The sequence below is a fragment of the Nitrospira lenta genome (assembly GCF_900403705.1).
In the GTDB taxonomy this organism is placed as follows: Bacteria; Nitrospirota; Nitrospiria; order Nitrospirales; family Nitrospiraceae; genus Nitrospira_D; species Nitrospira_D lenta.
The window spans coordinates 115,344-171,636 of the sequence record NZ_OUNR01000012.1 but is presented as its reverse complement, the minus strand read 5'-3'; the positions used below and the strand labels follow the sequence as shown (position 1 = coordinate 171,636).

The window sequence follows — 56,293 nt, the reverse complement described above, 5'->3', positions numbered from 1 at the left end:
TCTGGATCGGATTGAAGACTCGACCGCCCATATCGGTGTTCCGAATAAGTTCTTTGGCGAATGGCTGGGGACTCACTATGGCCCGCTTCTGTCCGAAGCGGTCTCGGCCGCTCGTGGAGGCGGAGAGGTCACCGTCTCATTCCTGGTCGATCAAAAATCCGCCAAGGCGCAGGACCACGCGGCGGTCGTTAGCGTTGCCAAGACAGTCGCTCAGACGAAATCGCGGCGGGGGATTCAGCTCAACCCCAAGTATATTTTTAAGAATTTTGTCGTCGGCGCCGGGAACCAGTTCGCGCATGCCGCCTGTATGGCAGTTGCCGAACAGCCGGGGAAGGCGTACAACCCCCTCTTTATCTACGGGGGCGTGGGCCTCGGAAAGACGCACTTGCTGAACGCGATCGGTAATCATGTGGCGGAACGAACCGATCTCCGAATCGCCTATCTGACGACCGAGCAGTTCACCAACGAGGTCATCAACTCGATCCGCTACGACAAGATGATGGATCTCCGAAAGCGCTATCGGCATATCGATATGCTGATGATCGACGACATTCAGTTTTTGGCCGGCAAGGAACGGACGCAGGAAGAGTTCTTTCATACGTTCAATGCGTTATATGAAGGGCATAAGCAGATTGTCCTCTCCAGCGACCGGTTTCCGAAGGATATGCCGGATATTGAAGAGCGACTCCGGTCCCGCTTCGAATGGGGACTCATCGCCGATCTACAGCCGCCCGATGTGGAAACGCGGATCGCCATTTTGCGAAAGAAGTCCGAGGACGAGGGGATCCAGCTTCCTGAGGATGTGATCCAGTATCTTTCGACCACCCTGAAGAGCAATATTCGCGAGCTTGAAGGCAGTCTGGTGCGGTTGGGCGCCTTTGCGTCGCTCACGGGGCAGAAGATTACGCTGGAGATGGCCAAGACAGTCCTGCGCGATCTCATCGGGGACAAGAAGAAAATCGTGGCGATGGAAGATATTCAGGATGTGGTCTGCACCCAATTTCACGTGAAGATCAACGAGCTGAAGTCCCGCAGACGCAGTAAGACGCTGGTCCATCCCCGGCAGATCGCCATGTATCTCTGCCGCGAGTTGACCGATGCGTCCTATCCGGAGATCGGCCGGCACTTCGGGGGCAAGGACCATACGACGATCATCCATGCCTGCCGCCAGGTGGCCAAGGCGAAGGACGCGGATCCGGCCATGCAGACGACATTGGAAAAACTGAAAGAGCAGATCCTACGGGGCTGAGTCGTCCTGTTGAGGGAGAAGACATTATGAAGGTACGCATCGGACGCGATGAACTATTGACGGGGCTCCAGCGTGTGCAGGGCGTGGTGGAGAAACGGAACACCATGCCGATTCTGTCCAACATTCTGCTGGAAGCCAAGCAGGACGGCGTCGAAATCGTCGCGACAGATCTGGAAATCGGCATGCGCGGCCTCTATAAGGCCACGGTGCTGCAACCGGGCGGCGTGACCGTCTCGGCGCGGAAGCTGTATGAAATCATCAAGGAGTTGAAGGCCGGCGAGATCGAGCTGACGTCGGGCGACAATAATTGGACGACGATTCAAGCGGGCAAGAGCCAGTTCAAGATCGTTGGTTTGCCCAGTTCCGAATACCCTGCTCTGCCGGTGATCGATCGCGAAGGCTTGATCCCGCTCTCCGGCGCCGGGCTGTTGGAACTGATCCGGAAGACGCTGTTTGCCGCAGGGGACAATGATGCGCGCTATATCCTGAACGGCTTGCTCGTCACCTTGGTCGTGACGGACAAAAAGACCTCGCTCCGGCTTGTGGGCACCGATGGTCATCGCCTGGCCGTGACCGAGCAGGAGGTCGGCAAAGCCGGCAAGAGCGATCCCCAGGAGATCAAAGCCATTGTTCCGAAGAAAGCGGCGCAGGAAATGCGGCGCTTGCTGGAAGAGGGAGGCGAAGGCGAACCGCTGATCGGGTTTACCAAGAACCTGATGATCTTCCGAAAAAGCGGGCTGCTCATGACCTCACGGTTGATGGAAGGGAACTATCCCAACTATCAGCAAGTCATTCCCAAAGAGGGCGGCAAGAAGATCAGCGTGAACCGTCTCGAACTGGAAAGCGCGTTGCGGCGCGTGTCGGTCCTGTCGAAAGACAAGGCGAACGCCGTGAAGCTCTCCTTTGCGCCGGGCCACATGGTGCTGTTTTCCAGCAACCCAGATTACGGAGAAGCGACCGAGGAGTTGCCGGCGACCTATGACGGTGAGGCGCTGCAGACCGGGTTCAACGCCCGGTATCTCCTGGATGTGTTCAGTGTGATGGATAGCGACACCATCTCGTTGCAGATGGAAACGCCGCTCAGCCCGTGCTTGATTCAGGAAGCCGAGAATCCTGGGTTCAAGTGCGTCGTGATGCCGATTAAGATCTAAGCGGATGATGAACATGCTCACCAGCGTCGTTCTCGGCTCAAAGAAATCCTCAACGTACCCCAGAGGGTACGCCTCCGGTTTCTTTTCGCCTGCGGCCTTGCCGGATGAGCATGTTGATCATCCGCCGAAAAACAAGACCAGAGACTAGGAGACGGATGGCCACGAACGAGTCAATCAGCAAGCCCAAGTCAGACAGCTATAACGCCGACCAGATCAAAGTCCTCGAAGGGCTCGATGCCGTGCGGAAACGCCCGGCGATGTACATCGGCAGCACCGGCGTCGATGGTCTGCATCACCTCGTCTACGAAGTCGTCGACAACAGCGTCGACGAGCATATGGCGGGATTCGGTGAAACGATCGAGGTCACGATCCACATCGATGGAAGTGTCACGGTCGTCGATAACGGCCGGGGCATTCCGACCGGCATGCACTCCACGCAAAAGAAATCCGCAGCCGAGGTGGCGCTGACGGTGCTCCATGCCGGCGGAAAGTTTGAGCAGGGCGCCTATACCGTTTCGGGCGGTCTGCACGGCGTCGGTATCTCCGTCGTCAACGCGCTCTCCGAATGGTTGGAGTTGGAAATTTGGCAGGACGGCCAGGTCTACGTGCAACGCTATCAGCGCGGCAAACCGGACGCGCCGCTCCAGATGACCGGGAAGACCAAACGGCGCGGTACCCAAGTCACCTTCAAGCCGGATAGCCAGATTTTCGAAACGCTGGAGTTCAGTTTCGACATCCTGGCCCAGCGGTTGCGCGAGCTGGCCTTTCTGAACAAGGGTCTGGAGATCGCGCTGAAGGATGAGCGCAAAGAAAAAGAACAGATCTTTAAGTACAAGGGCGGCATCGTCTCGTTCGTCGAACACCTCAATGAAGCCAAAACGCCGATCCATAAGCCGATTTATGTGCAGGTCGAAAAACCGGACATGATTCTCGAACTGGCGTTGCAGTACAACGATAGCTACGCGGAAAATCTGTTTTCCTTCGCCAACAACATCAATACGAAAGAAGGCGGGACGCATCTCGTCGGCTTCAAAGCCGCGCTCACGCGCACGATCAACAGCTACGCCAACGCCAACGACCTGCTCAAGAAAGAGACCGAGTCCTTGAGCGGCGACGATGTGCGCGAAGGTCTGACAGCGGTTGTCAGCGTGAAAGTGCGCAATCCCCAGTTCGAAGGTCAGACGAAGGCGAAGCTCGGCAATAGCGAAGTGAAGGGCATCGTCGAAGCGGCGGTGAACGAGGCGCTCGGCACCTATTTCGAGGAAAATCCGACGGTCGCCAAGAAGATCATCGGCAAGGCCATTGATGCAGCCCGGGCGCGTGAAGCCGCCCGCAAGGCCAAGGAACTGATCCGCCGGAAAAGCGCGCTCGATGGAGGCTCGTTGCCCGGCAAGCTGGCGGACTGCGCCGAGAAAGATCCGGCGCTGAGTGAGCTGTACATCGTCGAGGGAGATTCGGCCGGTGGTTCTGCCAAACAAGGCCGCGACCGGAAGTACCAGGCGATTCTTCCGCTCAAGGGTAAAATCCTGAACGTGGAAAAAGCCCGGTTCGACAAAATGCTCTCCAGCGACGAAATCCGCACCTTGATCATGGCGCTCGGCACCGGCATCGGCCGCCGGCGGGAAGAAGGCGACAAGCCCGAGAAAGACTCCTTCGACATCGCCAAGGCGCGCTATCACAAGATCATTCTCATGACCGACGCCGACGTCGACGGGAGTCATATCCGGACCCTGTTGCTGACGTTCTTCTTCCGCCAGATGCCGGAGTTGCTGGAGCGCGGGTATATCTACATCGCCCAGCCGCCGCTCTTCAAAGTGAAGAAGGGCAAGTCGGAAAAGTATCTGAAAGACGAAGGGCTCTTGAACGAGCACCTGGCCGATCTCGCCGTCGAGGAGGTCGAGGTCTATGTGGAGAACACCCAGGGATACATCACGGGCCGCCGGCTCCTGCCGGTCCTGAAAAAGCTGGTCGCCTTTGAAACGTTCCTCTCGCGTTTGAATAAGAAACATCATGAAGCCAACATCCTTCGGGCCTTCGTGGACGAGCCCGGACTGGACCGCGAGATGCTGAAGGATCAGGCGGCGCTCAGGACGGTGGTGGCCAATGCCAAGCGAGTCTTGGAGGCCATCTACCCGAAGGCGACTGCGGAGCTGACCATCGTCGAGGACGAAGAGCATCAATCCAACAAGGTGATCTGCCGGATTACGAGCAACGGCATTGTGCTGAGCATGAATCTGACGCACGAAGTCGTCGGGTCGGCCGATTTCCGCGAACTCCAGAAACTGGCTCCCTCCTCCATCGGACTGGGCCGCGCGCCCTACAAGCTGAAAGCGAAGGGGCAGGAGCAGCAATTCTCCGGCACGGCGGATCTGGTGAAGACGATCATCGAGATCGGCAAGCAGGGACTCGGGATTCAGCGATATAAAGGTCTGGGCGAAATGAATCCGTCGCAGTTGTGGGAGACCACGATGAATCCGGAAACCAGGACCCTGCTCAAAGTGAAGCTGGAAGATGTGCCCGGCGTGGATGAAATCTTTACGATTTTAATGGGCGATGAGGTGGAGCCCCGCCGCAATTTCATTCAGGCGCACGCACTCGAAGTCAGAAATTTGGACGTGTAACGATAGAGCGCTATCAGTCGTGTCCGGTCTTGATAGGATGCCACAACGGTCATCCCGCAAGGCCGCAGACGAGAACGACGTTGGTGACCTTTTTCAGCCTCCGTGGAGAACTAGATGCCCCCAGATGAACGCTTAGGCTATATCGCAATTGAAGATGAAATGAAGTCGTCGTACCTGGATTACGCCATGAGCGTGATCGTAGGCCGCGCGCTTCCGGACGTGCGCGACGGGCTCAAGCCGGTCCATCGCCGCATTCTTTTCGGCATGAACGAAATGGGCCTGGCCCATAATCGCGCCTATCGCAAGTCGGCCAAGATCGTCGGCGAAATCATGGGTAACTACCATCCCCATGGTGACTCGGCGATCTACGACACCCTGGTGCGCATGGCGCAGGACTTCAACATGCGTTATCCGCTGGTCGACGGCCAGGGGAACTACGGGTCGATGGACGGCGATTCCGCCGCCGCCATGCGATACACCGAAGCGCGCATGACAAAGCTGGCCGAAGAGCTCCTTGCCGATATTGACAAAGAAACCGTCGATTTCGGTCCCAACTACGACGAATCCCTGCAAGAACCGCTGGTGCTGCCTACGCGAGTTCCGAATCTGCTGATCAACGGGGCCGGCGGTATTGCGGTCGGCTACGCGACCAATATTCCCACGCATAATCTGGGCGAAGTCATCGACGGGCTGTTGCTCCTGATCGAGAACCCCGATGTGACTATCGCTCAATTGATGAAAAAGATTCCCGGCCCCGATTTCCCCACGGCGGGATTTATCTACGGAATGAGCGGCATCAAGGACGCCTACGAGACCGGCCGCGGGCTGCTGAAGGTACGCGCCAAGGTCAATGTGGAGTCGGATGAGCGGACTGACCGCGAGCGGTTGATCGTCACGGAGGTGCCGTACCAGGTCAATAAGGCCAAGCTCATCGAGAAGATTGCTGAGCTGGTGCAGGATGAACGGATCAAGGGTATTGCCGACCTGCGGGATGAATCGTCGGATCGTGAAGGGGTCCGTGTCGTCATCGAACTCAAGCGGGGCGAAATCCCGCTGATCGTCCTGAACAATTTGTTCAAGCACACGCAGCTGGAAACGACCTTCGGCGTGATCATGCTTGCGCTGGTCAACAATCGTCCGGAGGTCCTGAACCTCAAGCAGATTCTGTCGCACTTCCTCGATCACCGGCGCGAAGTGATCGTGCGCCGTACCGCGTTTGAACTCCGGAAGGCCGAGGAGCGCGCGCATATCCTCGAAGGGCTGAAGATCGCCCTCGATAACCTGGATGCGGTGATTGCGCTTATTCGCCGGGCGCAGTCGCCTGATGAAGCCCGCGCGGGATTGATGAGCCAATTTGGATTAAGCGAAATCCAGGCTTCCGCCATTTTGGAGATGCGTCTGCAGCGCCTCACGCAGCTGGAGCGCCAGAAGCTGATCGAAGAATACAAAGAGGTGCTGAAGCAGATCGAGTATCTGAAGTCCATCTTGGCGAGCCCGGCCCTGGTGCGGCAGATCATTCAGGACGAGCTCGCGGAAGTCCGCGCGGCCTATAAAGATGAGCGGCGGACCCAGATTGTCAAAGAGGAAGCGGAGATCAGCCTCGAAGATCTAATCGCCGAAGAAGAAGTGGTGGTGACGATTTCCCACACCGGCTATATCAAGCGGAATGCCGTCTCGCTCTACCGCGCCCAGCGCCGGGGCGGAAAAGGCAAGATCGGGATGGGGATCAAAGACGAAGATTTCGTCGAGACGCTGTTCACGGCGTCGACGCACGACTCCCTGCTCTTCTTCACCGATGCCGGAAAAGTCTTCTGGCTCAAGGTGCATGAAATTCCCGAAGCCAGCCGCGGCGCCAAGGGCAAGGCCCTGGTGAATCTGTTGGCCTTGTCGAAAGATGAAAAAGTGACGGCCACGATGCCCGTGAAGGAGTATCGCGACGATCGCTTTGTCGTCATGGCGACGAAGCAGGGCGTGATCAAGAAGACGGAATTGTCGGCCTACAGCAATCCCCGCCAGGGCGGGATTATTGCGCTGTCGCTGGATCAGGGCGATAAGCTCATCGCCGTGCATGTGACGGACGGGTCCCGGGAAATGCTGCTGGGTACGAAACAGGGCATCACGATCCGCTTCAAAGAGGAAGATGTCCGGTCGATGGGCCGCACTGCGCATGGTGTGAAAGGCATTACCCTCGAAGCCGGCGACGAAGTCATCGGCATGGAAACGATTACCCCCGATTCGACGACGGCGATTTTGACCGTCACCGAAGGCGGGTATGGGAAGCGGACGCCGGTGAACGATTACCGGGTCCAGGGCCGCGGCGGAAAAGGCATCATCAGCGTCAAGACCACGGAGCGGAACGGCTTGGCGGTCGGCTTCCTGCAAGTGCGCGACGGCGACGAAATTATGTTGATGGCAGCGAAGGGCAAGTTGCTGCGCTGCAAAGTCGACGACATTCGTGAAGTCGGCCGGAATACTCAGGGCGTGCGGGTGCTCGACCTGGACGGCGACGATGATCGCGTCATAGGGGTGGCCCGGTTGGCGGAAGTAGTAGAGGCGATCCCCGAGGATCAGCCGGAGGCCTAGTCCGGCGGGCCTGTCTCGCCGCACATGACGTTCATGCACGAGCAGGTATCTTCCTCAACGTCCCCTGCCGGTCCCAAGGCCAAGAAGCCGTTGGATACGGTCGTCAAGCTGGCGCTCACGGTCTTTGTCGGATCGTTTGCGCTCATCTGGGGCGGCATGTATCTCAGCCGCCCCGACCGGTCGATTCCTCCCTATAGCGTTGGGTCGCAGAACGGCCAGCTTGTCGCGACGCATGTGCCTCCTGGAACGACGGATCATCAGATCGAGACCTTGCTGAACCGGTTTCGAAAGGTGGGGCACCAGACGCACGATTTCGGCCCCATGAAGATTCGGCCCACCACGCCGGACGATGCCGGCAGCCGGTATCGTCGCATGCTCATTTATGTGTTCGATGATGACGGATGGACCGATCCCGAGATGCTGGCGAAATATGTAGCCAAAGATGCGACGGTCGCCAACGAGTTTGATAAGTCCGTTCGGGGATATTACCTGTTGCAGGATCAAGAAGAGGAAGGCGGGATCGGCCCCCTTCCCAAGACAGGTGAGCTTTCGGCCGCGACGCGCGTGCTGTTCAAGGGACGCGTGACGGATCCTCTTCCGGTGGAGGCAGAGTCGCCAGAGAAGGATAATTCGATATCACCTCTCTAAAGCGCTGACGGATACCGGGGTCCTGAATTGCGGAGGCGTGAGCGGTGAACTCGGCCAGCTCTTTGTCGGAGGCCGGGGCTTTCTGAGGCGCGGGGGGCACTGGAGCAGGCTCGGTTTCCCGTGATGGGATCTCGCCTACGCGTAGGACGATGTCTGTCAGCAGTTCCGATCCGGCCTCGGCATTCAGTTTGGCCAGGAGCGCCGGTTTGAGAAACGTCAGCTGCTGGAGCCACACGGAGTTTTCGACGAGCAGATACAGTTTGTGAAAGCGGATCTGGACGGGCCAGGTATGCGAGCCGATCGGCTCTCCGACAAGGGCGGGCCACTGTTGCTGGATACGCACCTCGACGAGCCTGGTTTCCAAACCCAGTTGTTTGGCCACGCTGGAGAGGATTGTACCGAACGAGACGAGAGGGCCGGAGCTAACCATCGGCCATCTTAGGCTTGGAGCATGAAACGGGTCAAGGCGCCGGCCCTATACGAGCGATATGTCAAAAGAGAAAGAGGATCAATACAAAGTCGTCGTCACGAACCGGAAGGCCTACCACGATTACTTCATCGAAGAGAAGTTCGAGGCTGGGATTGCGTTGTTGGGCACCGAGGTCAAATCTCTCCGGGACGGCCGCGTGAATCTGTTGGACAGCTATGCGTCGGTGCGCGAGGGGGAGGTGTTTCTCCACCATTGCCACATCAGCCCCTATAGCCACGGCAACATGATGAATCACGATCCGCTGCGGGTGCGGAAGCTGCTCCTGCACAAGAAAGAGATCAACAAGCTGCTTGGCAAGACGCAACAGAAGGGTCTGACGCTCATTCCCCTCCGCCTGTACTTCAATGAGCAGGGTCGTGCGAAGGTCGAGCTCGGGCTGGCGAAGGGGAAGAAACTCTACGACCGGCGGGAAACCATCAAGAATCGCGAAGCCGGACGCGAGGTCGAACGGGCCATCAAAGACAGAAAATAGAACCGCCAGTCGTATCGCATACTCTTCCGATCGCACGACATTTCTTCTTCTTCACTCACAGAGGCCTTCGCTTATCAGTTGATGATTCAGCTCGGACTATTTCCGGGCAATGGGTGCGAATATTTTACGACTTGACTTTAGTACTAGTTAGAACTATATGTCTGGGGTGCCTGATGGGTCAGCTGATTCACTATGGGGGTGCTTCATGAAAGCCTTCTTTCAAACGGATGACGGATGGACAGGAATAATCTTGCGGCTCACGCTGGGGTTGGTGATGTTCCCGCACGGAGCGCAGAAGTTGCTCGGCTGGTATGGTGGATTCGGATTTGACGGCACCATGGGGTTCTTCACCCAGAAACTGGGGTTGCCGTGGATCATCGCCTTCCTGGTCATCGTCGGAGAGTTTTTCGGCAGTCTTGGATTGTTGAGCGGATTTCTGACGAGGTTCAGCGCCGGGTCTCTTATTGTGATCATGCTCGGGGCCATCACGATGGCCCATCTTCCCCACGGGTTTTTCATGAACTGGTTCGGGCAGCAACAGGGCGAGGGGTATGAGTATCATCTGTTGGTGATTGGAATTGCGGCGGCGCTGCTGGCCACAGGAGGCGGCAAGTGGTCGGCCGACCGCCTGATCGCAGAACGGATCAACCGCTAATTCGAAGGGGGATGACATGTTTGTAGTCTTAGGGGCGACAGGGAATACCGGATCGACGGTGGCGGATACCTTGCTTCACCGCAAGCAGCCGGTGCGTGTTGTCGTGCGATCGGCTGACAAGGGTGCCGCATGGAAGGCGAAGGGTGCGGAGGTGGCGGTGGCGTCGCTGGAAGATGTCCCCGCGATGACTAAGGCCCTGATGGGCGCCACCGGCGTCTATCTGCTGGTCCCGCCGAATTATGGGGCGGCGGCCTGGCTCGCCGAGCAACGGCAACGCATGGATCAGGCCGCGCAAGCGGTGAAGGCCAGCGGCATTCCGCATGTCGTGTTTCTGTCGTCGGTCGGCGGCCATCTTGCGGATGGCACGGGGCCGATCCGGGCCGTTCATTACGGAGAGCAGGTGTTGGGGGCGGTTGCGAATCACCTCACCATCCTGCGGCCCTGCTCGTTCATGGAGAACTGGGCGCCGGGAATCGGCATGGCGAAAATCCAAGGTCTGCTGCCGACCTTCATGTCGTTCGGCTTTTCTCAGGAAGCGGCCACCTTATTTAAAGAGATGTATACGGGATTCGCCACAGGTACGATAGGGTACGAACGCCCTGAGCAAAGTATACGTGGCATAGTGACACTTACAGACGCACTGCGGCGAATGGTATAAGGAAAGGGGCTAGGTGAATTCTATTGCCGCGATGGCCCTCCGGCTGAAGCGCCTTGACGGTCGGGGCGAGTAAGGCGGCCGTGAAGACCTTTCAAGAAAGCGAGGGAAACCGTCATGAAAATGAATTTGGACAAAGTCGGAACCTTGGCCTCGGATCTTCGGAAAAGCTATCCCCGTAGTCCTCGTGAAAAACTGGGCGGCTATGTGATTGCCGCCCGCTGCGTGGATAAATGCCGGGCCTTCTTGCTCGGAATCAACGGGGAATACAACTATTGGCCATGCTCGCTGGCCGGCCAATGGTTTTCCTTTACGGGGATTACGCCCGAGCAATTGAAGGATGTGGTCGCAACAGGAGCCACGGACGAGCAGATCGCCGAATGGATCGAGGGGGCATCGAAGGTCAAGGATGCGAATGACGTGCTGAAATGGAATAACAAGTTGCGCGATATGCGGCTGAGCGACATGAGTCTGGAGGCGCAGCGCTATCTCGAAGACTATATTCCTAAGGTCGTGCCCGCGCATCGCCCGGTGTACGTGTGGTTTGATGTGTACGATTTGGAAGAACGGCGGTTGTGAGCAAACCGGTCGGAGTCGATCAGTAATGAAATGAAAGGAGCGCAACGATGAAGCAGCAATCTACAAGTGTCGTCGCAGCGGCCAAGAAACTGGTCGGAGTGTATCGGGCAGGATCTCATCATATGGTCGGTGACGGGTTTCCGGTTCGCAATATGATTCCCGGCGCTAACGGCAGCGATGAGCAATTTTCTCCGTTCTTGCTGCTGGACTATATGGGGCCGAAGTATTTCCCGCCGACCTACCGGCGGCTCGGTGTGGGCGAGCATCCGCATCGAGGGTTTGAAACGGTGACGATCATGTATCAAGGCAAGGTGGCGCATCGCGACTCGACCGGCAGCGGCGGCGTGATCGGCCCCGGCGATGTGCAGTGGATGACGGCGGCGTCCGGCATCGTGCATGAAGAATTGCACGATGAAGAGTTTGCCGAGCAGGGAGGCACCTTGGAAGGTGTGCAGCTCTGGGTGAATCTTCCGCGGGCGTTCAAAATGTCCCCGCCGCGGTATCAGACGCTGGTGAGTCAGGACATTCCGACGGTGGAGCTTCCCGACGGCGCCGGACGGGTTCGCGTCATCGCGGGCGAGTTTCAGGGCGTCGCCGGGCCGGCGACGACCTTCAGCCCGGTTCACCTGTACGATCTTCGTCTGACGGCGGGACACCGGGTTGAGTTGACGCTGCCGGCGGGATTTAATACGTCGGTGCTCGTGCTCCGGGGACGGGTGGCCGTCAACGGATCGCAGGAGGCCAATGAGGCTGACTTGGCCTTGTTCGAGCAGGACGGCGAACGCGTGACACTTGAGGCCAAGGAGGATGCGACGCTGCTCGTGCTTAGCGGAGAGCCGATCGAAGAACCGATCGCCCGCTATGGTCCGTTTGTCATGAATACTCGCGAAGAGTTGATGCAGGCGGCGCAGGATTATCAGGCCGGAAAGATGGGCCATCTGTCGTGACGGCAGCGCCGCTTCGCATCGAGATCTATTCCGACGTCGTTTGCCCATGGTGCTATGTGGGCAAGCGACGGCTGGAGCGAGCGCTCATGGAGTTCGATGGAGACACGCGGATTACCTGGCGCCCGTTTCAGCTAAATCCTACGCTGCCGGAGGATGGGATGGATCGGACGGCGTATCTCGAAGCGAAGTTCGGAAGCCGCGAGGCTTTCCGGCGGCTGGAGGAACAGGTGCTGGCCGCCGGATCGGCGGAGCAAATTCCGTTTGCCTTCGACAAGATCGCGCGCACCCCGAAGACTTTCCTGGCGCATCGGCTGATCTGGTTTGCCGAACGGGAAGGACGTCAGGACGCGGTGGTTGACTCGCTGTTCCGGGGTTATTTTGAAGAGGGGGCTGATATCGGCGGGATCTCCGTTCTGGTTGATCTTGCCGGCCGTGCCGGATTGGATCGGGAGAGTGTCGCACGCATGCTTCAGAGCGACGAAGGCGCCGCCGAGGTGAAGGCCGAGGAAGCGACCGGCCGTACGCTTGGAATCCGCGGCGTCCCCTATTTCATTATGAACGGAACGTCTGCGATCTCAGGCGCGCAGCCTTCAGATCGATTTGTGGAAGCGCTCAAACAGGTTCAGAGCCTCTTGGCGCGGTAGTGATCGAACCGCGGAGCCGGCGCGATGAACCAGGTTCCGATGAGCAGGATCGCCGGCTCTGCGTAGGGAATGGAACGTCCATGCATTGTCCAACCTAGGAGAAATCCATGAAATTCAAGAGCCAGTGTCGCCGCCGTGTGTGGTCGTCCGTCTGGAAGCCGGTCATGCTTGCGGCCTGCGTCTTCGGATTGTCTCCCGTGCTTGTCTCGGCGGAGGAGTTGCCGCGTGAAGCGGTATTGCCAATGCCGCTCGCCGCGACGGCGGCGAAGGCTGCCGTAGATCAGTGTGCGAAAGATGGCTATCGAGTCAGCGTCGCGGTCGTGGATCGGGCCGGCATACTGAGGGCATTTCTGCGGGCAGACGGAGCCGGACCGCATACCGTCGAAAGCAGCGAAAAAAAGGCCTACACCGCGGCAAGTATGCGCGGACCGACGGCGAACGGCGCGGAGCTGATCGCCAAGAACCCGGCGCTGCAGGGATTGCAGCATATGAACGACCGGATTCTGTTTTTGGCCGGCGGTTTGCCGATCGACATCGGCGGTGAAGTCGTCGGCGGGATCGGCGTCGGAGGCGCGCCGGGAGGACATTTGGACGCGGCTTGCGCGCAAGCGGGGTTGGACAGCATCGGCGCCGCGCCGAAATTCACCGGGGCTAAATAGTGCACGGACGGATTGCGGCTCCTCGGTTGGTCAAATGGCCGACGGGGGCGGATAGCGGCGGCATGTGAGAGGAAAGAAAAAGAGAGGTGCGTCATGGCGGTGCAGGTCTACGGCTGTAATCACATTGTCATCGAAGTGACCGACGCCAAGAAGGCCGTGAAATTCTATTCCGATGTGTTCGGCTTGAAGATGCTCCGGGGCGGTGAAGGGGCGGCCTGGTGCAAATTGGGCGAACATCAGTTCATGGCGATCTTTGAGGTCGAGCACCTGCAACCGGATCGCGTGAAGCATTTTGGGCTGATGGTCCGCGATGCCAAGCAGATCAAGGAAGTGAGACAGAAGCTGACGAAGAAGTACAAGCTGAAGATGCAGCCGGGTTTCCGCTGCGACTTTCGCGATCCTTGGGGCAATCGCATTCAAGTCGGCGATCTGAGCGACGAATCGCTTGTGTGGCTGCTCCCCTATCAGGAAGTGCAGAAGGCCGGCATCACGTTCGGGAGGTGAACCAATGAGAGCGCACTATCTCGGTCACGTCGTGTTCTATGTGAAAGATCTGCAACGGTCGCTCGCCTTCTATCGCGATCTGTTGGGTTTCAAAGAAGTCGGGAGGATTTTCAACGGCGCAGCGGCCGCGCTCACGTCTGGTCGCACCCATCACGAGTTATTGCTGATCCAGGTGGGCGATGCGCCGGGGCCTTCACAGGGCCGGCGGCGCGGGCTTTATCACATCGGTATCAAGGTCGGCGACAACCTTGATGAGCTGCGCGCGGCGAAGCGGGAACTGGAACAGGCCGGGGTGACGATCGACGGTATGAGCGATCACACGGTGAGCCAGAGTCTCTATCTGCATGATCCCGATGGGAACGAAGTCGAAGTGTACGTCGATGCGGATGAGTCGGTCTGGAAGAACGATCCGGCGGCAGTCGTGTCGCCGATCAAGCCGCTGTACCTCTAATGAGGGATCTATCAGGCCTCTTGCATTGGGCAAGGGTTTCGCACTAATACTTAATTTAGCAGCATGTGGGGCCGGCCAGATATGAATCCAGAGACGAGAGTCTCACAACAAAGGGAGCGTGATTATGCGTAAGGCGGTGGTGTTAAGTTTGATGATCTTGAGTCTGGCGATGGTTGCCCCGTATGGGTTTGCTGGCGACGGTGGACATCCTGCGACAACGGCAACGCATATGAAGGTCACGGGCGTCGTCTCGCAAGTGCGTTCCGGGGAGACGACGGTGAAGACCTCGTGGGGCTCTATGATCATTTCCTCTGCAACCGGGCCTCAGAATCTGAAGGTTGGCGAGGAAGTGGTCATGCAAGTGAATGAAAACAATGCGGTGATTGACGTTCACCGGAAGGGGGATAAGAACCATTCCCATCGATTCGTGTCGGGCGCCCTCACGTATGCCTCATCGGACAAGAAGGAGATCAAGCTCTGGACCCCGGAGGGAGAGAAGACGTTTGACGTGCAAACAGGCCGGTCGAAGATGTCGGTACTTGAAGAGGGAGCTCCGGTCACGGTTGAGTTGAATGAAGAGGGGAAGGTAATCGATATCCATCGCTTTACCGTGGAGATGGCGTTTACTGAACACCCCCGCACCATGCCCGGCCATGTGATTCAAGCAAACGGCGTCGTGACCAAGATCGAGTCCGGCCTCATCTATGTGAAGACGCCGACCGGGCAATACACGATCAGCGCGAAGACCGCCCCCGCCGATGCGGCGGTCGGTGATGAGGTGTCGATCTGGCTCAATGAAGAAAATATGGTCATTGATCATCACGGAAGTAAGCACAAGGCTGGAACGCACCGTCTGATTTTTGGCAAGTTGATCTATACCGGTGCGACGAAAAATCAGATCAAGCTTTCGACTCCCGAGGGAGAGAAAGTGTTTCCGCTTGAGCGGATGGAAGTGAAGACTAAGCCGATCGCGGAAGGGTCCGATATTGTTGTCGAGCTGAACGAAGAAGGAACGGTGATTGACCTGAGGAAGGTGCAGTAACCGCGTTCCGTGAGTGAGCTCGTACGGAATAGGGGGCCATCGTCATCCTGACGGTGGCCCCCGCCTATCTCGCCCACAGATCTGAGTCGAGAAGCCGGTGGCGAGGGAAAGGACGATCATGAAAACGGTTCTGACGGGTGTGGTTATTGCGGCCTTCGCTATCGTGCCGTGGCCGGCAGGGATGGGCGAGCCCCTTGCGCATGCGGCCGATGGAGATGTCCGAAAGGGCAAGGCTATCTATGAGAAACATTGTGTGCTTTGTCACGGTCCCCAAGGTCGAGGAGACGGCCCTGTCGGAAAAACCATCAACCCCCCCGCAGCCGATTTCGCCAGTGCGGCGAGCAAGAAAAAACCCGATGCAGAATTGTTGGCCACGATCGAGAAGGGCCGCCCGCCAACGGCGATGGTGGGCTGGAAGGGACAACTGTCGGACGCCGAGATGCAGGATGTCCTGGCCTATGTGAAGAGTCTGCGACAGTGATTCATGAGCAAACGGACGCATAACTCGATGAACACATTAACCAAGAGGGCGACTCATGGAAAAGCCGGTCATCGCAGCCAAGCAACCCGCGGTCTTGTCGTTGGAGCCGGGCACTTACTATTGGTGCCGCTGTGGACGTTCGAAGAGCCAGCCGTTTTGTGACGGGTCTCACAAGGTGACCAGTTTCACGCCCATGGAATTCACCACGACCGAGAAGAAGACGGTCGCGCTCTGTCAGTGCAAGCAGACCAAGAATCCGCCGTTTTGCGACGGGACACACAAGACGCTTTGAAGGTGAACTGGTCCTTCCTTTCCCCTTCCGCGGACCTTGCTCCCGGCCAGCGCACCGGAAAGTTCCGGCTCGGTGGGGATCAATTGATAGCCGTGCGTGCGGCATGGTCCGAGAGAGTCACGGTGCGGCAACTAGGCAGACAAAATGAAAAGACACCTGCCAGATGGAAGGACGGCTGCATTGCCGAGGAACATTTGTTTTGGGATAACGCCGAGTACATGAAGCAGTTGGGGGTTGGCGAAATAGTCATACCGGTCGTCCTTGAGGCAATAAACAGTTTTGCACGACTGCAGGCTGTGAACCCTATTCGGTTGCGGAAAGGAGTACGCAATGTCCAGTCAGCGCAAGATCACCGTTTCGAACAATGGCCCCTATCTCGTTTCCGGTTCAGTCCCGCTCGCCGTTCAGATCATCGGAGTCAACAGCGCCGGCGAGTCGATTCTGTGGGTGGATGGCGACACGCTTCCGACCTCGGCGGAATATGCGCTCTGCCGTTGCGGAGCATCGAACACAAAGCCGTTCTGTGACGGCACGCACGCCAAAATCGGTTTCGATGGGACTGAATCGGCCAGCCGCAAGCCGGTCATCGAACAGGCGGAGCTGCTCGACGGGCCGACGATGCAACTGGCCGACGCTGAGGGTTTGTGCGCCTTCGCGCGCTTTTGCGATCCGAACGGCCGTGTATGGAACCAAGTGGAACACACGGATGACCCCAAGGTACGCGCGCAGTTCATCCGGCAGACGGGCGACTGCCCTGCAGGCCGATTGATTGCCGTCGACAAAGGTACCGGTCAGCCGATCGAGCCAGCCTTGTCGCAGTCGATCGGGATCGTCGAAGATCCGGCGTTGGAGTGCAGCGGTCCGTTGTGGGCGCGCGGCGGCATTCAACTCATCGGCGTGGATGGCCAGGCCTACGAAACTCGCAATCGCATGACTCTGTGCCGCTGCGGCCGGTCCGAGAACAAACCCTTCTGCGACGGAGCGCATGCGGCCGACCCCAAGTTTAACGATGGTCTGAAGTGAAGGATGTCCGCCGTCCTGTATGGGAAAGACACGAAGAGGACACGTGACGGTCGATCGAGCCAACAGGGCCTGTCGAAGGAGTGAGTGATGCCGGACGAGCAGTGGACCGATATCGGACGTGTCGAAGAGCTGAAGCTGAGGCCGGTACAGACAGTCATGTGCGGCACGACGCCAATTGCCCTTACGTACAAGAATGGGTCGTTTGCCGCGATCTCCGACGCCTGCAACCATGTCGGCGGTCCCTTGGGCCAAGGTACGCTCGACGGCGAGTTCATCGTCTGTCCTTGGCATTACTGGAAGTTCCACCGCCAGACCGGCCAAGGAGAGCCGGGCTACGAAGAGGATCAGGTCCCGGCCTATGTCACTAAAGTAGAGAACGGCCGGCTCTATATCGATCTGTCGTCGGCGACGAAACGAAAGAAGCAGAAACAGCAGCCTCATCCCCTAGCCCGTCCGGTCGTCCGCCAGCCTGGTCCAGTCCGCGTTCTGGGGATCTCGACGACGGCTATGACCCTGGGACATCCGCGGTACAGCACCTCCGACGCGATGTTGGATGTGGCGTTGGAGCATGCCACCGCCGCGCTTCAACTGGAGACCCAGTGCATCAAGCTCCGCGAGCTGAGCTTTCGTGCCTGCGAGGGGTTCTATTCGAAATCGGCTTATGCCTGTACCTGGCCCTGTTCGATCACGCAGATGGATCCGACGGATCAACTCGATCGCGTGTACGAAGCGATCGTGCATTGGGCCGATGTAATTCTGATATCCACCCCCATCCGCTGGGGCAATGCCAGCAGCTTGTATTACAAGATGGTCGAGCGGATGAACTGTATCCAGAATCAGGAGACCATCGCGAATAAACATCTACTCAAAAACAAAGTCGCTGCGTTCATCATTATGGGTGGCCAAGACAATGTGCAAGGCGTCGCGGGGCAACTCATGACCTTTTTCGCCGAAGTCGGCTGCCAGTTTCCGCAGTTCCCGTTCGTCGCGCATTCCCGGGGTTGGAGCGCGGAGGATATGGAGCGGAATGTCAGCGAGGTGCAGCACAGCCGGGAACTTCGGGAGGGGGTGCAGGCCCTCGTGGCGCGCGCGTCGGACATGGCGAAACTCATGGTCGGCGGTCAGTTTCCTGACCATCCGCTCGCGCGCGGCGGACGGAAAGCCCATCAGCTGGACAGTGAATCGGCCAGGTGACGACTGGGGATACCGCTGCAATAGCCTGATTCATATGGCAATGAAAATGATGTGTCCGTCTCGTCGATTAAGCCGTTGACATTGCAATAGACAAACATCTAATTATGAATACTACACAAATGCGTCCTTGCATGGGCAGGCAACGTAGTCGTATTTGAAGAGTGGCGCCGGTGACGATGTGCTGGCAGTGGAATGACAACAGGCTATCTGTGAGTTCATATGGTGAGGCAGATATCAATCAACGAGAAGGAGAAGCCAGCATGAAGGAACGCTCGCTCAACGGCAAGGTCGTCCTTATTGGCGGCGGAGCCAAGAACCTCGGCGGGCTTATCAGCCGAACCTTCGCCGCAGATGGCGCCAAGATCGCTGTCCACTTCAACAGCCTGTCAACGAAGGAGGATGCGGACAAGACCGTGTCCGATATCGAGGCAGCCGGCGGCAATGCATTTGCCATCCGGGGCGACTTCACCAGAGTCGCCGAGGTTGTTGCTGCGTTTGCTGCTGTAAAGAAGCAGTACGGCGGCATCGACATCGCCATCAACACCGTCGGTAAGGTGCTGAAGAAACCTTTCGGAGAGACGACCGAAGCAGAATACGACTCGATGGCCGCGATCAACTCCAAGGCGGCGTACTTTTTCATCCAGGAAGCCGGCAAGCAGCTCAACGACGGGGGCAAGATTTGCACGATCGTCACCTCGCTCCTCGCGGCCTATACGGGCTTCTACTCGACTTATGGTGGCATGAAGGCTCCGGTGGAACACTTCACCCGTGCCGCATCAAAAGAGTTCGGCGGTCGCGGTATCTCCGTGACCGCTGTCGGTCCGGGCCCTATGGACACCCCGTTCTTCTATGGCCAGGAGAGCCCTGAGGCGGTTGCCTATCACCAATCCGCTTCTGCACTCGGCGGGCTGACAAAGATCGAGGATATTGTGCCGCTCATCAAGTTCCTTGTCACTGACGGCTGGTGGATTACCGGGCAGACCATCTTTGCCAACGGCGGGTATACCACGCGATAGTGCAGGGGTACGGAGTTCACGCCTGGTCAGGCTGCCGTTTCCAGCGATTATGCAGCCAGAGCCAGCTTTCAGGATAGCGACGGATCACTTGCTCGAATTGCGTGGCCATCACCTGCGTGTAGATCTGGATCCGCGCGGTGGGATCTTCGACCGGTGGAAAGACTACGGGTTCGAACACGAGGCGGAAGCGTTCCCCGTTTCGGACAAGGTAGGCAAACATGACTGGCGCGCCGGTGCGGATATGCAGGAGCGCCGGCAGTGTCGTTGAAGAGGCCGGGCGACCGAAGAACTCGACAAACACGCCGCCGCTCGACAGGCTTTGGTCGATCATCATACCGATAATGCCTTTGTTCTTGAGGCATTTGAGCGACGCTTTCACGGCGTCTTTGGGGAGAATGATCTTCAGCCCGCTGGCGGTTCGCTTTTCATAGACCCACTGATCGACCATCGGGTTGCGGACGGGCCGGGCGATGACCGTCATATTGCCGTAGACGCGTTGCACGAGCGCACCGGTCAGTTCCCAGTTGGTGAAATGCGCGGTCAGGCCGACAATGCCTTTGCCTTCTTTGATCGCCGCATCGACATGTTCGCGCCCTTCAATTTCCACCAGGCGGTCGATCGACCCGTCGGTAAAGTCGGACACGCGGGAAAATTCGACGGCGAGCCGTCCGAGATTGCGCCAGACTTCGTACGCAATGTGCGCGCGCTCGGCCGCAGGCTTTTCTGGAAATGCTAAGGCGAGATTGCGCAACACGAGGTCGCGCCGCTTGGTGATGATATGCGAGACGCCCAGACTGAGCTGTTCCCCCAATGTCATAGCCCAGGATCGCGGCAGAATATGAAAGAGCAGGTCGGCAACACGCACAAGGCCGTACTCAAAGGCTTTTTTCATCGTACGCAAACACCTACTCGTTGCACCGTGGCGGTGAGGCTGGGCGATTGACTGGAGGCCAAGAATAGGCGAGTCGATCAGGTTCCGCAATCATTTTGCGCGGCGGCGAGCCACGAGAAGCGAACGGGTTGTCGGGTGTCTCCACGGGCGCCCGGCGCAATGGGAACAGGCCGAGTCCCCGTCGGTTCAATCGGGCCGTTGCGAACCAGTTTCGCCGAAGGCATACTAGGCCGCTATGGACGAAAGCCTTCCCTCACAGACTGCTGAGGCAGAGGTGGCTCAATACGGCGCCCTGTTGAAAGTATCCGAGGCCATCGCGGCCCACCGCGACCTCCAGGCGCTGTTTCGAGATCTCGCGCACCGTCTCCCGGCAGTAGCGCCGTTCGACTTCATCGGTCTGGTCCTCCATGATCCGGAAAAAAATCTGATGAAGGTCCACGTGCTGGAAACGGCGGCGGCGCGGCCTCTTACGACTACGACCAGACTCGATGGACTGGAAATGCCGATCGAAGAATCGGCTACCGGCTGGGTCTGGACCCATCAGCAACCGTTGATCATCCCGTCGCTCGCCGAAGAAACCCGTTTCGCGATGGGTATGACCGCACTCCGGGGAATCGGCGTCCAGTCCGTGTGTCTCCTGCCGCTTACGACCGCGATGAGCCGGCTGGGGGCGATTGGATTCGGGAGTCTTGAGCCGCAGGCGTTCGGCGCCAAGGACCTTGCTCTTCTCGATCAGGTGGCGAAGCAGGTTGCCGTCGCCGTGGACAACGTGCTCAATTTTGCCAGCGCGAAAGTGTCGCAGCGGGCACTGGTCCGGGAACGGGACCGGCTGAATCTGCTGCTGGAGATCAATCATGCCGTCAACGCGACACTCGATCTGAAGCAACTGCTCTCGGCGATCGCCACGTCGCTTCGTCGCGTGATGCCGCACGAACGGACCGCGTTGCTCTTGTACGAACCGGAGCGCGAGCAGTTCAGGCTTCATGCCCTCAATTTTGACCTCACGAAGGGTTTTCTTGCTGAAGGCGAGCTGACGTCGGTCGACGGCACTCCGGCGGGGATTGCCCTCCGCTCACGTAAACCGTTTTATTGCGTCAAGGCCGATCTCCAGGGGTTTCGTTCCGATATCGCCGATCGTCTGCTGGCGGAAGGCATTCAGTCGGCCTACTGTTTTCCCCTGCTCTCGCACGACCATGTTTTGGGCGTGTTGACGATCAGCAGCCTCACCGAAAAGACGTACGAGACCGATGACATCACCCTCTTGGGGGAGGCGGCCAAGCAGATCGCCATCGCGGTCGAAAACGCCCTCAACTATGGCCATGTCCTCAACGCCCGTCAGGAATTAGCCCGAGAGCGGGATCGGCTGCAGCTATTGCTGGAGACGAACAATGCGGTCGCCTCCCATCTGGAAGTGCGGGATCTGTTTGCGTCAATCACGACCGGCATCCGCCGCGTGCTGAAGGCGGATGTCATCAGTTTGACCATCCTGGATCCTGAGCTGAACCAATTGAAACTGTACGCCTTGGACTTTCCCGGACAAAAGGGATTGCTCGAAGAAGGCACCTCGTACACGCTGCGCGGATGCCCAGCGGCCGCGGCAATCACGGGGCGGGAACCGGTGATGCTCGGCCAACAGGAGCTCGAGCAAGCGGAGAGCGAAGTCTCCAAGCGGCTTGTGGCCGAAGGGGTCAAATCGGCCTGCTGTGTTCCTCTGCTGTTACGGGACCGGACGCTCGGCGCCTTGAACGTCGGCAGTCTTCAGGAAGGGGCCTTTACGCAGGCGGATGCAGGGATGTTGAGCGAAGTGGCTAAGCAGATCGCACTGGCCGTTGCTAATTCACTGGCCTATCAGGAAATCGCCGCGCTCAAGGACAAGCTGGCGAAGGAAAAGTTATACCTCGAGGAGGAAATTCAGACCGACTACAATTTCGAGGAAATCGTCGGTGACAGTCAGGCGCTGAAACGGGTGCTCAAGCAGGTTCAGACCGTGGCGGTGACCGATTCCACCGTCCTGATTCTGGGCGAAACGGGCAGCGGGAAGGAATTGGTCGCGCGGGCGCTCCACAATCTGAGCGACCGGCGTGAACGGACCTTCGTCAAGCTGAACTGCGCGGCCATTCCGGCAGGTCTGCTCGAAAGCGAACTCTTCGGTCATGAAAAAGGGGCCTTCACCGGGGCCATTGCCACGAAGCTCGGCCGGTTTGAATTGGCAGATTGCGGGACGCTCTTCCTCGACGAAGTAGGCGAAATCCCCTTAGACCTGCAAGTGAAGCTCCTGCGCGTGCTGCAAGAGCAGGAATTCGAACGTCTGGGAAGTACGAGGACCATTCGCGTCAATGTCCGCCTGATCGCTGCCACCAACCGCCAGCTGGCGCAACTGGTGGAAGACAAGGGGTTCCGCAGCGATCTGTACTATCGGCTCAACGTGTTTCCGATCACCATGCCGCCGCTGCGCGAGCGGACAAGAGATATTCCTGCGCTCACCAGGCACTTCGCTCAGAAATTTGCCCGGCGCATGAAAAAGCGCATCGAGACAATTCCGTCGGAGGCCATGAAAGCGCTGCAGGACTATCCCTGGCCCGGTAATGTGCGGGAGCTTGAGAATTTCATCGAGCGAGCGGTGATTCTTACCCAGGGCCAGGATCTCTATGTGCCACTGGCCGAATTGAAACGGACGCCGAGCGCCACGGCCAGCTCTGGAGCGGCGACGCTCGAACAAGCCGAGCGCGAACATATTCTCAAAGTGTTACGCGAATCGAACTGGATCATCGGTGGCCCAGCCGGTACCGCCATGAGGCTTGGCATGAAGCGAACCACCTTACAATCCAAGATGCTGAAGCTCAACATTTCACGGCCGCGCTAGGTCTAGCCGATCATTCGGCATGTGCCGAAATATCGGCAGGCACTCCCCGCCTCAACCGTCTCGTTTCCCTCCCTCTGTCTCTGCCTAGATGGGCGAAATGATCAGGGTTTTTCAATACTTGAATTTATTGCGAAAGGAGACCGCTTTCACGGAACGGTCATTGCTGTGCTGGAGTCTGTGATCGCACAATCGTATCAAATGTTTTTCCGTGCATGACGTGTATGAGAGGAGTGGGCGCTTCAAAATAGCGCGGATTGTTGCGGGCGAGATCGCGGTTTTTGTGGTGCTGTTGGGCGATCGGGTAGGCACGCGGACTCGCTCTTGATTTGATGGAATGCCTCTTGTCATTCCACAGCCGTAAGGTAGAGAATCCATGCTCAGGATTACGATCCGAACTGACAAGCACTCAACAATCTTCCAACTCGAAGGACGGTTGGCGGGGGCCTGGGTACAAGAGCTGGACCGGTGTTGGGAGGCTAGTGCCAGCACGAAGGCTGCGCATCCTCGCGTTGTAGACCTGTCAGCCGTGACCTATGTTGATGCCGAAGGGAAAGGTCTGCTGAAGAAGATCTTTCAGGCCGGGGCCAAGCTTGTTGCGTCCGGCTGTGTCACAAGCAGTGTCGTGAATGAGATCACCCACGGTGGGTGAAGATGTGGGCGTGCCTTAGTGGCAGAAAATGGATGAGGAACGATTGATGGCACCTATGACAACACAGACGAGCATACGCAGATTATTCTTCGGCCTAGGCGGGCTAATGATGGCCGTCGGTGCGCCGATGTTGGTGGGCTGTAAACAAGAAGCCGCGTCCACGCCGGCCCGTCCGATTCCGTCGGTCCCGGTGGTGACCGTGTCGTCACAGACGATGCCGGACGAGCCGGAATTTATCGGGCAGACGGAGGCGTCGCGTCCGGTGGAAATCCGGTCCCAAGTAACGGGCATCCTCAAAGAGCGATTCTTCGCGGAGGGCCGGGACGTCAAGAAGGGGGACCGGCTCTATCAAATCGATCCGATCCCGTTCAAAGCGGCGGTGAGCAGCGCGAGCGCCAGAGTCGCACAGGCGGAAGCGCGGCTGGTGCAAGCCCGGCAGAATTTCGCCCGTGTGAAACCGCTGCTGGAAGAGCAAGCGGTGAGTCAAAAAGATGTGGACGATGCAGTGGCGGAAGAGTTGGCGGCAAAAGCCGCGCTGGAGGCGGCCAAAGGCGATCTGGTGAAATCGAAGTTCGACCTCGACAACACGCTCATCCTGGCGCCCATCAGCGGCCGGATCGAACGGAGTCGGCTCTATGAAGGGCGCCTGATTGCCGCGCAGAGCGACCTACTGACGACGATTCATCAACTCAATCCGATGTACGTTAATGCGAGCGCTCCGGAAGCGTTCGTGCTGAAACGGGGACGGGAGCGGGCCTCCAATCGGATTCAAGGCGCGTCGCTCTATGAGTTGCGCGGGGTGATCACCTTTACCGACGGCAGTGTGTATCCCCATGAAGGCAAGTTGGATTTGCTCGAAGTCGGCGCGCGATCGGCCACGGGGACCAGAGACTTTCGCGTGGCGTTTCCCAATCCCGATAGCGCTCTATTCCCTGGCCAGTTTGTGAAAATCCGCATCTTGGGCTCCGTGAGAACCGGCGTGATTCTGGTTCCCCAGAGCGCCGTCCAGCAGGGACCCAAGGGGTCCATTGTCTTTGTTGTGGGAGCGGACAATAAGGTGGAGATCCGCCCGGTCCAAGCCACATCCTGGCGCGGCAGTCAGTGGTCCATTGAAGAGGGCTTGCGCGATGGGGACCGGGTGGTCGTCGAAGGCCTCCATCTGATTACGCCGGGCGCGCCGGTCAACCCCGTTCCGTATAAAGATGCTGCCGCTTCGGCCGCACCCGGACAGCGGGGAGACGCGAAGTCGGAGTCTGCAACAAAGCCGGAGCCTGTAAAATGACCCCACATTTTTTTATCGACCGGCCGATCTTTGCGACGGTCCTGTCCATCGTCATTGTTGTAGTGGGATTGGTCGCCTTACATAGCCTGCCGATCGCCCAGTTTCCTGAAATCACCCCTCCTGTCGTGCAGATTGAGGCAGACTATCCCGGCGCGAGCGCGGAAGTCATTGCGGATTCCGTGGCGCGCCCGATCGAAGTGCAGCTCCCCGGCATCGACAATCTCCTCTACTACGATTCCACCAGCACCAACGATGGCCACATGACCATCAAGCTCACGTTCGAGATCGGAACGGACGTGGATATTGCGCAGGTGCAGACTCAGAATCGCCAGAAGCTGGCCGAGCCGCAGTTGCCGCCCGAAGTCGTCCGCCAGGGGATCAGCGTGAAGAAGACGTCGCCGGACCTGCTGGCCGTCGTGGCGCTCAGTTCCGAGGATCCCACGCAAGACACCGTGTATCTCTCCAACTACGCGATCCTCCGCGTGCTCGATAATATCAAGCGCATCAAGGGCGTCGGCGACGCGGTGGTGTTCGGAGGGCAGAATTATTCTATGCGGGTGATTCTTGACCCGACCCGCATGGCGCAGTTGAATATCACGCCGTCCGACATTGCCACCGTCGTTCGCGAGCAGAACAGAGATTTCCCGGCCGGAACGATCGGCCGGGAGCCGGCGCCCAAAGGTACAGAGCTCACGATTCCCGTGATTACGCAAGGCCGCTTCACGGAAGTGAAGGACTTTGAAGAGATGATCGTTCGAGCCCTGCCGAACGGGTCCATGGTGCGTCTGAAAGATGTGGCCAGGATCGAATTGGGCGCCCAGTCGTATTCACTCGAAGGCCGATGGAACGGCAAGCCGAATGTCTTTTTGCTGACGTTCCTGTCGCCGGGCGCGAACGCGCTCGATACGGTGAAACGGGTTCGGAAAGAAATGGATGCGCTGGCTGTGAATTTCCCCGCCGGGGTCTCCTACGACGTACCCTATGACACCACTCTGTTCATCGAGGTTTCGATTCAAGAAGTAGTCAAGACGCTGGCAGAGGCCATGGTGCTCGTCATTCTTGTCGTCTACCTGTTCCTCCAGAGCTGGCGGGCGACGCTGATTCCGGGCGTGGCGGTGCCGGTCTCGCTTATCGGCACGTTTGCCGGGATGCAGGCGCTCGGCTTCTCGATTAATACGCTCACGCTGTTCGGGATGGTGCTGGCGATCGGGATGGTGGTCGATGATGCGATCGTGGTGGTGGAAAACGTCGAACGCCATATGGCGAACGGACTGTCTCCGAAGGATGCGGCCAAGAAGGCCATGGATGAAGTGACCGGACCGGTGATCGCCATCGTCCTGGTCCTCTGTGCTGTGTTCGTGCCGGTCGCGTTCTTGGGAGGGATTACGGGCGAGCTCTACAAGCAGTTTGCCATTACCATCGCCATATCCGTGATCATTTCGGGTATCGTTGCGCTCACGCTCAGCCCGGCGCTGTGCTCGTTGGTGCTGAAGCCGGGGCACAGCCAGCGCAAAGGATTTTTCGGCGTCTTCAATCGCGTCTTCGGCTGGACGGAGACGCGCTACACGGCGATCGTCGGCACGATTCTGAACCGATCCGTCCTCTCGGTGGTGCTGGTCCTCCTCATCATCGGCTCCGTGTTCGGACTCTTTAAGATCATTCCGTCCAGCTTTCTGCCGGACGAAGACCAGGGGTACTTCATTGCCGTCGTTCAGCTTCCCGACGGCGCGTCCAAGCAGCGCACCGATGTGGTGCTGGATAAGGTTGAAAAGTATTTCCTTTCGAGCCCGGCCATCCACTCGACCGACTCGTTAGTTGGCCAAAATTTCGTCTTCGGCACGCGCGGGCCGAATTCGGCGACGATGTTTGTGCCGCTGCGCCATTGGGATGAGCGGCAGGGGCCGCAGAATCACGTGAAGGCGCTGATCGGGGCCGCGTTCGGAGAGTTCGCGAAAATTCCCGAGGCGCTGATCTTGGCCTTCAACGCGCCGTCAATCAGAGGCCTCGGCGCCACGGGCGGCTTTTCACTTCAAGTCCAAGATCCCAGTGGCGGAGATTTCAAGAAGTTTGCCGGCGTCACGCAAGAGTTTCTTGCCAAGGCCAGGCAGCACCCGGCCATCGGGGCGGTCGGCACCAGTTTTCGCGTGAGCTCGCCCCGGCTCTTTGCCCACGTGGACCGCGAGCGCGCCAAATCGCTGGGCGTGCAGATTTCCGACGTCTTCGATACGTTGCAGGCCTATTTCGGTAATTTCTACATCAACGACTTCCTGAAATTCGGGCGGGTGTATCGGGTCCAGACCGAGGCCGATGCCCAGTATCGCGCGACGCCCGAGGATATTTCGAAGGTGTATGTTCGTGCCACGAATGGGCTCAATCAGACGATGATTCCGCTTGATACCGTGGTGACGACGGAGTTCACCAGCGGGCCGGACCCCGTGACGCACTTTAACGGATACAACACGGCACTGGTGCTGGGCTCGGCCGCCCCGGGGTATAGCTCAGGACAGGTGCTCGATGCGCTGGAGCAAGTGGCTCAAGAGGTGTTGGTTCCGCAAGGGTATGGGATCGACTGGAGCGGCATCTCCTACCAAGAACGCATGGTCGGGCAACAATCGCTCTATGCCTTCGCGTTCGGCTTGCTCATGGTGTTCCTCGTGCTGGCCGCGCAGTATGAGAGTTGGTCGGTGCCGTTTGCCGTCCTGCTCGCCGTTCCCTTCGGCATTTTCGGTGCCTTGTCCGCCGTGTGGGCTCGCGGGATGTCGAACGACGTGTATTTCCAGATCGGGCTGGTGACGCTGATTGGGCTTTCCGCGAAGAATGCGATCCTCATCGTCGAGTTCGCCAACATGCGGTATGAAGCTGGACACACACTGTTCGATGCCGCGATCGAATCCGCCAAGCTTCGGTTTCGGCCGATCATCATGACCTCCATGGCGTTTATTTTGGGTGTGGTCCCGCTGGTCCGGGCAACCGGCGCCGGAGCGGCCAGCCGCAACTCTATCGGGACGGGCGTCTTTGGCGGCATGCTCGCCGCCACCTTCTTGGCCGTTTTCTTCATTCCGCTCTTTTTCACGTTAGTGCGAAAAATGTCTCAGCGACTCGGCGGACAGCGGCCGGCCGCATTGGCGCCAACTGAAACCCTATCGCAAGCAAAAGAGGAGCTCTGATGCGCAGTTTGCTGGTAACCCTCTTGGGTGTCTCTCTTGCGTCGTGTGCGCTGGGGCCGGACTATTCCCGCCCGAAGACTCCGGCCGCCGACACGTTTCGCATGGCGGAAAAGGACGGCGCCACGGCGGTATCCATCGCCAATATGCCGTGGTGGGAGCTGCTGAAGGATGAAGAGTTGCAGAAACTCATTCGGATTGCGCTCGTGGAAAACAAGGACTTGAAACGCGCGGTTGCGGCCGTCGAGGAATATCAGTCACGGCTCTTCATTGCGCGCACGGACTACGCGCCGCAGATGACCGCCACGGCCAGCGCCCCGTCTTTCGGCAGAATGTCGAACTTCTTGGTCCCCGGATTTCCCAACGCCTTCAACTATTATCTGCAGGGCAATCTGTCCTGGGAGCTCGATATCTGGGGACGCATTCGCCGGTCGAATGAAGCCGCGCGCGGGGACTTGCTGGCGCGCGAGGAAGGCCGGCGGACGGTCGTGCTCCAGCTGGTCAGCGGCGTGGCCGAGGCCTATTTCGATTTACTCCAGTTCGACATGCAGCTGGATGTCGCCCGGCGGACGCTGAAATCCTGGGAAGAGTCCGTCCGTATCGCGCAGGCTCGGCTTCGCCAAGGGATGATCACGAAGCTAGATGTCGACCAATTCGAAGCGGAGCGGGCGAACGCGGCGGCGCGGTCGGCGGAACTCGAACGGCAGATGATTCAGAAGGAAAATCAATTGAGCGTGCTCTTAGGCCGTGTGCCGCACCAAATCCCTCGCGGACGCTCGTTGACGGAACAGGTGTTGCCGCCGGCCGTGCCTCCGGGCCTTCCGTCCGAGCTGTTGCAGCGCCGTCCGGATATCGTGCAGGCGGAATACACGCTTGCTGCGGCCACGGCGCGGATCGGTATGGCGAAGGCGGACCGGTTTCCGAAACTTAGCATTACAGGCATGCTCGGCGTCGCCAGCCCGCACCTTTCGCGCCTTGTGGCCGATGAAACGGCGTTTGGTGTGGCGGGGCCCAGCCTAACGGGACCGCTCCTCAATGCACAGATTTTGGGCTTTCAACAGGAAGCCAGCGAGGCTCAAGCCCGCCAGGCGGTCGCTCAGTACGAACAGTCGATTCTCGTGGCGTTTCAGGAAGTCGAGGATGCGCTGATCGCCGTGCGCACGGTGCGCGAACAGCGAGAGGCGCAAGTACAGCAGGTCGACGCGCTTCGATCGGCGTTGCGGCTCGCCAACCTTCGGTACAAAGGCGGGCTGGCGAATTATCTGGATGTCTTGATCGCGCAGCGAAGTTTGTTCGATGCCGAACTGGCGCTTACGGGAACTCACCGGCTGCATCTCGTTTCCATCGTTCAGCTGTATAAGGCGCTCGGCGGCGGATGGTCACCAGAGATGGATCGCCAGGGCGAGTCCAGCAAGGGATAGTGTGAATGGAGAAACCCGCTGAGACGCAAGTCCCAATCCATGATCTTCTGAGACGGCGCTGGAGTCCGCGTGCGTTTGCGGAGCGGCCGGTGGAGCCGAATGCGGTGCTGTCGCTCCTTGAAGCGGCCCGCTGGGCGCCGTCATCCAGTAATGAGCAGCCGTGCCGCTTCATTGTGGCAACCAAGGATCAGCCGATTGAATACGCTCGGCTGCTGGCCTGTCTGATGGACGGCAATCGTGTGTGGGCCTATCGGGCGCCTGTGCTGATCCTGTCCGTAGCCTGCATGGAGTTTGAAGAAGATGGAAGTCTGAATCGCCATGCGTTTCACGATGTCGGACTGGCGACGGAGAATCTCTTGCTGCAAGTGACCGCGCTGGGGCTTGTCGCGCATCCGATGGCGGGTTTCGACATCGAGAAGGCGCGGGCCGACCTCCAGATTCCGCCCGGCTATGAGCCGGCCGCTATGATTGCCGTGGGGTATCCTGGAGAGTTGAGCGTTCTGCCGGACCATCTGCAGCAGCGGGAGTTGAAGCCGAGAGAGCGGAAGCCGCTGACCGAGATCGCTTTTTTAGGACAGTGGGGCCATCCCTTTCCTTTCCCATCCCCGCAGATGTGAGATCACGAATCGGTGTCCTCCCTGAATGGAAAGGTGGCGATCGTTACCGGCGCGTCGAGCGGAATCGGTCGTGCGATCGCCGAGCGGCTAGCGACGGAGGGGGCCCTCGTCGTCGTGAATTATCTCCGGAGCGAGCACAACGCTCGGGCGGTGGTCGCGGGCATTCAGGGCAAGGGCGGGACCGCCGTCGCGGTGCAAGCCGACATGCGCGTGATCGCCGACGCGCGACGGCTGGTTGCGAGCACCGTCTCCCAATTCAACCGCGTAGACATTCTGGTCAACAATGCTGGGAAGTTTGCGCCGATCCCCTTCCTCGACACCACTGAAGCGGACTTCGATGCGCTCATGGCCTTGCATGCGAAAGGCCCCTACTTTGCCATGCAGGAAGCGGCGAAGGTGATGCGCGATCACGGGCGTATCGTGAATATTTCCAGTGCGGGGACGAAGCTGCGTTACAGTGGAGCGACCGCGTATCTCGGCAGCCGGGGTGCGCTCGAACAATTCACCCAGGGCATCGCGCAGGAGCTGGCGCCGCGCGGGATCACCGTCAATACGGTGGCGCCAGGCTTCACCGATACAGGCGTGTTGACCGAGCCCTATCGGCAGATGGGGGTGCAGCTGTCGCCGTTCAAGCGATTGGGCACGCCGGAGGATATTGCCGAGGTCGTCGCGTTTCTCGTCAGTGAGCAGGCCCGATGGCTAACTGGACAGACGATTCAAGCCGGCGGCGGCATCGCCATGTAGGAAATGTGTGAGAGTACGGCTATGACCGGAGCGTTCGGTCAGCCGGCGTGGTATAACGCGGCGGGCCGGGAAATTCGTCGATTGCGCACCGTCTCGATCCCGCTCTCCCGGCAGTTGTGGTGCGGCGCGCACCGAACAAGAACCGTACTCTCTAGCTAACGACAATCTGACAAAGGAGTGAGCATGGCACGGCAGAATGTTTCCACCGGAGGCCCCTGGGAAGCCACAATCGGGTATTCACGCGCCGTGCGGGTCGGTGCCCATGTGCAAGTGTCGGGGACGACGGCCATGACGCCAGGCGGTCTGGTCGGCAAAGGCGATCCCTATGCGCAGACGATTCAGACGTGCAAGACTATCGAGACGGCGTTGCGCCAAGCCGGGGTGTCGCTGGCCGACGTGGTGCGAACGAGAATTTACATGGCCAACATCGACCAATGGCAAGAGGTCGGCCGGGCGCACGGAGAGGTCTTCGGGAATATCCGGCCCGCGACGACGATGGTAGAAGTGAAGCGGCTAATCGATCCGGAGATGTTAGTCGAGATCGAAGCGGATGCGATCGCGCCGCAGTAGCAGAATGCCGAACGAGACAGTCGGCGATGTTTCCTGCCTCCGCCGAAGCGCTTCGCGCAGGCAGGGCGCAACGCTCAGGGTCTCAGAGTACAGCGGCGAGTACGTCTATGCGCCAAGGTTGGGCGTGCGAGAGCCGTGATCTGCTTGAGCATACTGCCGCATGGTCCGCAAGGCCGGTGCGTGATCTAGGATGAAGGATTCTCAGCAAACTCGACACTTGGCCAAGGTCGATCCGGTGATGGGCCGGCTGATCCGCGACGTGGGGCCATTCTCCCTGCTCCCGAAAGTGCGCCGTACTCCCTTCGAGTCTCTCGTCCGGGCTATCGCATTTCAGCAGCTCCATGAAAAGGCGGCCGAAAGCATTCTGAAGCGGTTCATCGCGCTCTTTCCCGGCCGACGATTTCCCCGTCCCGCCGAACTGCTCGCGGTCCATGTTGATGCCATTCGCGGAGCGGGTTTTTCAGGCGCCAAGGTGCTGGCTCTACGCGATCTCGCAGCCAAGACACTTGATGGAACGGTCCCGACCGGCCGTGCGATCAAGATGCTCGACGATGACGCGATTGTCGAACGGCTTGTTGCGGTGCGCGGGATCGGCCGCTGGACGGTCGAGATGCTGTTGATCTTCCAGCTGGGCCGGCCGGATGTCTTGCCGGTGGATGACTTTGGTGTGCGCAACGGGTTTCGCATTGCCTATCGCCGCCGTACGATGCCGACGCCGAAAGAGGTGTTGCGTTATGGCGAACGATGGAAACCGTATCGCACGGCGGCGGCCTGGTATTTGTGGCGCGCAGCCGATCGGGCGAAACAGGAGACGACGGTATTGTGAAAGGACCTCATGAAACTGACCGGCATCTGCGAGTGGATTGATCGCAACATTCTTTCCTTAGGCCGTGAGATGCGGCTGTCGTATCTTCCGCCGCTTATGGTCTACATGGCGTACGGGATTTCCGGTCTGACCGGCATCGTCGGCACATTCTTCGTGAAAGATTATCTGGGCCTCTCGGCCTCATTCCTGGCGGCACTCGGATTCTGGGCCGGCATTCCCTGGGCGCTCAAGATGCCTATTGGACATACGGTGGATCTCTTGTGGCGTTGGAAGAGCTGGCTCGTCGGTCTCGGGGCGGGTTTGCTGGCGGTCAGTCTCGGGATCATGGCCGCGCTGATCGGTAATCGTGAGGCGATGACGGCGATGCTCCCGGCGGAAGTCTGGTTTGTGCTGAGCACGTTGCTCGCGCCGGTGGGCTACGTGATTCAGGATGCGGTCGCCGATGCGATGACTGTCGAGGCGGTGCCGCGTGTCGATGAGAAGGGCCGGCTGTTTGACGAGCCGACGCGCAAGCTTATGCATACGACGATGCAGACGCTCGGGCGCGTGGCCATTGTGGGCGGCGGCATTCTGGTGGCGATGATCAACGTCTATGTATTCAGCGGCACCGAGGGGTTGCCGCAGGCGGAGCTGGTTCGGTTGTACAAGCAAGTGTATCTGCTGGCGCTGGCGATTCCCTTTGTGTCGGTGCTGGGTGTGGGTGTCGCCTGGATGCTGCGGCGGCGACATATGGCCGCGCTGATTCAGCAGGGGTTCACCCGCGCGCAGGTGAAGGAGATGGTGAATGTCCGGGGCGATGGCGGTGACGCGACGAAACCCAACTGGTGGATTCTCGGCGGAAGCCTGGTCTTCGCGCTGTTTACTGTGACGGTCGGATTTGGCGGCTCTTCGTATAGTGAAGAAATCGTCTTCATCGGCTCCATGGCGATCGTGTTGTTCCTCATGGCCAGACTAGTGCGTGAGTTGGAACCGGACAAGCGCTTGACGCTGGTGGGGACAGCCGTGGTCGTCTTTATCTTCCGCGCGATTCCCGGCACCGGCCCTGGGGCGACCTGGTGGATGATCGATCACCTGAAGTTCGATCAACAATTTCTGTCGATCCTCTCGCTGATCGGGAGTACGTTGACGCTGGCCGGCATGTTTGTCTTTCGGCGGTTCATGGCCGAGCGATCCATCGCATATGTGGTGGGATTTCTGACGGTGATTGGGACCATCCTCACGTTGCCGGTGGTGAGCATGTATTACGGCTTGCACGAATGGACTGCACGGATGACTGGCGGATTTATCGATGCGCGGTTTATTGCCTTGATCGATACGGCGTTGGAATCCCCGCTCGGGCAGATTTCCATGATTCCGATGCTGGCGTGGATCGCCAACTCAGCACCGGAGAATTTGAAAGCCACGTTCTTTGCCGTGATGGCCTCGTTCACGAACCTGGCGCTGTCGTTGAGCCAGCTTGGGACCAAATATTTGAACGAGGTGTATGTGGTCACGCGAGAGGTGCACGACCAGGCAACGGGCGCCGTTCAAACGCCCGCCGACTATAGTCAGCTGGGGCCGCTCCTCATCGCGCAATTGCTCTTAGGACTAGCTCTACCGTTGGCGGCGATTGGTTTTGCGAGAGTGACGCGATTCAAGAGCGCGTGACATGAACAGGATGGCCGCATGAATGCTTTGCAGTTTCTTGTCGACCACGGCGCCTCGGTCCTGTTCTGGGTGGTATTTGTTGAACAGGCGGGCTTGCCGATCCCGGCCATCCCGTTGTTGGTCGCTGCCGGCGCACTCGTGGGGGCCGGCAAGATGCCTTTACTGACGGCGCTGCTGTTTCCTATTGCCGCGTCGCTGATTCCCGACCTGGCCTGGTACTATCTGGGCCGGATCAAAGGCGGGAAGGTCTTGGGTGTCTTGTGTCGGCTGTCTCTTGAGCCGGATTCCTGCGTGCGAGACACGCAGAATTTCTTCCAGCGGCATGGACCGCGCTCCCTGTTAATGGCGAAGTTTATCCCCGGGGTCAGCACTGTGGTGCGGCCATTGGCTGGCATTACGGGCATGGGCGCCGCGACGTTTCTCTTTTACGATATGGCCGGAGCCGTGATCTGGGCAGGACTGTGCGTCGGCATGGGCGCGCTCTTCAGCAATCAACTCGAGCAACTTGGGCTACTCTTTGACCAAGCCGGCGGCTGGTTTCTTGCCATCATCGGAGTTGGGATGGTTGGGTTCATCGGGTACAAGTTTTTCCATCAGCAAAAGTTTCTGCGAGATATCCGAATGGCCAAGATTACCGTGGATGAACTGAAGCAGCGCATGGATGCCGGCGACCCCATGGTGATTGTCGATGTCCGGCATCCGCTGACCCTCCATCTGGATCCGGAGATGATCCCCGGGGCCTTGAGCTTCCGGATGGAAGAGATCGAGCATCGCCACCACGAGATTCCTCGTGACCGCGATATTATTCTCTACTGCTCCTGTCCGAACGAAGTCTCCAGCGCCCGCACCGCGCTGCTGTTGAAGAAGAAGGGCATTCATCGCGTCTGTCCGCTCGAAGGCGGGCTTGATGCCTGGAGGGAACGGAAGTTTCCGCTCGAGCGACGGGGCGCATAGGCGCAGGGTATCGGCTGCCGCCTTCTCGCTGAGATCCGTGTGCGGCATGCGAATGACGTTCGATTGTCCCGATGTGAAGAGTGTTCGTGCCCTGGCATCTCATTGACTTGTGCGGTATCATGCACATCTCTCTCTGGGAATGGCTGGCGGCGTCGCGCCGGCAGCCGAGCCAGAAGATTGTTTCGACAGCTGTCCAAATGAAAGGGGGCGACCGGTTTCGACGGGGATACTAAAGTCAGCGGTGCATGTCGAGCTCTCGGGGTCTCGTAAATCCTCCGGGAAAATGTAACTGCCAATCAAGAACTGGCACTCGCAGCTTAATTAACTGCGACGTTCCTCCACCTGAGGCCCGCGGGGGTGGTCGGAGCGCGATACAGCGGGCTGGTCCAAGGCTGGTGCTCAGCGGCTGAGGACGAGACAATACTGGGCTAGTGGCCAGTCTAAGCCAGCCGATGGGCGTGGGTGGCTGCGAAACTAAAACGATCGGCTACACATGTAGATCCGTTGTGCTGAAGGTCTTCGGACAGGGGTTCAACTCCCCTCGCCTCCACCAATCCGCACTGTGTGCGACCCGGCGCCTCTTTTTCGATGTCTCGTGATTGAAGGCGCCGGTCCCCTGCCAGTGAGTTTCTTGCCTGTGCAACAGCTCGTTCGACCAGAGGGCAATGATGTCGGGCTGAGAAAGTGCGTGCTTGCTCGGTTGTGAAGATCCTCATTCCTTGTATCGAGCGTTCCAGGGTTGGACGGGGCAGCTATCCGACCATACTCGGGATGCCGTGCGTGTGACGTAAGGAGAACCCCGTGTCCATACTTGCCGGTCAACGAACGGTGTTGCTTGCGGGCGCGACGGGGCTGGTCGGTGGCCTGATACTTCAGTCCTTGCTTGCCGACCAGACGGTTTCCCAAGTGCATGCGCTCAGCCGCAGACCCTTGAACATCCGTCACCCTAAGCTCCAGGTCCACATCGTGGATTTCAGCTGCGTGCCCGCGCTGCCGCAGGCTGATGAGGTGTATCTGGCGCTCGGCACGACGATCAAAATCGCGGGCAGCCAGGCGGCATTTCGCGCCGTCGATCTGACGGCCAATCTGGCGGTGGCTCAAGCTGCAGTCGCCGCGGGAGCTCGACGCATAGGGTTGGTCAGTGCGGTGGCCGCCGACGCGCGATCGGTCACGTTCTACAATCGCGTCAAGGGTGAGCTGGAAGATGCGCTGAAGGCACTCGATTTCACAGCGCTGGTGATTGCCCGGCCCTCTCTGCTGCTGGGCGATCGAGACGGCTTGCAGCAGCCATTGCGGATCGGCGAGAAGATAGCGACTCCGATTGCCCGGTTGCTCTCGCCCATCATTCCTGGAATCTACCGGCCGGTGCTTGCGCGGGCGGTGGCGCAGGCGCTGGTTAAGACTGTGCCGACAGCCGAGGGAGTGGTCGTGCTGGCTTCGGATGTGCTCGCTAGGATCGGTGGCGAACATTGACGAAGCGTCTCAGCCGGTAACGCGCATGCTGCATTGCCGGTGTCTCGCCAGCGGGGTTGAACAGGTGGCAACAATCGTAGCCCATCCGCGTGGCCGAGCCTGATGCAGCTGAAGATCACGCCCAAGAATTGATTCTTTTGGCCGCACTTTGCTAGAAGTCTGCCATCGAGTTTCTCCGGTTCTGCAATCGGACTGCCTGAACGTGTTGTGGTCCCAACAAAGGAGCGTTATGAATACCGATTCCATGAAAGATCTCGGCCCTCTGGCTTCGCTGGTTGGTGTGTGGGAAGGGGACAAAGGGGCTGATGTGGCTCCTTCCGACGATCGCGGCACGGAGCGGAATGCGTTTCGGGAACGGCTGTCGTTCGAACCGATCGGTTCGGTAGAGAATCATGAGCAGAAACTTCAGGGACTGCAGTATTCACGGAAGGCCTGGCGGCTGGGCGAAGCGGAGCCGTTTCACCAAGAAATCGGGTATTGGCTCTGGGAGGCTGCTGCGAAACAACTGCTGCGTTGTTTCGTCATCCCGCGCGGGATGGCGGTGCTGGCCGGGGGGCCGGCCGAGGCGGCTGCGAAGAATTTCACGATTTCTGCGGATGTGGGTTCGGATACCCAGGGGATTTGTTCGAATGTGTTTCTGGACCGGGAGTTCAAGACTGTTCGGTATGAGCTTGCGATCACGGTGCACGGTCCTGACAGCTTCAGTTATAAAGAAAATACGCAATTGAAGGTCACCGGGCAGAAAGAACTCTTTCACCATACGGATGCCAATACCGTCAAGCGAGTCGGATAGGTTCATGACCGTCGGCAGGGGCCTCCTCTAGATTTGCCTGCCTCTTTTCGGTACCCTCAAACGAGAGGCTGGGCAACTGAGAGCTGTCATCGCCGGGTCGTTGAATTCCGAGAGGGGTTGGTGGATGGACATTCGGTCAACGATTGCCATGTGCATGGTGATGATGGGATTGTCTTCTGTCACCGCCCCTGTATGGGCGGACGAGATCGTGGCCCCCAAGTCAGAATCGACTCCAACTCCTGTTCCGGCTCCTGCGACTCCCCCTGTCTCAGTACCGAATCCAGTTCTGCCAAAATCTCATGCGCAGGATGCTGAGACGAAACCTCCGGTCAAGACGCAGGCTTCTGGAGCTCCGGCGGAAACCCCGAATAAAGAATCGGTTCCAGGGAAAACAGAATCCACTCCAACGCCATCCAAGCCCAAGGTACAAGAAGGCGAATCAAAACCTCCGGCGAAGGCCCCGCATCTTGCTAACGGGTCGGCTCTTCCCAAACCCACGGCCCCACTCCCTCCAGAGATAGCCGGCAAAGACGGAGCGGCGATGGTGCTGGTGACGGCCAGCGAGTTTACGATGGGCAGTGACAAAGGTGACGATGACGAATCCCCCGTGCATCGCGTATATGTCGACACGTTTTATCTCGATAAATTTGAAGTCACAAACGGGCGATTCGCCAAGTTCGTCGAGGCCATCCAGAGCGAACCGCCGTGGGGGTTTTCGGATAAGGATACGCCGGTGACTCATGCGGATCGGCCGGTACGCTGGGTGAGCTGGATGGACGCGATGGGGTATTGCCTCTGGGCCGGCAAGCGGCTGCCGACGGAAGCCGAATGGGAGAAGGCGGCTCGCGGGACGGATGGACGGGTATATCCCTGGGGCAACGAGGTCCCGACGGCGGCGCATGCGGTGTTCGGTTTGAAAGAAGGCGGAGGCGAGACCGTCTCCCCTATCGGCAACCGTGACAAAGGGAAGAGCGCGTACGGCGCCCACGACCTGGCCGGCAATCTCTATGAATGGGTGATGGATTGGTATGCGGAAGATTTCTATGCTAATTTCGCCAAAAATCCGGCCATCAATCCGCGGGGGCCAATCGAAGGGACGGCCAAGGTTCAGCGTGGCGGATCTTATATCAATAACCCCTATCGGCTGCGTTCCTCGTTTCGGACGAAGGGCGACCCGACAGAGCAAGATCCCAATGTCGGATTTCGCTGTGCGCAAGAGGTGCCCAAACTGCCGTAGGGCGGTTTCGGACATGTTCCTCCGCTCGTGAAGCGGGAGCCGCTCCCTCCGTACTCGCCTGCTGCTGCACTTTTCTTCTACGTCGTGCACACATTGGCCGGTATCCCCGGCTTCCTTCAGGAAGGCCAGGATTCACGGCCGCCCCGCTTCTCATATGAATCCCTCGATACTGGTGGCCAGTTGCGCAAGGCCATGCTTGTCACGTTCTATTCCTAAGCGTTTTTCTTCAACGCATCCAGAGGTGAAATATGTTTTCTCTTCGCGATGGCGCGGATTGTGCGTACCATCGTAGTACGGCCGCACGGTCACGGAGGAGGAATCATGAATGTCCTTATCATTGGTGTAGTGCTCTGTCTGCTGATCTGGGGGCTCGCGTCCGGGAACGGTGTGATTCGGGGCATGGCTCGAATCGTCACCGGTGGTTTGACGCTGCTCTCTTTGGCCGGGATGATCCTTCTCTTCGTTGTGGGGCAGAAGGCGCATTGGACCAGCGATGGGCCCGCTATGCTGTTCATCATGATTGGAATCGTCGCGTGCGGACTCTTTGCCTTTCTCTTCGGGAATATGACCGTGTCTTCTTCTCCGCCTCAAGACTCCCCGCCGCCCTTGAGTTTCAGCGAACTCATGCGTCCCCCGTCTCTTAAAGAAAAAGGGCGCCCTCCGGAATAGCGCGCGTTCGGCGTCGGTCCTCGTCTCCCCGTTCCATCTTTGAATCGGTCGGCGTATGGTAGTGATGCACAGATGATGACTGAGGGTTGTTTGTCCATCCTGACCATGTGGGGGAAAGGGCGTCGAAATGAAACAGTATGAGGTGACATCGGCTGGAAAGGTGAAGCTGAAGGACCACGATCCGGACGAGACTGGTGAGTACAAGAAGACGGATCAGGGTAAAGACAAGGCGAAAGCAGACACGGCTAAACTTATCGCCCGGCTTGCGGAATTGCAGGAGCGTTTGTATGCCAATGCCACGCGGTCTGTGCTCATCGTGCTGCAAGGCATGGATACGAGCGGCAAAGACGGGACGATTCGAAATGTGATGTCCGGCGTGAATCCTCAGGGATGCAACGTCGTCGCGTTTAAGACGCCGTCGAAAGACGAACTGGCGCATGACTTTCTCTGGCGGGTCCATCGTGAAGCCCCGCCGAACGGGCACATCGGTATCTTCAACCGATCCCATTACGAAGACGTGCTCATCACGCGGGTGCATGGGTGGGTGTCGGAGGCCACCGTCAAGCGGCGCTTCAATCAGATCAAGATGTTCGAAGAGCTGCTGCACGATAACGGCACGGTGATCCTGAAGTTCTTTCTCCATATTTCGAAAGCGGAACAGAAGGAACGCCTCGAAGCCCGTATTGCCGATCCGGGAAAACGCTGGAAATGGAATTCCGGCGACTTAGAGGAACGGAAATTGTGGGATGGGTACATGCGGGCTTTCGAGGATGTGATCTCAGCGACCAGTACGAAGCAGGCGCCTTGGTATATCGTGCCGGCGAACCGAAAGTGGTACCGCAACCTAGTGGTGGCGGAGCGTGTCGTGGAGGCGCTTGAAAGTTTGAAGCTCAAAATGCCATCAGGGCCCGAGGGCATCGATTTTTCATCACTCAAGATTGTCTAGAAGTCGCACGGTGAGACGCTACGTTCTGATGCGAACGGCTGTCGTGAGTAAATATTCGTGCGTCCCCCATTGACAGAGTTTTCTAATGGGCGTAGACCGGAATTGCGGCCCATGATGTGTGAAAGCGCGGGAGATCGGGCAGACCGCGCGGCTGCTATCCAGGTTTCTCGCTGACTTCATCAGAGAGGAGGGTGGATATGAGCGACGCAACGCCACCTGGTTCGTCAGGCCCGTCGATGCGAAGGCGGGTTTCTCGTCGGTCGTACTAGTCGATTCTCTCCAGGCCGCGCCGTAAAGGCGCCGATGACCAATCGGGTGTCGGCCTGATCAATGTAGAGAATCGATGCTAGCGCGGGGAACGCCAGTACCTGGGATTGACGAGGTCTCCCCCGACGAGAACCCCAACGCAGTTCTCATCGTCCGGGTCTTTACGGGCCGCGACATCAGAACATGTTTCTTGGCGTCCTAAGCGCCGCTCACGGGCGACCTTCCACCATGGAGGCAAGGTCGCCCGTGTTGTTTCTCATCTCGTCACAATATCCTCCAACATCGTTATCGCATCGCTCGATACTTCGCCGTACACGAATGATACGACTTAGCCTCTCGCTCGCTGCCGTCTTGGTGGAGAATATTGTGACGAGCGTGTCAGGGCGATTATCTCCGAATATTGTGAGGTCTGCGCCAGGCGTAGTAGAGCGGGATGCCGCTCAGGACGGTGGCTGCGCCATGCAGCGATTCTGTCGGTCGTTCGAGCGCGCTGGAAATAACCAGGGCAGCAGCTCCGCAGACGAGTGTGATCGGCAAGATTGGGTAGAACGGAGCCTGAAAATGCGGATGGGTTGAACTGCTCCGACGAAGACAGAAGATGGTGGAGAGAGTTAGGGCCATGAAGAGCGAGAGGACCAAGCCGCTATAGACAAGGAGTTGTTCGAATGTACCACTGAGAATCAGCAGCGTGGCCCAGAGGCTTTGGAAGATGATCGCGCGGGTCGGAACATTGGTTCGAGGGTGCACGTGGGCGAGCCAGGGGCTGATCATGCCGTCGCGTGCCATGGCCCAATAGACCCGGGGTCCGGCCCAGGTCATCGCGCTCACCGCGCCTGCGATAGAGAGACAGAGGATGGCGGCAACCAGACGCCCGCTTTGCGGCCCCCACAACGCGGCGGCGACTTTCTCCGCCACCGGCACAATCGGCTCTTCCGCCAGTTCACGGATAGACAATGCTGACAGGTAGACAACATTCAGCAAGAGATAAATGACGGCGACAAACGCGGTTCCTCCGATCATGATTCTCGGCAGAGTCTTCTGTGGATTGACGATATCCGCGGCAATGTAGCCGGCGACGTTCCAGCCGAGGTAGCAGTAGGTCACGATGATGAGGGCGATGGCGGCGGATCCAAGCGTGGGTGCCTGCGCGATGGGTGCGGTGAGGAACGGGCGCCCCTGCCCGATCACGGCCGACAGTCCGCCGAGAATCAGCCCGCCGATGGCCACGACTTTGGTGGTCGTGAGTATCATCTGCAGGCGGCCACCTGTTTGGATGCCCCGACAATGGATCACGGTGGCGCTCCAGAGGAGGGCGAGAGAGAGGCCTTTCGCGATCCACCCTTGCTCGTCTTGAATCGGAACGACACGCATCGCATAGGACGAGAAGCTGATGGCCGAGGCTGCCACGGCGGCGCCGAAGCCGATGGTGAACGATGTCCAGCCGCTCAGGAAGGCGATGAGCGGTCCGTACGCTTCTCGCAGGTACACATAGTCTCCTCCTGCATGGGGCAGCCGCGAGCCCAGTTCACCATAGATCATCGCCCCGCCGACGGCGAAGAGTGCGCCTATGAACCACAAGAGGAGAATCAACAGTGGATCGCCGAGATCCCGGGCCATAATGCCGGTCGTCGTGAAGATCCCGCCCCCGATGATATTGCTGACGAGCACGCAGGAGGCGGTAAACCAGCCGATGCGTAGAGAGGTGGACGGATCTGGTTGCGATGACGCGGACGGCATGGTTGCCGGCATGATGCGCGGAAATGGGCGGCGAGGCAAGGCGACGTGAGCCTGTTGCTGTGGGTTGAGCGGTGCGGACATTCTATTTCTGCAGGGATCGAATGCTGCCCCGCCTTGTTTCTCCGCTCATGGCCCCTTTACAATACTCTCCTCTCTCTTACCGAAGGAGGCCACCATGGGTCTTGCCGACAATGCCTGTATCCCCTGTCGCGGTGGTGTGCCGCCGGTTCCCGCGGATCGTGCGCAGGCTCTGCTGAAAGAATTGGGTCGGGGCTGGACGCTGAACGCGCAAGGGCATCTTGAACGGCTCTATACATTCAAGGATTTTGCTCAAGCCTTAGCCTATGTGAATAAAGTGGGCGTGATCGCTGAGGCCGAGGGTCATCATCCGGATCTCTACCTGGCTTGGGGCAAGTGCAAGGTGGAGATCTGGACACACAAGATTAACGGCCTCACGGAAAGCGATTTTTATCTCGCGGCAAAAGCCGACCGGGAGTTTGAGCCATTCCGAGCGGCAGTATCCTAAGCCAGGCGATCTTGCCATGATGAACGGACGAGGCAACCGATGAGCGATCAGGCGCAGGTGGCGCTCATCAACATGCCGTTCAGTTATTCGAAGTACCCCTCGATCCAACTGGGCACCCTCTCTGCGCTGCTCAAGTCGAAGGGGATTCCCGTCGACTGCCACCATTTGAACGTCCGTTTCGCCCACAAGATCGGTGTCCCTCTCTATGAAATGATCTGCGAGAAGCGCGCCCTCTTCGGGGAGTGGCTCTTTTCCTATCTCCTGTTTCGCGACAATCCCAAGCGTGCGGAATACCCGCGGGTCTTTAAGCCGGTCTTCGAGCAAGTGGCTCAGGAGAGCGGGCAGCCGATCTCCTTTTTTGAAGACATGGCGACGAGGACGGCGCCGCAGTTTCTGACCTGGGCGATGACGGCGATTGATTGGGGTCAGTACAAACTCGTCGGTTTTACCTCGACCTTCGATCAGAATGTGGCGAGCCTGACGCTGGCGAAGATGATCAAGGATCTGTATCCAGAGGTGAAGATCGTCTTCGGCGGGGCGAACTATGACGGCGAGATGGGGATGGAATACTTCAGGGCGTTTCCCTTTATCGACTATGTCGTGGTGGGCGAAGGAGAAGAGGTGGTGCCTGCCCTCGTGCGCCATGTCCTAGAGGGTACGTCTGACGCGGTTCCGAATGGAGTGATCTTCCGAGAGCAGGATCGGATTCGATTTACACCGAACCCGGCGCTGTTTGCCGATTTCGCGAAGACCGGGCCTCCGGACTACGACGACTATTACCATCTGCTGGCCGAACTCGGGGATGCAGCGCAGGGCCTGGACCGCATTCTCCTTTACGAAGGCTCGCGCGGTTGTTGGTGGGGGGAGAAGCACCATTGCACGTTCTGCGGCCTCAATGCCCAGAGCATGAAGTTCCGGGCGAAATCGCCGGATCAGGCGGCGCGCGAGATGACGGCGCTCTCCAGCCGGTACGACACGACCCGGTTCAGGCTGGTCGATAACATCATCGACATGAAGTATGTCGAGAATCTGTTCGGCCAGTTTGCCGCGGCGCATTGCGATCTCGATGTGTTCATCGAAACTAAGAGCAATCTTCAGAAGAGTCAGATCCGCATGCTCGCGGTGGGGGGCGTGAAGTGTATGCAGCCGGGCCTGGAGAGTCTCAGCCTGTCGCAGCTCAAGGCGATGGATAAGGGCGTGACGCCCATGCAGAACATCTTGTGTCTGAAGTGGAGTAGCTACTACCGTGTCGCGGTGTCCTGGAATATTCTGCTCGGATTCCCTGGCGAGACGAATGAGGATTATCGGCGGCAGATCGATTTGCTTCCCTCGCTCTTCCATTTGCAGGCGCCGGAAGCGACCGGGAAATTCTGGCTGCAGCGGTTCAGTCCCTACTTTACGCGTCCGCATGAATATGGTGTGCGGATTACGGGGCCGGGGATGGCCTATGAGTATGTGTATGATGCGGCGCGCCTTGATTTGCTCAAGATCGCCTATGATTTCGAGTATGAGTTGGATCACTGGCCGGTGGATCCGCATCTCTATCAGGAACTGGTCGGTCTGGTGGAGGAATGGCAGCGACGGGCGCGCGGCAGCGACCGACCGTTTTTGTATTACTCAAAGTCTATGGACTACATCACGGTGTATGACGGACGGGATCCTCAGGCTCCGACCAGGCAGCGGTTCGATTGGCCAGCCGCAGGCATCATCGAGGCTTGCAATGAGGCTGCGAAGAGCAGGGATCAGATTCGGGCCGTACTAAAAGAAGCGAAGCGTGACATGACACTGTCTGATGACGAGCTGAATGATGCGCTGGGTGTCTTGACGAGCCGTCGTATCCTCTATGAAGAGCGGGAGAAATACTTCACGCTCGCGATTCCAGAAAACCAATTTCTCTGAGCCACCCCGAGCGCCGGCAGTTACAAGCGATCGCTCTTACATCGACAACTTCTCGGCCACGTTCCGCATCTGGACGCCATGCACGAGCGACGCGCCTCCCCTAATCGCGCAGGCGACGTGCACCGCTTCGGTCATTTCCTCAACATTCGATCCCTTCTCCAGCGACGCCTGCGTATAGGCATCGATGCAATAGGGACATTGCACGGCGTGCGCGACGGCGAGGGCGATCAAGGCTTTCTCCCGCTCCGTCAGGGCCCCCTCCGCGAATACCGCACTGTAGTAGCTCATGAACTTGTCCCAGAGTTCCTTATTACCTTTGCCCATCTCGGCGAATTTACCCAGATCGTGTGCGTGATAATACGACTCCATAGTTCAGCTCCTTTGGCTGTACAGGGGTTGAGAAGAAACGATGCGGGAAGTTGGGCGTACTGGTTCAGGGTCAGGCATGACCGGGCGGATCGGGCTCAACGTTCTGGAGAACTTCAGAAAAGCGACTGCCGACAATATCGGTGACTTTGGCCATCAGGTCGGTGACTTCTTTCCATTCTTCCGGAAGCAGGTCCTGTTTCAATTGAGGATGAATCGCCCATTGCGCATCGACCTGAGTTCCCTTTCGGCTCACAAGGACGCGCAAAAGTTCCACGTCCCATGTCGCTTTTTCGTTTGGGTTTTCACCTGTCGGGGAGCTGCTCATTGGGCCTGAGGGAGGTGTTGATGTTGCCATGTGATGTACTCCAGCAAGAAGGTTGCACAATCTTAGCGTACAGATCGGCTTGCTGTATACGGGGTGTCGTGTCGGCTTGGAGAGGTGGCGAACTCACCGGCAGGGGGGTCTCTTCACGGGATTGCTGACGGGTTCATCGGAGAGATGGAGGTCTGCTGTCCAGGGATTCCCGAATCACTGAAATCATAGAATCGTGGAGGTGTCCATTGCTTGCAACCAACTCCTGTCCGTAGAGAGAGTGCGATTGGCCACAAAAGTCCGTCACCCTTCCCCCGGCCTCGCGAAGGATCACTACCCCGGCGGCCATATCCCACGGGTTGAGCTTCACTTCCCAAAATCCGTCGAATCGTCCTGCCGCGACATAGCAGAGATCAAGGGCTGCCGATCCTGTGCGGCGGAGCCCTTGGACCCGAAGTGCAAACCGAGCAAAGTGATCGAGGTTGTTGTTCGGAGTTTCTCGAATATTGTAAGCAAAGCCGGTTACCAGGAGGGCTTGATCTAACTGTGCTGTTTGAGAGACGTGGAGTGGCTGATCATTGACGCGCGCTCCTCCACCACGCATGGCGCTGAAGAGTTCATCACGACTGGGATCGTATACAACGCCAAGTACACACTGCTTCTTGTACTCAAGGCCAATGGATACGCAATATGTAGGAAAGCCATGTGCAAAGTTTGTGGTGCCGTCGAGCGGATCGATAATCCAGAGGTAGGGAGACTGACTTTCTCCAATGCGTCCTCGTTCTTCCGCGAGGAAGGCGTGTTTGGGATAGCTAGCCAGAATCACATCGATCACGCATTGCTCGGCGGCAAGATCTGCCTCTGTGACGAGATCGATCGCGCTCTTGTTCTCGACGCGGAAACCGGTGTGCGCGTAATGCGAGAGGACCTTGCCTGCTTGTCTTGCTGCATGAATGGCTGTGTCCAAGAGCAAGGTGACAGGTGTTTCATGGAGGGGTGATGAGTCAAGCATGGCAAATCATAGCACAGGGCCTCATGGTGGCTACCTGTCTATTTTTAAGCTTCCTATCCAGCGATGGTTGAAAAAATGGTGCAGAGACATGTGCAATCAATTCAAAGCATAAGAATAATGCATCGTAACTATATATAACTATGAGGATAGTAATTTCCATTCTGTTCTAGGCAAGCCTTGTCCATGTACTTGTCACAGCTTTAGCTTCTTTAGAGAAAGCTACTTTATGGTCATAGTATTTTAGTATGTTGTGAGCGCTTGACTGTTCTTGTATGCAATGCTATAAAGCAAGCATGCTTCTGTTGGGGGTGCTGTGGAAGAACTAACAGATATTCTTGTAGGGCTTGAGCAGCGGATCCATGCCTACAAGAATAGGTTTCAGGAGCTTGAGAAAAAGAAGCGTCGACTCGACGACGAGATTGCGACAATCAAGAAATATCTCGAACTTGCTGAGACACTCTACCGAGTAGAAGCAGATAAAGCGAAGCTTGCCAGTCTCTCCAGTCAAATTATTACCGATGACAATAAGGGCGTGCGGACTCTTCCGGTCATGGATGTGACGGATCAGTCGCGCGAGATTCTCTTAGGCCGCAGCAAGTATGTCGGAAAGAGTGTTCCCGAAGCGACGTATGAAATCTTGCGCGAGTCCAACCGTGCCATGCATGCGAAGGAATTGCTGCAACGGCTTGCGGAAGGTGGGCTACAGATCAAAGGGAAAACGCCGTTGACCTCTGTGGCGACGTCACTGAAGCGGGATAAGCGATTTAGGAAAGTCGGTCCAAATACGTTTGAAGCACTTGATGATGTGTTGGTTCAAGCGGTGTAGGGCATCGTATTTCTTCAAAGGGAGGGGGGTGAGACTCTTGGCAACGAAGAAAGCAGCAGCAAAGAAGAAGAAGAAGTAACCTGCCGAGTACGACTCGCCGGGGGTGAGGCCACTCACTCTCGGCGTTTACTCATGATTACGCCTTGTGAAGGCGCAGCAAGCCCATCCACTTCCTACGCAATCAATTTCAAATCTTGACGAATAGTTACGAGGCCTGAAGCGCGACGGCTGGCTGTGACCGGCTGATCGGAAGCGACTTCCTGGATTCAGCGGAAGCGGACTCTGTATTGAGCAGAATCCATTTTTCAGGCTGTTCCAAGATTTGCTCGACAAGACGAGTGTGGAGCGCATGCCCTGACCGTTCGGCAATGAGGTGGCCGATGAAAGGCATGCCAAGAAGCGAGAAATCTCCAATAAGATCCAGGACCTTGTGGCGAACGAATTCGTTTGAGAAGCGAAGGCCGGACTCATTCATGATTCCGTTCTCTGAGAGGACCACGGTATTCTCGAGGCTTCCGCCTTGTCCGAGGCCACGTGCCCAGAGGGCTTGTACTTCGTGCATGAATCCGAATGTGCGGGCTTCTGCAATGTCATGTTCGAAGGTGGCCGCAGAGCAGTCGTGCGTATAGACCTGCGTCTTAATCATCGGATGATTGTAGTGAATGGTGTACGTGATTTTGGGCGTCGATGACGGTTCGATGCGCACACGCTTTTGGCCGTCGCAGACTTCAATCGGGGCCATGATTTTTAAGTAGGGCTGGCGGCGCGATTGTAAAGTCAGGCCTACGGAATTGATCAGTCTGACAAACGGCACGGCGCTGCCGTCCATGACGGGAATTTCGCCAGCCGTGACATCAATGTATACGTTATCGACTCCCAGTCCTGAGAGGGCGGCTAGTACATGCTCAATGGTCTTAACCTGAAAGCCATTGCCGTTAATCGCGGTGCATAGTTCGGTCGGCACCAAATGTTCGATAGATGCTGGGAGGGAGGCTCCTGACTTTCCATTCCGATTCACGAAGACGACACCCGTATTTGTAGGCGCTGGTCTGAGCGTAATAGTTACTGGCTGGCCTGAGTGAAGTCCAATGCCAGAGCAGGTAATCGGAGCGGCTAGAGTTTGCTGATTCCTCACGATGGCCTCCAAATTCAAATGACGAGTTGTCATTTAGCAAGAGGCTTGCCATGACGAATATATTGTAAAATATTGATATGTTTATTTAAATTTGACTTTGGGCTGTTTGCAATGTGTTGTAAAAAAAATACAACTGTGGATTTTCAAAAATACATCTGTAACGGTCGCCTTGCGCTTGTTCAGGGTCGTGGGTCCAGTTCAATTAGCCCTTTCCGGATTGCGAGGATGGCCGCCTGGGTTCGGTCATAGACCTGTAGTTTGTGGAAAATGTTGCGCACGTGATTTTTTACGGTTTTTTCGCTGAGGTCCAATGCGTTTGCGATCTCTTTGTTGGTTTTTCCGTCAGCCACTAACCGGAGAACCGTGATTTCACGTTCGGTGAGGTCATGTTCCACCCACCCCGGCTTTTTCCCTTTCTTCTGAGCCATGAGGGAAAATTCAGCAAGAATCTTGCTGGCGACTGACGGGTGAATCAACGATTCGCCTCGATAAATTGCGCGAATTGCCGCGACGATTTGGGAAGATTCGGAATCTTTCAGCAAGTAACCGGTGGCACCGGCCCGAACGAGATCGAAGATGTACTGCTGTTCTTCATACATCGTCAGCGCGACGATTCCGATATGAGGGAACTCGCGTTTGATTTGCCTCGTGGCTTCGACGCCCCCCATACGAGGCATGCTGACGTCCATAAGAATGACATCGGGAACCAGAGCCTTGGCCTTTTCGACGGCTTCCATTCCATCCTGGGCTTCTCCTACGATATGGAGATCTTCTTTGGTTTTGAGAATGGCGGCCAGTCCTTCTCGAACAACGCGATGGTCATCGGCAATGAGGACTTTAATTTTGTCCATGTTCACTAGTCTCCTTATTCATGAGGGGGACTTCGACGGTGATCGTCGTGCCTCGCCCCTGCTTGGAATCGATGTGTCCCTCTCCGCCGACGAGTTTGGCACGCTCAATGATGCCTCGAATGCCAAAGTGGTCCCATTTATCCGGGTCGCGCAGCACGGCGTCCATATCAAAGCCGATGCCATTGTCTGAAATGGTCACGCGCAGCATCTCGAGGTTGATCTCCAATTTGATGGAGACACGATCGGCCTTCGCGTGTTTTTGGACATTGCTTAAGGCTTCCTGAATAATCCGGAACAGGAAGATCTTCGTCCGGGGAAACAGGATTTGTTCATCCCCGGTCACGGTGAACTGCGCTTTGATGCGAGCTTGCGTTTCGTAAGACTTGAGGTAATTGGTCAGCGCGGGAATCAGCTCCATTTTGTCATAATGGAGGGGCCGCAAATTGAAAATGACTTGCCGGGCTTCTTGGATGGCGAGTTTCAGCTGGGCCTTGCTTTCCTTGATCGTGGCGAGACTTGCTTTCGGGTTCTTGCGTACCAGTTCCTGGCATAAATCGAGCTTGAAATTGACGCCGGCGAGGCTCTGGACAAGGCCATCATGGATCTCGCAAGCGATGCGTGTTCGTTCTTCAGTGACCGCCGCGCCGGTTTCTTTGACATACAGCCGGTAGAGAGACTGATACTTATTGAGCGTGTTCTCAATTTCTGCAGTGGCACGGATGCGCGCGCCGATGAGCTCCCACATGAACTTGGCACTGGCTCCGCCGATGATGGTGACGCCCATCCGGTGAAAGTCCTGGAGGAATTGCCAGACCTCAGCATCGCCGGATACATCAATAATAAGGTCTACCCGCTCCATCGCTAAGAGCTTACGATAGTTACGCGTCACGGGGATTTGGAGTTGTTTTGCGAGGGTGACACCGGGTGCCTGCGTGTTGACTTCGGCTATTCCCACGATCTGGACGAGCGGATCGTTGGCGAAAATCTCCATGAGCGCGGTTCCGCCACGCCCGGCGCCGATAATAGCGACATTGGTGGCGCCGACCTTCGGCGACTTACTGCGGACTTTGGTGGAGCGATGTTTCGTCGGTGCCATGGCTCTATGAACCAGTGTTGGTTGCCGGGGTGCAATTGATGGCTGAGCTGAAAAATCGAAGGAAGAGAGATGAAGGAGAAGAAACAGAGCGAGGGGATGAGGAGTCTGCCGTCACCGCTCCCGACGCTGCTGAGCCAGGGATTTGAGTTCGTCCATGAACTGATCAATGTCCTTGAATTCGCGATAGACCGACGCGAACCGGACATAGGCAACCTGGTCGAGTTGGTGTAACTCCTTCATGACTTCTTCGCCGACGACCCGACTTTCAATTTCACTTTCGCCCATCTCCTGGATCCGTTTCTCGATGCGATCCGTGACGTCCTCGATCGTCGCCGTGCTGATGGGTCTCTTCTCGCAGGCTTTTTTAAGGCCGGACAAGATTTTCGCGCGGTCGAACGATTCGCGCCGCCCGTCTTTCTTCACGACCACCGGGAGAATTTCTTCAACCCGCTCGTAGGTGGTATAGCGCCGTTTACAGCCAAGGCATTCGCGGCGCCGGCGAATGACCTCGCCTTCCTTGGCCATACGCGAGTCCACCACCTTGTCTTCGAGTTCGTCGCAGAACGGACATTTCACTGGTGGCGACCCTGCCCTTATGCCTGTGGGCTAGTAGGAGTGGAAAATAGGGAAGCGGTTGCACAGCGCCTTCGCTTGGGCGCGGACCTCTTCCAGGACGGCGGCATCGTGGCGGTGCTGCAGGACGCGGTCGATGAGAGCCACGATTTCCTTCATGTCCGCCTCTCGCATGCCGCGCGTGGAGACGATCGGCGTGCCGAGCCGAATGCCGCTGGCCACGGACGGGGGCTTTTCGTCATAGGGAACGGCATTTTTATTGACGATGATGCCTGCGGCGTCGAGCGCGGCATCGGCCTCTTTCCCCGTAATGCCCTTGTTGGTGAGGTTCACCAGGAACAGATGGGTGTCGGTTCCACCGGAGACAATCTTGTAGCCGCGGTCGACGAGCCCTTGTGCGAGCGCACGAGCATTCGCAATCACCTGCTGTTGATAGCGCTTAAAGGAGGGCGACAAGGCTTCTTTGAAGGCCACGGCTTTCGCCGCGATCACATGCATCAACGGTCCACCCTGAAGTCCCGGGAAGATAATCTTGTCGACGGCCTTGGCGTGCTCGGCTTTGCACATCACGATACCGGCACGAGGACCGCGGAGGGTCTTGTGGGTGGTCGTCGTGACGAAGTCGGCGAAGGGGACCGGGCTGGGATGGAGTCCGGCTGCGATCAGTCCGGCGATATGGGCGATATCCACCATGAGATAGGCGCCGACCGATTTGGCGATCTGTTGGAAGCGAGGAAAGTCGAGGATGCGGGCATACGCACTCGCACCGACGACGAGCATTCGCGGCCGACATTCGTCCGCCAGTTTTTGTACGGCGTCATAGTCAATCGTCTCGGTCTGGCGATCCACTCCGTAGGCGAAGGCCTTGAATATCATTCCCGAGAAGCTCACCTTACTGCCGTGCGTCAGGTGGCCGCCATGGGCAAGGTCCATCCCCAGGATGGTGTCGCCGGGCTTGAGTACCGCCAGGTAGGCGGCCATGTTCGCCGATGAGCCGGAGTGCGGCTGAACGTTGACATGGTCCGCACCGAAGAGCTCTTTGGCCCGCTGAATCGCCAGTGCTTCGACGGTGTCGACATGCTCGCATCCGCCGTAGTAGCGCTTGCCGGGATAACCCTCGGCGTACTTGTTGGTCATCAAGCTGCCTTGGGCAGCCAAGACTGCGGGGCTGGCAAAGTTCTCCGACGCGATCAACAAGAGTTTGTCACGTTGGCGGGTCTCTTCCGCTTCAATCGCGGCATAGACATCCAGATCAGTTGATTTGAGAGCGTCTAGTGACCCGATCGCGTCGCGCATCACCCCTCCACGGTGTATTCCCGTTATGCTTCAGCAGCAGCTTCCGGTTCTTGTTTCTTGACCACACGGACGGTCACGGTGGCGGTCACCTCACGCGGCATCTTGATCGGGACTGTGATCGTGCCCAGTTCCTTAATCGGTTGCGCCAGCTGGATCTTGCGCCGATCAATGGTAAACCCTTGTACGGCCAAGGCTTCGGCTAAGTCTTTGGATGTCACAGATCCGAACATCTTGTCGTCTTTTCCGACTTGTGCCTCAATGGTGAGGGTGACGGCAGACACGTTCTTGGCGTGCACTTCAATTTCGAGCTTCTCTTTCTTCGCCTTCTCCGCCGCGACCCGCTTCACATGCTCGAATGCCTTGATGCTGCGGCTGTTGGCCAATACAGCTTTCTTGCGAGGCAACAGGAAATTTCTGGCAAACCCGTCTCGAACATCGAGCAGATCGCCGAGATGGCCGACCCCATCCATCGTTTCTTGCAAAATGACTTTCATGCCCCTAACTCCTTCTGTTGGAAAGGAAGTGAGAATACGAGGGATCAGGTTGAAAAGTCAATTCTCTCATCATTTTTCGGGTCGTGTTGGCGGCCTGGACAGGCGCCGACGAGCCCCTATATCATGGCCCACCGATCGATGAGGATGAGAGGAGCGAGATGCAGGTAACTGCCAGAGCCTGTTTGGAAATGTGTGCTGCCAGCCTGGATCGAGAGGTCCTGCAAGCGAACGACGCCGGGCTAGACATTCCTATAGTGGTGACCAAGGGACGGCTGGTTCATACCGTGGGAGGCCTCCACGTGTATGAATTCACTCTCCCGGCGGGATGTCTTCTGCCGATCGATCTTCCCCTGTCGATCGTTCCTGGAGACGAAATTGAAGCGACTGAGGGGGTGGTGCTGAGCTGCCAAGGCCAAGTGGCGTTGGTGCAAGCGGTGGATGCTATCGGAGTCTCCGTTCCTTCCGCGACGCTCATTCCTGACCGCGCCGGGCATCTTGGGACCATCGCGACGCGGCTGCGAGACATGGTCAGCCAGGCGGATGCGTACAATCTTGGTCCGTCGGAGCGCCTAGTGCCGCTCTTGATGTCGTCAGGTGATCCCAGCCAAGCCGCCCTCGGTTCCTCAACGATCTTGACCACGGTGTGGCTCGACGATCAGACGTCGCGTCGTCAGAAGATCGCCACACTCGTGCTTGAACTGATTCGCGCGAACAAACGGATTTTACTCATTGGTCCGGATCATCGCTCATCGGATGAGATGGCCGGGGTGATCGCGAAAGCCATGAAAGCCAGCGGATTGACCTACAAGACGTGGATCAGTCGCTACGAGATGAGTATCGTCTCTCACACGAGCGGAATTTCCATCCATGAACTCGGATTTGAAGCGCAGATGCATCAGTTTTATGCCAAGTCCAGGGCAGATAAAGCCTCGCTTCGGCGAAAGTATGACCGGTTTCGCGAATTGACTCCCCTGCTGGCCTACAAAGGGCAGAAACAGAAGGATCTGGATGAAGTCCGTTTGCTGGAGTGGAGGCTGCTGACTCAGTTGAGCGAGCTACAGGCGAAGATCAAGGATGTCACGGCGATTCTGACGGAGTATGAAAATCTCCCCCTCTGGCGTCGGATCGGCATGCAGACTGTCGGGAAGAATGTCGAATCGCTTCAGCAATATCGAGTGCTCTACGAACAGCAGATCGGTGAACTGACCAAGGAGCTGGAGATCGCCAAGGTGCGTATCGACGAATTGGTTCCTGAGGCGGCAGTCCCGAAAGATTTGCGACCGGAATTTGACGACCTCAAAGAGGCCATCACGAAATTGGGCGGGACGAAGAAAATTCGCGAACTCTTGGCGGCGGAAGAAAATACCAACCGACAAGCCTTTATCCAGAATCGCCGCCTGGTGATCTCAACGCCCGCGCGGATTGCCAGTGACCCGTTGTTTGCGCGTGTGCGGTTCGATGTCCTCATCGTCGAAGACGCGCCGCACATCGATTCCACGATGCTGCTGGCGGCCGCAGGGTTGGTGCGCGAGCGCATTGTGCTCAGTGGGGATCCTCGCGATCTTGCCGCACGAGAAGGCTGGGCCATCCCCGGGATCGAATCCCCGGCGGTCTTTTAAGGCGGCGCATATAGTTGCTTGACGCCGGTAGCGTGAATTCAGGATAATCCCCCCCTCGACCCTTCTTGCCGAAGTGGTGGAATGGCAGACACACTGGTTTCAGGTACCAGCGATCGCAAGGTCATGCGGGTTCAACTCCCGCCTTCGGCACCATATCTTCACTTCAGATTACGCATCAGCTGAATTGCTCATCTGCTCACTCGCTCACTCGGATGAGTGGTGTTTCCTATTTGCCTGTCACGTCGCGATTGCTGAAGATCAACATGAACGTGAAATCGGTTAGTATCTTGACGAGGAGCGAGCGGCAAGATCCTGTGCCGAAAGAGTCGTCGTCAGGCGAAGGAGGGACAACATGAACATGAGAGCTGCCTATTTGGCTGGTTGTGTGATGCTGGGGGTGTTGTGCAGCATGGAGGTGCGCGCGGCGGACAGCCCGGCGCCGCCATCTCCGTATGCCCATGGCGACGAAGCGGCATTGCCGAACGGTGTTATCGGCGTTTCGTTGCAGGTCGGGGCTGAGCGGATCGGCGATCCGGCGGTGCTCTATGTCGGGATGGTGCATCCGGAAGGTCCGGCCCATCAGGCGGGGCTGGCGCATGGAGACGAGATTGTGACGGTGGATGGCACGGCCACGGCGGGCAAAAGCTATGAGCAGGTCGTGAAGATGATTCGTGGCACCGTCGGGACCGCGGTCAAGCTGGGCGTGAAGAGCGAGGGAGGCCTGCGGGAGTTGTCGATTACCCGCGTCGCCGGTGACAAACTGCCGAAGGGCCCGGTCGGATCGCACGGCGGTCCATCAAAATAGGAGTCGATCATGGGCTGTCGCAGGACGATCATGGCGCTGTTTGCGTTGCTGCTTTTCTTGGGTCACGGGACGGCGTCCGCTGAATCAGGACAGGTGAATGCCGTCACGACTCACCCTGCCTTAGCCAGGTCAAATCTCTTCATGGCCGCCGGCGATTATCGCCGTGCGCTCGAAGCCTGTCAGCGAGCCATCGATGAGGCACCGTCGGCAGCCCACTACATCCACCTCACGTACGTGTATCACGCGATTGATGCCTATGTGGAATATCTGTCTCAAGAAGAACGGTGGATAGCGGTCGAGCATCTCTATCTGAATCTGGCCTATCGCGCCACCGAAGACCTGGTTGATCCTCCGGGAGGACTGGCCCGCATGGCCAAGGAAATGATGCAGGCCGGTGTGCGGCAACAGTCCGACGTCAGTGCGGCGATGGCCAATCGGCTGGATAAGGCCGAGTCGGATCGTCTCTGGGTGGAACAGACGCAGTGGCGGGCCGCGAATCCGAAGACCTGGTGGCAGGGGATGCCGGCCGCCTGGATGCGGTAGGAGGGAGAGATGCGTCACGCACCGCCGGTCGGGGTAGATATTAAAATATGGGGCGGGCTCTTCCTAATCGTCGGCACGATAGATCTGATCGTCATGGCGTGGTTTCCCGCCGCTGCGCTCAACCTGTTCGGGGCCACGGTGACGGGACCGGCTTCGTTCCTGATCAAACTCCACTCCCCTGCCGTGTATCTGTTGATCGGGTATGGGTTTCTTTGGCTGCGCCCGTGGGCCTGGGGGTTGAGTCTGGCCTATGCCGGGTTCGGCATGGTGAGCGAGACGATGAATCAACTCGCCTTCGGATTTCATGTCGTCCGTTCGGGGTTCATCGCTACGACCCTTCTGTTTTCCCTGTATCTCATCTGGCGGCGGGCGGTCTTTGTCGATGAGCCGATGTCCGACAGTAAATCGAAACGGGCCTCACAGGAATTGTTGTAATGCGTGGTCTGGTCTGGTTCAGGCGAGATCTTCGACTGCACGATCAACCGGCGCTGACGGCGGCCTGTCAGGAGTGCGATGAGGTCCTGCCGCTTTTTGTGTTTGATGAACCGCTGCTCCAGTCCCGTGAGTTCGGATCCGCCTGTGTGAACTTCATGCTGGGCTGTCTCCATGAACTTTCGACATCACTGGCCGGGCGAGGACTCGTGTTGCAGTGGCGACGGGGTGAACCTGTAGAAGCAGTGGTGCAGGCCGCGCGGGAATCGAAGGCCGAGGTCGTCTATTGGAATCGCGACTATGAGCCTGCTGCGATTGAACGTGACCGCCGGGTGCAACTCGCGCTTGCTGAGCAGGGCATCCGTACTCAGACATTCACCGATCATGTGGTCTTTGA

The 56,293-nt window shown here is 58.0% G+C and carries 56 protein-coding genes, 1 tRNA gene and 1 other RNA gene (2 of these 58 only partly in view); 46 read left to right on the top strand and 12 right to left on the bottom strand.

Going from position 1 to position 56,293, the window contains the following annotated elements; all coding sequences use genetic code 11:
- The 5 genes from dnaA to NITLEN_RS07145 form a co-directional block, all read left to right on the top strand.
- Positions 1-1,249 carry the 3' portion of a chromosomal replication initiator protein DnaA gene (dnaA, locus tag NITLEN_RS07165; RefSeq protein ID WP_425464141.1) on the top strand. It extends 86 nt beyond the left edge of the window, so only the last 1,249 of its 1,335 coding nucleotides appear in the window; its start codon lies beyond the left edge, outside the window; the stop codon is at positions 1,247-1,249.
- Positions 1,250-1,275: 26 nt separating this feature from the next.
- Positions 1,276-2,400 (top strand): DNA polymerase III subunit beta, encoded by a 1,125-nt coding sequence (gene dnaN / locus NITLEN_RS07160; RefSeq protein ID WP_121988917.1) that lies wholly within the window; start codon positions 1,276-1,278, stop codon positions 2,398-2,400.
- A gap of 155 nt (positions 2,401-2,555) precedes the next feature.
- Positions 2,556-5,021 (top strand): DNA topoisomerase (ATP-hydrolyzing) subunit B, encoded by a 2,466-nt coding sequence (gene gyrB / locus NITLEN_RS07155; protein WP_121988916.1) that lies wholly within the window; start codon positions 2,556-2,558, stop codon positions 5,019-5,021.
- Positions 5,022-5,135: 114 nt separating this feature from the next.
- Positions 5,136-7,604, top strand: a complete 2,469-nt coding sequence (gene gyrA, locus NITLEN_RS07150; protein WP_121988915.1) for a DNA gyrase subunit A — start codon at positions 5,136-5,138, stop codon at positions 7,602-7,604.
- Positions 7,605-7,637: 33 nt separating this feature from the next.
- The gene (locus tag NITLEN_RS07145; RefSeq protein ID WP_146216127.1) at positions 7,638-8,252 is read left to right on the top strand and encodes a hypothetical protein; all 615 of its coding nucleotides are present in this window, start codon (positions 7,638-7,640) and stop codon (positions 8,250-8,252) included.
- Here NITLEN_RS07145 and NITLEN_RS07140 read toward each other — a convergent pair.
- Positions 8,176-8,682 (bottom strand): DciA family protein, encoded by a 507-nt coding sequence (locus NITLEN_RS07140; protein WP_121988913.1) that lies wholly within the window; start codon positions 8,680-8,682, stop codon positions 8,176-8,178. The two genes, NITLEN_RS07145 and NITLEN_RS07140, sit on opposite strands and share 77 nt — an antisense overlap.
- Before the next feature lie 58 nt (positions 8,683-8,740).
- On the opposite strand from NITLEN_RS07140, the gene smpB reads away from it, so the two are divergent.
- The 15 genes from smpB to NITLEN_RS07065 all read left to right on the top strand — a co-directional run bounded on the left by smpB (position 8,741) and on the right by NITLEN_RS07065 (position 19,356).
- A complete protein-coding gene (gene smpB, locus NITLEN_RS07135; protein ID WP_121988912.1) occupies positions 8,741-9,214 on the top strand; it encodes an SsrA-binding protein SmpB in 474 nt (157 codons plus the stop codon).
- Between the two features lie 205 nt (positions 9,215-9,419).
- Positions 9,420-9,869 carry a DoxX family protein gene (locus NITLEN_RS07130; protein WP_121988911.1) on the top strand — a complete coding sequence of 150 codons (450 nt, stop codon included), beginning with the start codon at positions 9,420-9,422 and terminating at the stop codon, positions 9,867-9,869.
- 16 nt (positions 9,870-9,885) lie between these two features.
- The gene (locus NITLEN_RS07125; RefSeq protein ID WP_121988910.1) at positions 9,886-10,527 is read left to right on the top strand and encodes an NAD(P)H-binding protein; all 642 of its coding nucleotides are present in this window, start codon (positions 9,886-9,888) and stop codon (positions 10,525-10,527) included.
- A gap of 114 nt (positions 10,528-10,641) precedes the next feature.
- Positions 10,642-11,103: a DUF5069 domain-containing protein gene (locus NITLEN_RS07120; protein ID WP_245924403.1), complete on the top strand. Its 462-nt coding sequence runs from the start codon at positions 10,642-10,644 to the stop codon at positions 11,101-11,103.
- Between the two features lie 47 nt (positions 11,104-11,150).
- Positions 11,151-12,050 (top strand): pirin family protein, encoded by a 900-nt coding sequence (locus NITLEN_RS07115; RefSeq protein WP_121988909.1) that lies wholly within the window; start codon positions 11,151-11,153, stop codon positions 12,048-12,050.
- Complete coding sequence (locus tag NITLEN_RS07110) at positions 12,047-12,694, top strand: DsbA family oxidoreductase (protein ID WP_121988908.1); 648 nt, start codon at positions 12,047-12,049, stop codon at positions 12,692-12,694. The genes NITLEN_RS07115 and NITLEN_RS07110 overlap by 4 nt, the downstream gene beginning before the upstream one ends.
- A 107-nt stretch (positions 12,695-12,801) precedes the next feature.
- Positions 12,802-13,353, top strand: a complete 552-nt coding sequence (locus tag NITLEN_RS07105) for a GlcG/HbpS family heme-binding protein (RefSeq protein WP_245924402.1) — start codon at positions 12,802-12,804, stop codon at positions 13,351-13,353.
- Between the two features lie 93 nt (positions 13,354-13,446).
- Positions 13,447-13,857 (top strand): VOC family protein, encoded by a 411-nt coding sequence (locus tag NITLEN_RS07100; RefSeq protein WP_121988907.1) that lies wholly within the window; start codon positions 13,447-13,449, stop codon positions 13,855-13,857.
- 4 nt (positions 13,858-13,861) lie between these two features.
- Entirely contained in the window at positions 13,862-14,308 is a 447-nt protein-coding gene (locus tag NITLEN_RS07095; RefSeq protein ID WP_121988906.1) for a VOC family protein, read from the top strand.
- A 124-nt stretch (positions 14,309-14,432) separates the two neighbouring features.
- On the top strand, positions 14,433-15,350 hold the full coding sequence (locus NITLEN_RS07090; RefSeq protein ID WP_121988905.1) for a hypothetical protein: 918 nt from the start codon (positions 14,433-14,435) through the stop codon (positions 15,348-15,350).
- A gap of 118 nt (positions 15,351-15,468) precedes the next feature.
- Positions 15,469-15,831: a c-type cytochrome gene (locus NITLEN_RS07085; protein ID WP_121988904.1), complete on the top strand. Its 363-nt coding sequence runs from the start codon at positions 15,469-15,471 to the stop codon at positions 15,829-15,831.
- A 55-nt stretch (positions 15,832-15,886) separates the two neighbouring features.
- Positions 15,887-16,123 (top strand): CDGSH iron-sulfur domain-containing protein, encoded by a 237-nt coding sequence (locus NITLEN_RS07080; protein WP_121988903.1) that lies wholly within the window; start codon positions 15,887-15,889, stop codon positions 16,121-16,123.
- 330 nt (positions 16,124-16,453) lie between these two features.
- Positions 16,454-17,146 (top strand): CDGSH iron-sulfur domain-containing protein, encoded by a 693-nt coding sequence (locus NITLEN_RS07075; protein WP_121988902.1) that lies wholly within the window; start codon positions 16,454-16,456, stop codon positions 17,144-17,146.
- An 87-nt stretch (positions 17,147-17,233) separates the two neighbouring features.
- Complete coding sequence (locus tag NITLEN_RS07070; RefSeq protein WP_121988901.1) at positions 17,234-18,340, top strand: Rieske 2Fe-2S domain-containing protein; 1,107 nt, start codon at positions 17,234-17,236, stop codon at positions 18,338-18,340.
- Positions 18,341-18,600: 260 nt separating this feature from the next.
- The gene (locus tag NITLEN_RS07065) at positions 18,601-19,356 is read left to right on the top strand and encodes an SDR family oxidoreductase (protein WP_121988900.1); all 756 of its coding nucleotides are present in this window, start codon (positions 18,601-18,603) and stop codon (positions 19,354-19,356) included.
- Positions 19,357-19,372: 16 nt separating this feature from the next.
- Here the strand turns inward: NITLEN_RS07065 and NITLEN_RS07060 are convergent, their stop codons facing one another.
- The gene (locus NITLEN_RS07060) at positions 19,373-20,248 is read right to left on the bottom strand and encodes a lysophospholipid acyltransferase family protein (RefSeq protein WP_121988899.1); all 876 of its coding nucleotides are present in this window, start codon (positions 20,246-20,248) and stop codon (positions 19,373-19,375) included.
- A gap of 235 nt (positions 20,249-20,483) precedes the next feature.
- On the opposite strand from NITLEN_RS07060, the gene NITLEN_RS07055 reads away from it, so the two are divergent.
- The 17 genes from NITLEN_RS07055 (at position 20,484) to NITLEN_RS06970 (ending at position 40,103) form a co-directional block, all read left to right on the top strand.
- Entirely contained in the window at positions 20,484-23,111 is a 2,628-nt protein-coding gene (locus NITLEN_RS07055) for a sigma 54-interacting transcriptional regulator (RefSeq protein ID WP_121988898.1), read from the top strand.
- A gap of 373 nt (positions 23,112-23,484) precedes the next feature.
- The gene (locus NITLEN_RS07050; protein ID WP_121988897.1) at positions 23,485-23,760 is read left to right on the top strand and encodes an STAS domain-containing protein; all 276 of its coding nucleotides are present in this window, start codon (positions 23,485-23,487) and stop codon (positions 23,758-23,760) included.
- Between the two features lie 46 nt (positions 23,761-23,806).
- Positions 23,807-25,042 (top strand): efflux RND transporter periplasmic adaptor subunit, encoded by a 1,236-nt coding sequence (locus NITLEN_RS07045; RefSeq protein WP_245924401.1) that lies wholly within the window; start codon positions 23,807-23,809, stop codon positions 25,040-25,042.
- A complete protein-coding gene (locus tag NITLEN_RS07040; protein ID WP_121988895.1) occupies positions 25,039-28,209 on the top strand; it encodes a multidrug efflux RND transporter permease subunit in 3,171 nt (1,056 codons plus the stop codon). Before NITLEN_RS07045 ends, NITLEN_RS07040 begins: the two co-directional genes overlap by 4 nt.
- A complete protein-coding gene (locus NITLEN_RS07035; protein ID WP_121988894.1) occupies positions 28,209-29,627 on the top strand; it encodes an efflux transporter outer membrane subunit in 1,419 nt (472 codons plus the stop codon). The genes NITLEN_RS07040 and NITLEN_RS07035 overlap by 1 nt, the downstream gene beginning before the upstream one ends.
- A 5-nt stretch (positions 29,628-29,632) precedes the next feature.
- Entirely contained in the window at positions 29,633-30,244 is a 612-nt protein-coding gene (locus NITLEN_RS07030; protein WP_121988893.1) for a nitroreductase family protein, read from the top strand.
- Positions 30,245-30,277: 33 nt separating this feature from the next.
- Positions 30,278-30,988 (top strand): SDR family oxidoreductase, encoded by a 711-nt coding sequence (locus tag NITLEN_RS07025; protein WP_245924400.1) that lies wholly within the window; start codon positions 30,278-30,280, stop codon positions 30,986-30,988.
- A gap of 183 nt (positions 30,989-31,171) precedes the next feature.
- On the top strand, positions 31,172-31,558 hold the full coding sequence (locus NITLEN_RS07020) for a RidA family protein (RefSeq protein WP_121988891.1): 387 nt from the start codon (positions 31,172-31,174) through the stop codon (positions 31,556-31,558).
- A gap of 190 nt (positions 31,559-31,748) precedes the next feature.
- Positions 31,749-32,384 (top strand): DNA-3-methyladenine glycosylase family protein, encoded by a 636-nt coding sequence (locus NITLEN_RS07015; protein ID WP_121988890.1) that lies wholly within the window; start codon positions 31,749-31,751, stop codon positions 32,382-32,384.
- Positions 32,385-32,393: 9 nt separating this feature from the next.
- The gene (locus NITLEN_RS07010) at positions 32,394-34,031 is read left to right on the top strand and encodes an MFS transporter (protein ID WP_121988889.1); all 1,638 of its coding nucleotides are present in this window, start codon (positions 32,394-32,396) and stop codon (positions 34,029-34,031) included.
- 18 nt (positions 34,032-34,049) lie between these two features.
- Positions 34,050-34,985, top strand: a complete 936-nt coding sequence (locus NITLEN_RS07005; protein WP_121988888.1) for a rhodanese-like domain-containing protein — start codon at positions 34,050-34,052, stop codon at positions 34,983-34,985.
- A 203-nt stretch (positions 34,986-35,188) separates the two neighbouring features.
- Positions 35,189-35,538, top strand: a transfer-messenger RNA (tmRNA) gene (gene ssrA / locus NITLEN_RS07000).
- A 248-nt stretch (positions 35,539-35,786) separates the two neighbouring features.
- Entirely contained in the window at positions 35,787-36,458 is a 672-nt protein-coding gene (locus NITLEN_RS06990) for an NAD(P)H-binding protein (RefSeq protein WP_219999402.1), read from the top strand.
- A gap of 229 nt (positions 36,459-36,687) precedes the next feature.
- Positions 36,688-37,251 carry a heme-binding beta-barrel domain-containing protein gene (locus tag NITLEN_RS06985; protein WP_121988887.1) on the top strand — a complete coding sequence of 188 codons (564 nt, stop codon included), beginning with the start codon at positions 36,688-36,690 and terminating at the stop codon, positions 37,249-37,251.
- A gap of 124 nt (positions 37,252-37,375) precedes the next feature.
- Entirely contained in the window at positions 37,376-38,488 is a 1,113-nt protein-coding gene (locus NITLEN_RS06980) for an SUMF1/EgtB/PvdO family nonheme iron enzyme (RefSeq protein WP_121988886.1), read from the top strand.
- Positions 38,489-38,809: 321 nt separating this feature from the next.
- Positions 38,810-39,157, top strand: coding sequence for a hypothetical protein (locus NITLEN_RS06975; RefSeq protein WP_121988885.1), 348 nt, complete (start codon positions 38,810-38,812; stop codon positions 39,155-39,157).
- A gap of 127 nt (positions 39,158-39,284) precedes the next feature.
- Positions 39,285-40,103 carry a polyphosphate kinase 2 family protein gene (locus NITLEN_RS06970; protein WP_121988884.1) on the top strand — a complete coding sequence of 273 codons (819 nt, stop codon included), beginning with the start codon at positions 39,285-39,287 and terminating at the stop codon, positions 40,101-40,103.
- A gap of 654 nt (positions 40,104-40,757) precedes the next feature.
- Here NITLEN_RS06970 and NITLEN_RS06965 read toward each other — a convergent pair.
- Positions 40,758-42,188 (bottom strand): APC family permease, encoded by a 1,431-nt coding sequence (locus NITLEN_RS06965; protein ID WP_121988883.1) that lies wholly within the window; start codon positions 42,186-42,188, stop codon positions 40,758-40,760.
- A gap of 94 nt (positions 42,189-42,282) precedes the next feature.
- Here NITLEN_RS06965 and NITLEN_RS06960 point away from each other — a divergent pair, with 94 nt between their 5' ends.
- A complete protein-coding gene (locus tag NITLEN_RS06960; RefSeq protein WP_121988882.1) occupies positions 42,283-42,633 on the top strand; it encodes a 4a-hydroxytetrahydrobiopterin dehydratase in 351 nt (116 codons plus the stop codon).
- Positions 42,634-42,672: 39 nt separating this feature from the next.
- On the top strand, positions 42,673-44,532 hold the full coding sequence (locus NITLEN_RS06955; RefSeq protein WP_121988881.1) for a RiPP maturation radical SAM C-methyltransferase: 1,860 nt from the start codon (positions 42,673-42,675) through the stop codon (positions 44,530-44,532).
- 36 nt (positions 44,533-44,568) lie between these two features.
- Here the strand turns inward: NITLEN_RS06955 and NITLEN_RS06950 are convergent, their stop codons facing one another.
- The 3 genes from NITLEN_RS06950 to NITLEN_RS06940 all read right to left on the bottom strand — a co-directional run bounded on the left by NITLEN_RS06950 (position 44,569) and on the right by NITLEN_RS06940 (position 46,226).
- Positions 44,569-44,901, bottom strand: a complete 333-nt coding sequence (locus NITLEN_RS06950; RefSeq protein ID WP_121988880.1) for an arsenosugar biosynthesis-associated peroxidase-like protein — start codon at positions 44,899-44,901, stop codon at positions 44,569-44,571.
- A gap of 70 nt (positions 44,902-44,971) precedes the next feature.
- The gene (locus NITLEN_RS06945; RefSeq protein WP_146216125.1) at positions 44,972-45,256 is read right to left on the bottom strand and encodes a hypothetical protein; all 285 of its coding nucleotides are present in this window, start codon (positions 45,254-45,256) and stop codon (positions 44,972-44,974) included.
- A gap of 133 nt (positions 45,257-45,389) precedes the next feature.
- On the bottom strand, positions 45,390-46,226 hold the full coding sequence (locus NITLEN_RS06940; protein ID WP_121988878.1) for an inositol monophosphatase family protein: 837 nt from the start codon (positions 46,224-46,226) through the stop codon (positions 45,390-45,392).
- Between the two features lie 313 nt (positions 46,227-46,539).
- Between NITLEN_RS06940 and NITLEN_RS06935 the strand changes: the two genes are divergently transcribed.
- Positions 46,540-47,052, top strand: coding sequence for a winged helix-turn-helix domain-containing protein (locus NITLEN_RS06935; protein WP_121988877.1), 513 nt, complete (start codon positions 46,540-46,542; stop codon positions 47,050-47,052).
- Between the two features lie 205 nt (positions 47,053-47,257).
- Here NITLEN_RS06935 and lpxC read toward each other — a convergent pair whose 3' ends face one another.
- From lpxC to rplI, 6 genes are all read right to left on the bottom strand, one after another.
- Positions 47,258-48,220 carry a UDP-3-O-acyl-N-acetylglucosamine deacetylase gene (gene lpxC, locus NITLEN_RS06930; protein WP_121988876.1) on the bottom strand — a complete coding sequence of 321 codons (963 nt, stop codon included), beginning with the start codon at positions 48,218-48,220 and terminating at the stop codon, positions 47,258-47,260.
- 146 nt (positions 48,221-48,366) lie between these two features.
- Positions 48,367-49,038, bottom strand: coding sequence for a response regulator transcription factor (locus tag NITLEN_RS06925; protein ID WP_121988875.1), 672 nt, complete (start codon positions 49,036-49,038; stop codon positions 48,367-48,369).
- Positions 49,025-50,134 (bottom strand): sensor histidine kinase, encoded by a 1,110-nt coding sequence (locus NITLEN_RS06920; RefSeq protein ID WP_121988874.1) that lies wholly within the window; start codon positions 50,132-50,134, stop codon positions 49,025-49,027. The genes NITLEN_RS06925 and NITLEN_RS06920 overlap by 14 nt, the downstream gene beginning before the upstream one ends.
- 111 nt (positions 50,135-50,245) lie before the next feature.
- Positions 50,246-50,710 carry a transcriptional regulator NrdR gene (gene nrdR, locus NITLEN_RS06915; RefSeq protein ID WP_121988873.1) on the bottom strand — a complete coding sequence of 155 codons (465 nt, stop codon included), beginning with the start codon at positions 50,708-50,710 and terminating at the stop codon, positions 50,246-50,248.
- A 30-nt stretch (positions 50,711-50,740) separates the two neighbouring features.
- Entirely contained in the window at positions 50,741-52,003 is a 1,263-nt protein-coding gene (locus NITLEN_RS06910) for a serine hydroxymethyltransferase (RefSeq protein WP_121988872.1), read from the bottom strand.
- 23 nt (positions 52,004-52,026) lie between these two features.
- Complete coding sequence (gene rplI / locus NITLEN_RS06905; protein ID WP_121988871.1) at positions 52,027-52,497, bottom strand: 50S ribosomal protein L9; 471 nt, start codon at positions 52,495-52,497, stop codon at positions 52,027-52,029.
- A gap of 158 nt (positions 52,498-52,655) precedes the next feature.
- On the opposite strand from rplI, the gene NITLEN_RS06900 reads away from it, so the two are divergent.
- From NITLEN_RS06900 to NITLEN_RS06875, 6 genes are all read left to right on the top strand, one after another.
- Positions 52,656-54,116 (top strand): hypothetical protein, encoded by a 1,461-nt coding sequence (locus NITLEN_RS06900; protein ID WP_146216124.1) that lies wholly within the window; start codon positions 52,656-52,658, stop codon positions 54,114-54,116.
- Positions 54,117-54,183: 67 nt separating this feature from the next.
- Positions 54,184-54,269: transfer RNA gene (locus tag NITLEN_RS06895), tRNA-Leu, on the top strand.
- Positions 54,270-54,468: 199 nt separating this feature from the next.
- Complete coding sequence (locus tag NITLEN_RS06890; RefSeq protein WP_121988869.1) at positions 54,469-54,921, top strand: PDZ domain-containing protein; 453 nt, start codon at positions 54,469-54,471, stop codon at positions 54,919-54,921.
- A gap of 9 nt (positions 54,922-54,930) precedes the next feature.
- Positions 54,931-55,464: a hypothetical protein gene (locus tag NITLEN_RS06885; protein ID WP_121988868.1), complete on the top strand. Its 534-nt coding sequence runs from the start codon at positions 54,931-54,933 to the stop codon at positions 55,462-55,464.
- A 9-nt stretch (positions 55,465-55,473) separates the two neighbouring features.
- Positions 55,474-55,899, top strand: a complete 426-nt coding sequence (locus NITLEN_RS06880; protein ID WP_121988867.1) for a hypothetical protein — start codon at positions 55,474-55,476, stop codon at positions 55,897-55,899.
- On the top strand, positions 55,899-56,293 hold the beginning of the coding sequence (locus tag NITLEN_RS06875; RefSeq protein ID WP_121988866.1) for a cryptochrome/photolyase family protein. The gene runs 1,051 nt beyond the window's last position; the window shows 395 of its 1,446 coding nt (coding positions 1-395); the start codon lies at positions 55,899-55,901; its stop codon lies off the right edge, out of view. The genes NITLEN_RS06880 and NITLEN_RS06875 overlap by 1 nt, the downstream gene beginning before the upstream one ends.

Coding starts and splice junctions, on each gene's coding strand:
- dnaN (WP_121988917.1), top strand. CDS start 1,276: ATGAAGGTACGCATCGGACGCGATGAACTATTGACGGGGCTCCAGCGT.
- gyrB (WP_121988916.1), top strand. CDS start 2,556: ATGGCCACGAACGAGTCAATCAGCAAGCCCAAGTCAGACAGCTATAAC.
- gyrA (WP_121988915.1), top strand. CDS start 5,136: ATGCCCCCAGATGAACGCTTAGGCTATATCGCAATTGAAGATGAAATG.
- NITLEN_RS07145 (WP_146216127.1), top strand. CDS start 7,638: ATGCACGAGCAGGTATCTTCCTCAACGTCCCCTGCCGGTCCCAAGGCC.
- NITLEN_RS07140 (WP_121988913.1), bottom strand. CDS start 8,682: ATGGTTAGCTCCGGCCCTCTCGTCTCGTTCGGTACAATCCTCTCCAGC.
- smpB (WP_121988912.1), top strand. CDS start 8,741: ATGTCAAAAGAGAAAGAGGATCAATACAAAGTCGTCGTCACGAACCGG.
- NITLEN_RS07130 (WP_121988911.1), top strand. CDS start 9,420: ATGAAAGCCTTCTTTCAAACGGATGACGGATGGACAGGAATAATCTTG.
- NITLEN_RS07125 (WP_121988910.1), top strand. CDS start 9,886: ATGTTTGTAGTCTTAGGGGCGACAGGGAATACCGGATCGACGGTGGCG.
- NITLEN_RS07120 (WP_245924403.1), top strand. CDS start 10,642: ATGAAAATGAATTTGGACAAAGTCGGAACCTTGGCCTCGGATCTTCGG.
- NITLEN_RS07115 (WP_121988909.1), top strand. CDS start 11,151: ATGAAGCAGCAATCTACAAGTGTCGTCGCAGCGGCCAAGAAACTGGTC.
- NITLEN_RS07105 (WP_245924402.1), top strand. CDS start 12,802: ATGAAATTCAAGAGCCAGTGTCGCCGCCGTGTGTGGTCGTCCGTCTGG.
- NITLEN_RS07100 (WP_121988907.1), top strand. CDS start 13,447: ATGGCGGTGCAGGTCTACGGCTGTAATCACATTGTCATCGAAGTGACC.
- NITLEN_RS07095 (WP_121988906.1), top strand. CDS start 13,862: ATGAGAGCGCACTATCTCGGTCACGTCGTGTTCTATGTGAAAGATCTG.
- NITLEN_RS07090 (WP_121988905.1), top strand. CDS start 14,433: ATGCGTAAGGCGGTGGTGTTAAGTTTGATGATCTTGAGTCTGGCGATG.
- NITLEN_RS07085 (WP_121988904.1), top strand. CDS start 15,469: ATGAAAACGGTTCTGACGGGTGTGGTTATTGCGGCCTTCGCTATCGTG.
- NITLEN_RS07080 (WP_121988903.1), top strand. CDS start 15,887: ATGGAAAAGCCGGTCATCGCAGCCAAGCAACCCGCGGTCTTGTCGTTG.
- NITLEN_RS07075 (WP_121988902.1), top strand. CDS start 16,454: ATGTCCAGTCAGCGCAAGATCACCGTTTCGAACAATGGCCCCTATCTC.
- NITLEN_RS07070 (WP_121988901.1), top strand. CDS start 17,234: ATGCCGGACGAGCAGTGGACCGATATCGGACGTGTCGAAGAGCTGAAG.
- NITLEN_RS07065 (WP_121988900.1), top strand. CDS start 18,601: ATGAAGGAACGCTCGCTCAACGGCAAGGTCGTCCTTATTGGCGGCGGA.
- NITLEN_RS07060 (WP_121988899.1), bottom strand. CDS start 20,248: ATGAAAAAAGCCTTTGAGTACGGCCTTGTGCGTGTTGCCGACCTGCTC.
- NITLEN_RS07055 (WP_121988898.1), top strand. CDS start 20,484: ATGGACGAAAGCCTTCCCTCACAGACTGCTGAGGCAGAGGTGGCTCAA.
- NITLEN_RS07050 (WP_121988897.1), top strand. CDS start 23,485: ATGCTCAGGATTACGATCCGAACTGACAAGCACTCAACAATCTTCCAA.
- NITLEN_RS07045 (WP_245924401.1), top strand. CDS start 23,807: ATGGCACCTATGACAACACAGACGAGCATACGCAGATTATTCTTCGGC.
- NITLEN_RS07040 (WP_121988895.1), top strand. CDS start 25,039: ATGACCCCACATTTTTTTATCGACCGGCCGATCTTTGCGACGGTCCTG.
- NITLEN_RS07035 (WP_121988894.1), top strand. CDS start 28,209: ATGCGCAGTTTGCTGGTAACCCTCTTGGGTGTCTCTCTTGCGTCGTGT.
- NITLEN_RS07030 (WP_121988893.1), top strand. CDS start 29,633: ATGGAGAAACCCGCTGAGACGCAAGTCCCAATCCATGATCTTCTGAGA.
- NITLEN_RS07020 (WP_121988891.1), top strand. CDS start 31,172: ATGGCACGGCAGAATGTTTCCACCGGAGGCCCCTGGGAAGCCACAATC.
- NITLEN_RS07015 (WP_121988890.1), top strand. CDS start 31,749: ATGAAGGATTCTCAGCAAACTCGACACTTGGCCAAGGTCGATCCGGTG.
- NITLEN_RS07010 (WP_121988889.1), top strand. CDS start 32,394: ATGAAACTGACCGGCATCTGCGAGTGGATTGATCGCAACATTCTTTCC.
- NITLEN_RS07005 (WP_121988888.1), top strand. CDS start 34,050: ATGAATGCTTTGCAGTTTCTTGTCGACCACGGCGCCTCGGTCCTGTTC.
- NITLEN_RS06985 (WP_121988887.1), top strand. CDS start 36,688: ATGAATACCGATTCCATGAAAGATCTCGGCCCTCTGGCTTCGCTGGTT.
- NITLEN_RS06980 (WP_121988886.1), top strand. CDS start 37,376: ATGGACATTCGGTCAACGATTGCCATGTGCATGGTGATGATGGGATTG.
- NITLEN_RS06975 (WP_121988885.1), top strand. CDS start 38,810: ATGAATGTCCTTATCATTGGTGTAGTGCTCTGTCTGCTGATCTGGGGG.
- NITLEN_RS06970 (WP_121988884.1), top strand. CDS start 39,285: ATGAAACAGTATGAGGTGACATCGGCTGGAAAGGTGAAGCTGAAGGAC.
- NITLEN_RS06965 (WP_121988883.1), bottom strand. CDS start 42,188: ATGTCCGCACCGCTCAACCCACAGCAACAGGCTCACGTCGCCTTGCCT.
- NITLEN_RS06960 (WP_121988882.1), top strand. CDS start 42,283: ATGGGTCTTGCCGACAATGCCTGTATCCCCTGTCGCGGTGGTGTGCCG.
- NITLEN_RS06955 (WP_121988881.1), top strand. CDS start 42,673: ATGAGCGATCAGGCGCAGGTGGCGCTCATCAACATGCCGTTCAGTTAT.
- NITLEN_RS06950 (WP_121988880.1), bottom strand. CDS start 44,901: ATGGAGTCGTATTATCACGCACACGATCTGGGTAAATTCGCCGAGATG.
- NITLEN_RS06945 (WP_146216125.1), bottom strand. CDS start 45,256: ATGGCAACATCAACACCTCCCTCAGGCCCAATGAGCAGCTCCCCGACA.
- NITLEN_RS06940 (WP_121988878.1), bottom strand. CDS start 46,226: ATGCTTGACTCATCACCCCTCCATGAAACACCTGTCACCTTGCTCTTG.
- lpxC (WP_121988876.1), bottom strand. CDS start 48,220: ATGACAACTCGTCATTTGAATTTGGAGGCCATCGTGAGGAATCAGCAA.
- NITLEN_RS06925 (WP_121988875.1), bottom strand. CDS start 49,038: ATGGACAAAATTAAAGTCCTCATTGCCGATGACCATCGCGTTGTTCGA.
- NITLEN_RS06920 (WP_121988874.1), bottom strand. CDS start 50,134: ATGGCACCGACGAAACATCGCTCCACCAAAGTCCGCAGTAAGTCGCCG.
- NITLEN_RS06910 (WP_121988872.1), bottom strand. CDS start 52,003: ATGCGCGACGCGATCGGGTCACTAGACGCTCTCAAATCAACTGATCTG.
- rplI (WP_121988871.1), bottom strand. CDS start 52,497: ATGAAAGTCATTTTGCAAGAAACGATGGATGGGGTCGGCCATCTCGGC.
- NITLEN_RS06900 (WP_146216124.1), top strand. CDS start 52,656: ATGCAGGTAACTGCCAGAGCCTGTTTGGAAATGTGTGCTGCCAGCCTG.
- NITLEN_RS06890 (WP_121988869.1), top strand. CDS start 54,469: ATGAACATGAGAGCTGCCTATTTGGCTGGTTGTGTGATGCTGGGGGTG.
- NITLEN_RS06885 (WP_121988868.1), top strand. CDS start 54,931: ATGGGCTGTCGCAGGACGATCATGGCGCTGTTTGCGTTGCTGCTTTTC.
- NITLEN_RS06880 (WP_121988867.1), top strand. CDS start 55,474: ATGCGTCACGCACCGCCGGTCGGGGTAGATATTAAAATATGGGGCGGG.